Origin of the sequence: Actinacidiphila guanduensis (genome assembly GCF_900103985.1) — a bacterium.
In the GTDB taxonomy this organism is placed as follows: Bacteria; Actinomycetota; Actinomycetes; order Streptomycetales; family Streptomycetaceae; genus Actinacidiphila; species Actinacidiphila guanduensis.
This window is the reverse complement of record NZ_FNIE01000007.1, coordinates 286,527-344,197: the sequence shown is the minus strand read 5'-3', so window position 1 is coordinate 344,197 and position 57,671 is coordinate 286,527. Positions and strand designations below refer to the sequence as shown.

Sequence of the window (57,671 nt, the reverse complement as noted above, 5' to 3'; positions counted from 1 at the left end):
TCTCCTGGGTGCGCACGATCAGGGCGTCGGCGATCGCCTGGAGCGCGTCGTCCTTGGCCGCGCGCGGCAGCGGCGCCAGGTCGGCCGCAGCGGCGCGGGCCCGGTAGGCGGCGAGCAGCACGGGCGACTTCGGGAGCGGTGAGGGCAGGTCCGCGGGCAGGTCCATGGGGTGCAGGGTACCGGGCCGTGGCCCCCCGTACGGCGGGTACGGGCCAGGCGTCCCGCGCTTCGGACAGGCCCGGCCGGCGCCGGGCGGCGGCAACCGGCGGTGGCGGACAGCGCAGGACGGCGGGGGCCGTGCCGCGGATGTGCGGCCCGCCGGGATCACGGCCCGGCAGCACACGGGTGAAGCCACCGGTACGGCTCCGCCTGCCGCGGACGCCGCCTTGCCGAACCCGCCGCGCCCTGGCGAGCCCCGGCGTGCCCACGTCCGGGCAAGCGCTAGTACGGGTGCACGCCGATCGGGACCGCGGGGGGCGGGCCGTAGCCCTCGGCGAGGCGCTGGTGGTAGGTGGTGCGGTCGATGACCTCCAGGCCGACGATCTCCCAGGGCGGCAGCCTCGCGGTGGAGCGGTGCTCGCCCCACAGCCGCAGGGCCAGCGCGGCGGCGTCGTGCAGGTCGCGCGCCTCCTCCCAGTAGCGGATCTCGGCGTGGTCGACGGCGTAGCGGCTGGTGAGCAGGAAGGGGTGGTCGTGGGCGAGCTGCTCCAGGCCGCGGCGGACCTCGGCCAGCGGGGTGCGCGGCCCCGAGACGCTCAAGGTGACGTGCCACAGCCGGCTGGTCGGCCGCTCCTCGGGCGGCTGCAGGCGGGGGGTGCCGAGCCGGCGGCCCGCCTCGCCCGCGGGCCCGGCCGGCGCGGTGTCCCCGGCGGCCGCGGGGCCCTGCTCGCCGTGGTGGTCCTCGGTGTCCCGGTCGTCCGCGCCGGTGGCGGTGCCCGCGGTGTCCACGCTGACCAGCGTGCGCTCCGCGGTGCCCCTGGACGACGGCCCTGGGCGCCCTCGTTTCACCGGCGGCCTCCCTGTGGGTGACGGTCCGAGCGCCGCCCGCACCTGGTGTCGCGGGCGACTCCTCCGCATCACAGTTGACCAGGCTCGGCGGCCGGGCGGGGCGGTTTCCACGACTTTTCCGTGAGATCTGCTCCCCGTGAGCGTTCAGGGGTGCAGGAGTACGAGGTCGTCACGGTGAACCACCTCGCGTTCGTAGGCGGGCCCGAACTCCTGCGCGAGGTCGTGGGTGGAGCGGCCGAGCAGACGGGGCAGTTCGCGGGCGTCGAAGTTGACCAGTCCGCGGGCCACCGCGCGGCCCTGCTCGTCGAGCAGGTCCACCGGGTCCCCCGCGGTGAAGTCGCCCTCCACACCGGTCAGTCCGGCCGGCAGCAGGGAACTGCGGCGCTCGGTGACCGCGCGGACGGCGCCGGCGTCCAGCCGCAGCGAGCCGCGCGGGGTGGAGGCGTGGGCGAGCCAGAGCAGCCGGTCGGCCGAGCGCTTGCCGGTGCGGTGGAAGTGGGTGCCGATCGGGCGGCCGGCCAGGGCGTCGGCGGCGTGCACGGCGGAGGTGAGGACGACGGGCACGCCGGCGCCGGTGGCGATGCCGGCCGCCTCGACCTTGGTGACCATGCCGCCGGTGCCGACCCCGGCCCGCCCGGCGCTGCCGATGGAGATGCCCGCCAAGTCGTGCGGGCCGGCCACCTCGGCGATCAGGCGGGTGCCGGGGGTGCGCGGGTCGCCGTCGTAGAGGCCGTCCACGTCGGAGAGGAGCACCAGCAGGTCGGCGCGGACCAGGTGGGCGACGAGGGCGGCGAGGCGGTCGTTGTCGCCGAAGCGGATCTCGTCGGTGGCGACCGTGTCGTTCTCGTTGACCACCGGCAGGGCGCCCATGGAGAGCAGCTGGTCGAGGGTGCGGTAGGCGTTGCGGTAGTGGGTGCGGCGGCTGACGTCGTCGGAGGTGAGCAGCACCTGGCCGACGCGGATGCCGTAGCGGGCGAAGGAGGCGGTGTAGCGGGCGACGAGCAGGCCCTGGCCGACGCTGGCCGCGGCCTGCTGGCGGGCGAGGTCGCGGGGGCGGCGGTCCAGGCCGAGGGGGGCGAGCCCGGCGGCGATGGCGCCGGAGGAGACCAGCACCACCTCGCGGTCCTGGCGGGCCTTGGCCAGCACGTCGACCAGGGCGTCCACCCGGTCGGCGTCCAGGCCGCCGGCCGCCGTGGTCAGCGAGGACGAGCCGACCTTGACCACGATCCTGCGGGCGTCCACCACGTCCTGCCGTACCGCCGCTGCCACGTCTCCCCCAGTCCACTGGGCCGCCCCTGCGGGCGGTGCCGTCTGCCCCTGCGGCCGCCATGAGCCGCAGTGAGCCGCTGTGTGCCGCTGTGTGCCGCGTCACCCGGGGTTGCGTGCCTGCCAGCCCGCCCAGGCCGAGGCGACCATGTCCCGCACGCCGAAGCGGGCGGTCCAGCCCAGCTCCTTGGCGATGGCGTCGGCCGACGCCACCACCCGGGCCGGGTCGCCGGGGCGGCGCGGTGCCACCTCGGGTGCACGCCCAGTGTGGCCCGTCACCTCGCCGATGACGCCGATCATCTCGGCCACCGAGACGCCGGTGCCGGTGCCGATGTTGAGCACCAGGTTCGCGGCGGGGTCCTCGCGCAGCCGGCGGGCGGCGGCGACGTGCGCGGAGGCGATGTCCTCGACGTGCACGTAGTCGCGCACGCAGGTGCCGTCGGGGGTGGGGTAGTCGGCGCCGAAGATCTGCGGCGGCAGGCCCCGGACGAGCCGGCGGAAGACCATGGGCACGATGTTCGCCTCGCCGGTGTCGGCGAGTTCGGGGGTGGCGGCGCCGGCGACGTTGAAGTAGCGCAGGGCGGCGGTGGCCAGGCCGTGCGCCTGCCCGGCGGCGGCGACCAGCCACTCGCCGGCCAGCTTGGTCTGCCCGTAGGGGCTCATGGGGGCGCACGGCAGGTCCTCGGTGACCAGGTCCACGTCCACGGGACCGTAGACGGCGGCCGAGGAGGAGAAGAGGAACGCGCGCACCCCGGCGGCGACGGACGCCTCCAGCACGGTGCGCAGACCGCCCAGGTTCTCCCGGTAGTACGTCAGCGGGTCCGCGACGGACTCGGCGACCTGCTTCTTGGCGGCGATGTGGATCACCGTGTCGACGCCGTGGCCGCCCAGCACCCGGTCCAGCAGCGGCCGGTCGAGCACCGAGCCGCGCTCCAACGGGACACCGGCGGGCAGCCGGGCCGGGTCGCCGGTGCTGAGGTCGTCCAGTACGACGACACCCTCGCCCGCCGCCGCCAGGGCGCGCACGACATGCGAACCGATGTATCCGGCACCGCCGGTGACCAGCATCATCCGGCCACCCTAACAGGGGCGTTCCGGGTCTCCCGGGGACCGGCGAGCGGCCCGCGCACGGCCGGCGGGGATGGGGTGACGGGTCGGCGCGGGATGGGCGGGCGACCGGAAAAGGGCGCGCGATGAGTCGACAAAGTCACCGATCGTACGCCGGATGTTCACCGTTTTCACAGAAAACCCTTGCGCGTTGTTCGTGTGGCCGCATACTCGGAATCCGGTGCACCCGGGGGGGACATCAGCGTTCGAAGCGCTCCACGCGAGCCGCCCACGACACGGATTCCGGCGCTCTGGTGCCCGCCGCCGCCTACGCGCCGTGCGCGGGCGGCCCTTTCGAACCGCTGACACAAAAGGACTCAACCCGTGTCCCATACCTTCCGCCGCGCCGGCCGCCGCACGGCCGTCTGCGCGGCACTCGGCTGCGCGGGCCTGCTGGTCGTCGGCGCGCTGAGCGGCACCGCGGCCGCCGACGCGCCCGGTGTCCCCGGACAGGTCGCCCGTCCGGCGCCGTCCGCACCCGTACCGACCTTCACCATTCCCGGCCGCAGCGCGCACACCAAGAGCGCCCGGATCACCGGCAAGGCGGTCCCCAGGGACGCCGCCGCGACCGCCGCCCACCCCTCGGACTTCGACGGCGACGGCGCGGACGACCTCGTCTACCGCCTGTCCGGCGGCGACGTCCTGCTCTATCTCGGCGGCTCCACGTACTACGACGTGATCAGCTACGACACCTCCCAGGTCAAGGACCTGCTCACGCCCGGCGACCTGACCGGGGACGGCAAGCCGGACCTGCTCACCCTCACCGCGAGCGGCCAACTGCGCCTGCACAGCGGGGCGAACCCGCTGCAGGACAACGGGCTGGCCTCGTACACCACCATCGGCGCCAGCGGCTGGCAGCAGTACAGCAAGGTGATCGCGCCCGGCGACCTCAACGGCGACGGACGGCCCGACCTGCTCGCCCGCTCGACCGCCGGCCTGTTCTTCTACCCGGGCACCGGCGACGCGGCCAAGCCGTTCGGCGCCCGCGTGCAGATCGGCGGCGCCGGCTGGAACCAGTACAACCAGCTGGTCGGCGTGGGCGACTTCGACGGCGACGGCATCGGCGACGTGATCGCGCGCAACGCCGACGGCCTGTGGCTGTACTCCGGCAACGGCTCCGCGACCGCCGGCTTCAAGTCCAAGACGCAGATCGGCGGCACGGGCTGGGGCCAGTACAACCAGGTGATCGGCGGCGGCGACTACGACGCCAACGGCACGCACGACCTGCTGGCCCGCTCCTACGACGGCACCCTCTACTTCTACGAGGGCAACGGCAACGGGACGTTCGACCCCACCCGCCAGGAGATCGGCGCACCCTGGGGCGATGTCACGCAGTTCGCCGGCGGCGGCGCCAACCCCGCCTACGGCAAGAACGGGATCTTCGCCAACACCCCCGGCGGCGACCTGTACTACTACGACGGCACCGGCACCGGCACCCTGACCGCCAAGACCTCGATCGGCGGCGGCTGGGACCGCACCGCGGTGCGGCTGTACCACGTGTCCTCGCTGCGCGACGACGGCATCTCCGACCTGATCGGCCAGGGCCTTGCCGACGGCCACCTGTACAACTTCGGGGCCTACGCCGACGACGAGCTGGCCGGCGGCTCCACGGCGTACAACCTGCTCGTCGGTCCCGGCGACCTGAACGGCGACGGCAAGGGCGACCTGCTCGCCCGCAGCTCCGGCGGCCTGTACTTCTACGCCGGCAACGGCGACGGCAACTCGATGAAGAGCCGGGTGCAGGTCGGCGGCAGCGGCTGGAGCCAGTACAACTCCATCGTGGGCGCGGGCGACCTCAACGGCGACGGCCGGGCCGACATCGTGGCCCGCTCCTCGGCCGGCCTGTTCCTCTACACCGGCACCGGGAACGCCACCTCGCCGTTCGCGGCCCGCAAGCAGATCGGCGGGACCGGCTGGAGCCAGTACAACAAGCTGATCGCCCCCGGCGACATCAACGGCGACGGCGTCGCCGACCTGCTCGCCCGCAGCTCCAGCGGCCTGTTCTTCTACCCCGGCACCGGCACCGGCACCTTCGGGGCCCGGGTGCAGATCGGCGGCACGGGCTGGAGCCAGTACGCCGACCTGATCTGAGCGATCCGGCTTCATTCAACCGGATTCAAACGGATTCGGCCGGATCCGGCAGGGTTCAGCAGGGTTCAGCAGTTTCGCCCTGATCCCGGCCGGAGCCGGCACGATCCGATTCGGCACATCCCAGGCGTGCCGGGCGACCGCCCGGCACGCCTGTGCCACTGTGAGAGTGGTCACAATCCGCGGTTCGGTACAGCGAATGGGCCCCGCCGCTCGTCTGACCGCGGAGAAGCCCGGTGTACCCGCGGTGTACTCCGGGCCGCCGGACGGTGACGTCCGCCGGTCCCCGTAGAATTCCCCGGACGTACCAGCGGCCCAGAACACGAACGCTGCGAAAGGCGAGGCGGAACCAGGATGTCGGTCAAGGTCAGCGTCATCGTCCCGGTCTACAACCCCGGGAAGTACATAGAGCCATGCATCGAGTCCCTGCTGGGGCAGACACTGCCGGCGGAGGAACTCGAACTGCTCTTCGTGGACGACGGCTCGACCGACGACACGCCCGCCCGGCTGGACAAGCTGGCCGCCGAGCACCCGCAGGTGCGGGTGATCCACATCCCGAACTCCGGCTGGCCGGGCAAGCCGCGCAACATCGGCGTCGCCGAGGCCCGCGGCGAGTACGTGCACTTCGTCGACCAGGACGACTACATGGCCCCCGACGCCCTGCGGCGGCTGTGGGAGATGGGCCACCGCAACGGCTCGGACATCGTCTTCGGCAAGGTCGCCTCCAACTTCCGCGGGGTGCCGCACGGCGTCTTCCGCACCACCCGCGAGAAGTGCACCATCCACGACGCCCCGCTCGTGGACAGCCTCACCCCGCACAAGATGTTCCGCACCCAGTTCCTGCGCGAGAACAACATCGCCTACCCCGAGGGCAAGCGGCGGCTGGAGGACCAGCTGTACATGATGGAGACGTACTTCCCCGCGAAGGTCGTCTCCATCCTCGGCGACTACACCTGCTACTACTACTCCAAGCGGGACGACGGGAAGAACGCCGGCTCGGCGAAGATCATCCCCGAGGGGTACTACGGCAACCTGCGCGAGGTGCTCGACGTCGTCGTCGCCAACACCGAGCCCGGCACCTTCCGCGACGACCTGCTGCGCCGCTTCTACCGGGTGGAGATGCTCGGCCGGATCAGCGAGCCGGCGATGCTCAAGTACGAGCCCGGCTACCGCGACGAGATGATCGACGCGATCCGCGCGCTGGCCGCCGACCACGTCAACGACGGCGTGCACGACGGCCTGGGCGCCATCCTGCGGCTGCGCTCCACCCTGCTGCGCCGCGACGAGCGCGAGGGCCTGGTCGAGGTGGCCCGCCGCGCCTCCACCGTCAAGGGCGCCGCCCGCCTGGAGGACCTGCGCTGGGAGGACGGCCGGATCGCCATCACCGTCACCGCCCGCCTGGTGTGGGGCGAGGACAAGCGCCCGCTGGCGCTGCTGCGCCGCGACGGCCGCTACTACCTGCACCCGGACTTCCACCAGGGCCTGCTGCCGGACGGCGAGCTGGTCGACGTCACCGACGAACTCGACGGCTACCGGGCCGAGGTCAGCATCCGCGACCGGGAGACGGCCGTGGAGTGGCCGTGCCCGGCCGAGTTCGAGCACGCGGTGGAGGAGCTGCCCGCCGTCGCCGGCGGGCCGGAGGGCGAGGTCTGCGAGGTCGTCCTGCGCGGCAAGGGCTACCTCGACCCGAAGAAGGTCAAGGGCCGCGACGCGCTCGCCAAGGGCATGTGGGACGTGTGGGTGCCGGTGCGCGGCCTGGGCATGGTCCGCAAGGCCCGGCTCGGCGCCGACCGCGCCCCCGGCGTGGACGACGCCTGCCTGCCCGCGCTCCTCGGCTCCCCCGCCCAGCTGACCGTCCCGTACTTCACCAACCCGCACGGCAACCTCAGCCTGGATGTCGGCCGGCGCGGCAAGAAGCTCGGCGACGCGCTCGCCGGCCGCGAGGTGCTGCGGATGCCCGGCGACAGCCTGGAGCTGGAGCTGGCCGCGGTCTCGCACCCCGGCACCGCCCGCTCCCGCGCCTGGCTGGTGCTGCGCGGCACCGGTCCCGACGCGGCGTTCGCCGGCCTGCCGGCCACCCTGGAGCCGGTCGGCGGGCGGGTGCACCTGCGCCCGGCCGAGGCCAAGGACGCCGGTACGCCCTTCACCGGGCTGCGGGCCGGCGTCTGGCAGCTGTCGGCGCGGCTGGACGGCGCCACGTCCGGGCCCGAGCTGAAGATCGGCGAGGTCCGGGTGGACGAGCGCGGCCGGCTGCACCCGACCGACGGCCTCGCCACCGTGGACCCGGCCACCGCCCGCGAGGCCACCGCCCAGCGCCGCCAGTCGGCCAAGCGCAGCGCGCTGAGCCGGATCGGCGGCCCGGTGATGCGCCGGCTCAAGCCCGACGCCCGCAAGCGGCTGCGCCGGCTCGCCACCCGGCTGGGCGCCTGACGCACCGGCGGGGCCGGCCGGACGGGCGGTGCGCGAGCACCACGCCCTCCGGCCGGCCCCGCCCACGTACACCCCCGCCGGCATGGAAGCGGGGGCCCCTCTTCCTTCCTCCGCCCCACCCGCAGCAAGCAAGGACGTGATCGCATGCGGCAGCTGGACATCTCCGGCGCCTTCGTGCACGAGCCCAAGGTCTTCCCCGACAGCCGGGGCAGCTTCCACGAGTGGTTCAAGGCCGGGGACTTCCAGGAGTCGGTCGGCCACAAGCTCGACCTGGTGCAGGCCAACTGCTCGGTCTCCAGCCGCGGCACCCTGCGCGGGGTGCACTTCGCCGACGTGCCGCCCAGCCAGGCCAAGTACGTCAAGTGCGTGCGCGGCGCCGTCCTGGACGTGATCGTCGACATCCGGGTCGGCTCACCGACCTTCGGCGCCTGGGAGGGCGTGCGGCTGGACGACGAGCAGCACCACGCGGTCTACCTCGCCGAGGGCCTGGGCCACGCCTTCATGGCGCTCACCGACGACGCCACGGTGGTCTACCTCTGCTCGCAGGGCTACGCGCCCGAGCGCGAGCACGGCATCAACCCGCTCGACCCCGCGCTCGGCATCGCCTGGCCGGAGGGCATCGAGCCGCTGCTGTCGCCCAAGGACGCGGCCGCCCCGACCCTCGCCGAGGCGCAGGCGCACGGCCTGCTGCCCTCGTACGCGGACTGCCTCGCCTACTACGACACCCTGCGCGGCCTGTCGCAGTAACCGCCCAGCCCTCAGGCGCGCCTGCGCAGGCGCGCCCACGGCCGCCGCGCCCCGCCGCCCTCCCCGGGCGGACGGGGCGCGGCGGTCTTCTGCTTCGGGGCGGGGCGCTGCCAGTGCGGGTCGCGGCGGCCGAGCAGGGCGAGGGCGGGCAGGGTCAGGGCGCCGAGGAAGAGCGAGGCGCTCATGTAGCGCCACAGCGGCGAGGGGTTGGCGGCGATCACGGTGAGCTGCAGGGCGATGGGCAGGGCCGCCAGGGCGAGCAGTTCGTAGCGGCGGCGGCGCGCCAGGAGGGCGATCACCACCAGGTAGCCGAGGTAGGTCCAGTTGCCGCCGCGCCACAGGAACGGCTGGCGGTCGGGCGCCTGGGTCCACACGTACGCCCGGGTGGCCACGTGGTCCAGCTTGTAGGACAGCGGGGAGTCGCGCAGGGTCCGGCCGTAGGGCAGCTGGTTCGCCGAGGACAGGCCGAAGCTGGCCCAGCTCTTCAGCGTGGAGTGGTTCGAGGGCGCGTACAGGCCGGTGTGGCCGGTGAAGGACCAGGCGATGTCGGCGCGGCACAGCCGGGCGTCGATGATGAGCGAGGGGGTGCGGCGCAGGATGCGGAACCACAGGTCGAGCAGCTGGCTGTTCTCCCGGCCGGCCTTCAGCCGGTTCATCGGCTTGTGCATGATCGGGTCGGCGACGTGGCAGTCGCCGCCCGGGCCGCGCCAGTGGGACAGCGGGGCGATGCCGGCCATCAGCTTCAGGTCGGCGGGGGTGAAGGTGTCGGGGCGGCGGGAGTAGGCGACGCCGATGTCGGCGTAGTTGAAGGCGTAGACCTCGTCGGCGCGGGGCTGCTGGACGCCGAGTGCGGGGTAGACCGCGTTGTTGAGCAGCAGGGTGACGGCCAGGGCGGCGCCGGTGGCCAGCGCCGTCCAGCGGCGCATGCCGGGCAGCAGCAGCACCAGCAGCACACCGGCGGCGATGATCACCGGGAAGCCGTTGTTGCGGAACAGCCCGATGCCCAGGCAGCCCACGCCGAGGACGGCGACCTGGCGGGCGAAGGAGCGGTCCCGGGTGCGCTCGGCGCCGTGCAGGCGGCGGGCGGTCAGCTGCAGCACCGCGCCGAAGGCGACGAGGGCGGCGATGGTGAAGGCGACGTCCTTCCACACGAACACCGTGAAGGACCCGGTCATGGGCGCCGCGGCGACGAGGGCGGCCAGCGGCGCGCTCCAGCGGCCGCGCACCCCCAGGTCCCGCAGCCCGACGCAGACGTAGGCGAGGGCCACCGCCATGAACACCGTCTGCGCCAGGGTGAGGGCCGCGACGCCGCCGGTGATCTCGACCGACAGCCACAGCAGGCCGTCGTAGGCGACGGAGTGGTCCGAGCGCCAGTGCGAGGTGGTGACCTCGTAGAGGTAGGTGAGGCTGTCGCCGGTGATGCGGCCGGGGTGGAAGGCGGCCCACCAGCCGAGCAGCAGCAGTTGGCAGGCCGCGTAGACGGCCAGCGGCATCCGCCAGGGGACGGGGACGCGCCTGGGCGACCAGGAGCGGACGGCCCGCCAGTGGCGCCGCAGGGCCGGCTCGGGTGCGGCGGGCCCGGACGTCGGGGCGGCAGGCCGCCCCGACGGGGGTGCCGCCTGGGGTGGCGCCGGGGGCGCGGGCGCTCCCGCGGGCCCGTTCAGCGGGTTCCCGGCGGCCGGGCGCCCGGTGCGGCTGCGCAAGGGGCGGGGTTCGTGCGGCTCGAACGGCTCGGTCATCGGGTGGCCGCCTCCACCGGCCGGGGGAGGCGGTGGGAGCGGGCGACGACGTGCCCGGCCAGGGCCCGGGCGGCGCCCCATTCGCGGTGGCGCAGCGCACCGGGCACCATGGCCAGCGCGTGCAGCCGCACCGACAGGTGGCGGCGGGCGGTACGGGCGGCCCGGTGCCAGCCCAGGGCGTCGAAGTCGGCGGCGAGTTCGAGCAGCAGGGCGCGGGTCTCGTCGAACCGGGAACCGCTGGCCGCCTGGGCGGAGGACTCGCTGCCGCGGTGCCGCCGGTAGTCGAAGCAGACCTCGGCGTCGGTGACCATCTCCTCGCCGCGCAGCAGTAGTTCGGCCATGAGCGCCAGGTCCTGCACCACGGTGAGGTCGGTGCGGAAGCCGACCTCCTTGAGCACGTCCGAGCGCCAGCACATCGCCGGGAAGTAGACCCAGTTGCCGCGCAGCAGGGACACCGCCAGGTCCTCCCCGCCGAGCCGGGCGCGGCCGCTGCGGGGTGCCGTGGAGTACAGGTGCCGCTTGGCGGTGTCGACCAGGGTGCGGGCGGGCCGCCCGTCGGCGTCCACCACCCGCACCCCCGGCTGGTACATGGCGGCGCCCGGTTCGGCGGCGCGGGCCGCCTTGAGCGTGGCGACGTAGCCGGGGCGCATCAGGTCGTCGCAGCCCATCAGCACCGTGTAGGGGTGGTCGACCAGTTCGGTGCAGCGCAGGAAGTTGCCGGTGACGCCGAGGTTGTGCTCGTTGCGGAAGTAGCGCACCCGGTCGTCGCCGAGGGCGGCGAACCACTCCGGCACGCCCGGCTCGCGGCCGTCGTCCACCACGGTCAGCCGCCAGTCGGGGTCGCTCTGGGCGAGGACGCTGCGGACGGCGCCGCGCATCAGGTCGGGGTCGCCGTAGTAGGGCAGCATGATGTCGAGCGTGTCGGTCACGGGGTGCGGTCGCCTTCCACGGCAGCCAGCGGCCGTTCGGGGTCGGGGCGCTGGGCCGTGCGCAGGGCGGTGTCCCGGGCGAGTTCGGTCAGCCGCCGCTCCATGACCCGGAAGCGCAGGTAGGTGTTGAGGGCCAGCATGGTGACGCCGACCACGAGCAGGTAGAGCACGAGGTCGGTGCCGCGGCCGACGCCCACCCAGTGGGCGACCTTCGTGGTGTCGCCGGGCCGCAGCACGGCGTAGGCGTTGGCCACGCAGAAGGCGAGGAAGGCCAGCCGCTTCCAGGCCCGGGTGCGGGCGGTGTTCCAGTGCCGGACGAAGACGAAGATCAGCACCGCCACGGCGGCCAGCAGGAGAAACTGGATCAGCACCGGTGTCAGCCCTTCTTGTTGGTGAAGGACAGGTCGAAGAGGATGTTGACGCCGTTCATCAGCGACTGGCCCTTCGTCCGGGAGTAGTCCGTGTAGCGGATCGTCACCGGTGCCTCGGCGACCCTCAGTCCGGAGCGGGCGAGGAAGCCGGTGATCTCCGAGGCGTGCGCCATGCCGTTCATGGTGATGTGCAGCCGGGAGGCCGCCTTGCGGTTGAACAGCCGCAGCCCGTTGTGCGCGTCGGAGAGCTTCAGCCGCCGGGCGGTGGGGCTGACGGCGGCGGCGGTGCGCAGCACGATCCGCTTCTGCCAGGGGACTTCGCCCTCCGGGCCGAGGAAGCGGGAGCCGAGTACCACGTCGGCGGAGCGCTGGCCGGCCAGGTCGAGCATGGCGAGCACGTCGTCGACCCGGTGCTGCCCGTCGGCGTCGAAGGTGACGAAGCGTTCGGCGCCGGGCTGGGCGAGCGCGTAGCGCAGCCCGGTCTCCAGGGCCGCGCCCTGGCCGAGGTTGACGGGGTGCCGCAGCAGGTGGGCGCGGGTGGCGGCGATGCGCTCGGCCGAGCCGTCGCTGCTGCCGTCGTCCACACAGACCACGTTGGGGAAGGTGCGCAGCACCTCCGTGACCACCCCGCCGATGACAGGAGCCTCGTTGTACACGGGGATGATGATCCACACGTCCCGGTACGCGCGCCTTCGCCCGAGGGCCGGCGTGGCGGTGACCACCATGACAGCGCACCCTTCCGTCGTCTACTCAACCGATTGCCGATGCTTCCCGGGGTTCACCCCCTGTATGGCATCCGTCCAACCAGCTTGACGGGACATACGGCGCACAGGTTGCAGACTGGCGGTGCACATCACCCGCATGGTGAGCATCAGTACGGTAACGGCGGCGCCGGCGGTGTACGCGATCTCGACCCGGTCGCGGATCGGCAGCGGGCTCAGCGTCACGCCGACCAGCACCGCGGTGCCCACCACCCAGGCCAGCAACTGGCCGCTGTGGCCGCCGATCGCCTGCAGCGCCTGGCCCAGCACCATGGCGATCATGTAGCACAGGGTGCCGGCCGACAGCCACGCGAAGTCGCTCCAGCCGAGCAGGGCCGGCGTGCCGAACAGCCGGGGCACCAGCCAGGGCCCGAACGCCACCGCGACCGCGCCGCCACTGCCGCCCAGCAGCGCGGTGAACGCCGAGGTGCGCAGCAGCAGCTGGCGGTAGGCGGCCCGGTCGCCCGCGGCGACGGCGGTGGACAGCCCGCGCAGCAGCGACGCCTGCAGCGAGCCGAAGACGAAGAGCGGCACCCGGGCGAGGACGACCGCGGAGAGCAGGGCGGTGACAAAGGCGGTGTCGTGCGGCGCCAGCAGCTTCACGCTGATCACCGAGATGTTCACCAGCAGTTGCGCGAGCAGCGTGGCGGGGATCAGCGCCAGCAGCCCGGCCCGCAGCACCGACCAGCGCAGCACCGGGCCGCCGGGCAGCGGGCGGGCGGCCCGCAGCACCCAGGGCGCGGTGGCGGCCACCGAGACCAAGGTGGGCACGGTCAGCACGGCGGCGAACGGCAGGGCCTGCCGGGTGTGGGCGGCGGCCAGGACCACCGAGAGCACCACCCGCAGCACGCCGTCCACGGCAAGTTGGGAGCCGTAGGCGGCGAAGTGGCCGGTGCCGGCGAGCACCCCGCGGGTGACATAGGCCAGCGCGAGGGCGGCGAAGGCCGCGCACAGGGCGCCCACCAGGGCGGTGTCCCCGTCGAAGAGCCGCCCGGCGACGGCGTGGGCGAAGACCGCGAGCGGCACGCACACCGCGGCCAGCAGCACCAGCGCCGCCACGGCGGCCCGGCGCAGCACCGGGGCGACGGGCCTGCCCGCCACCACTCGGGCGGCGACCAGCCTCGTCACCTCCTGCTCGACCGGGAAGAACAGGCCGAGCCCGACCGAGAAGACCAGCGTCCACAGCACGGACACCCCGGCCATCCGGTCGGAGGGCAGCGCCCGCCCGGCGGCGGCGAGTTGGATGTAGCTGGCCAGGCCGAGCACCACCGTGCCCGCGCCCACCAGCGAGGTGCCGGGCGGCAGCAGCGCTGCGGCCCGGCGGAGCACCCCCAGAGGTCCTCTGCCGCCCCCCGCGGTGCCCGCGGCCTCAGCCACGCTCGGCTGCCACCAGGGCGGGGAACGCCTCGGCCAGGGCCTCCCGCCAGTCGCGGATCGGCTCGATGCCGGCCTGCTGCCAGCGGTCGTGGCCCAGCACGCTGTAGGCGGGGCGCGGCGCGGGCCGCTTGAACGCCTCGCTGGTGGTGGGCCGCACCCGCTCGGGGTCGGCGCCCAGCAGGCGGAAGATCTCCCGGGTGAAGCCGAACCAGGTGGTCTCGCCCGCGCTGGTGCCGTGGTAGACGCCGGGCGGCGCGGTGCCGTCGAGGGCGCCGACGCCGAGCCGGACCAGCCGGTCGGCGAGGTCCGCGGTCCAGGTGGGCTGGCCGCGCTGGTCGTCCACCACGTCGAGGGTGTCCTTCACGCCCTCCAGTTTGATCATCGTGCGCACGAAGTTGCCGCGTCCCGCGCCGTAGAGCCACGCGGTCCGCACCACATGGCCGTCGGCGGGCAGCGTCTGGAGGACGGCCTGCTCGCCGGCGAGCTTGGTGCGGCCGTAGGCGCTGCGGGGCGCGGTGGCCGCGTCCTCGGCGTACGGCTGCTCGGCGTCGCCGCCGAAGACGTAGTCGGTGGAGACGTGCAGCAGCTTGGCGCCGTGCTTGGCGCACGCCTCGGCGAGGTGCCGGGGGCCGTCGCCGTTGAGCCGCGCGGCCTCGGCCTCGTGCTCCTCGGCGTCGTCCACGGCCGTCCAAGCCGCGCAGTTGACGACCACGACCGGCTGGTACTCGGCGACGGCGGCGGCCACCGCCTCGGCGTCGGTGATGTCCAGGGCGGCGCTGCCCAGGCCCACCACCGCGGTGTTGGGCTCGGTGCGCAGCCGGACCAGCAGGTCCTGGCCGAGCATGCCGGCCGCGCCGGTGACCAGCCAGGTCGCGTGGGGCGGTTTCACAGTGCGGCGCGCTCCTTCAGCGGCTCCCACCAGGCCCGGTTCTCCCGGTACCAGGCGACGGTCTCGGCCAGGCCCGTGGCGAAGTCCTTGCGCGGAGCGTAGCCCAGCTCGGTGCTGATCTTGGTGCAGTCCACCGAGTAGCGGCGGTCGTGGCCCTTGCGGTCCTGGACGTGGTCGACCATGTCCCAGCCGGCGCCGCACGCCTCCAGCAGCAGCGCGGTCAGCTCCTTGTTGGACAGCTCGGTGCCGCCGCCGATGTTGTAGACCTCGCCCGGACGGCCCTTGGTGCGCACCAGGTCGATGCCCTGGACGTGGTCGTCGATGTGCAGCCAGTCCCGGACGTTGCCGCCGTCGCCGTAGAGCGGGACGTGCTTGCCGTCCAGCAGGTTGGTGATGAACAGCGGGATGACCTTCTCCGGGAAGTGGTGGTGCCCGTAGTTGTTGGAGCACCGGGTCACCCGCACGTCCAGGCCGTGGGTGCGGAAGTACGACAGCGCGATCAGGTCGCTGGACGCCTTGGACGCCGAGTAGGGCGAGTTGGGCTGCAGCGGGTCGGTCTCCGGCCAGGAGCCCTCGTCGATCGAGCCGTACACCTCGTCGGTGGAGATGTGCACGAAGGTGCGAAGGCCCGTGCGCAGCGCGGCGTCCAGCAGGGTCTGGGTACCGGCCACGTTGGTCCGGACGAACTCGGTGGCGCCCAGGATGGACCGGTCGACGTGCGACTCGGCGGCGAAGTGCACCACCTGGTCGTGCTCGGCGAGCAGCTTGCCGACCAGGTCGGCGTCGCAGATGTCGCCCTGCACGAAGCGGAATCCGGGGTGCGCGCGCACCTCGTCGAGGTTCGCCGGGTTGCCCGCGTAGGTGAGCTTGTCCAGCACGGTGATCTCGACGTCGCCGGGACCGGTGGGGCCCAGCAGCGTGCGTACGTAGTGGGAGCCGATGAAGCCGGCTCCCCCGGTCACCAGTATGCGGTCGGTCATGACGAGATCTGCACCTTGCTGTGATCGCCGAGCACCAGGCGGTGCGCGGCCGGGTTGCGGGGGGCGGGGGTCACCTCGACGTTGCGCCCGATGAGGGAGGCTTCCACACGCCGGACGCCGGTGAGCGAGGAGCCGCGCAGCACTATCGAGTACTCGATCTCCGTGTCGGCGATCCGGCACTCCTCCGAGACGGAGGTGTACGGGCCGACGTAGGAGTCGGTCACCTCGGAGTCGGCGCCGATGATGACCGGGCCGACGATCCGGCTGCCGGTGACCTTCGCGCCGGGCTCGATCCGGACCCGGCCGATGATCTCGCTCTCGGCGTCCACCTGGCCGTCGATCTGCGGCTCGATGGTGTCCAGCACCGACCGGTTGACCTCCAGCATGTCGGTGACGTTGCCGGTGTCCTTCCAGTAGCCGGAGATCGTGGTGGAGCGCACGTCGCGCTGCTGGTCGATCAGCCACTGGATGGCGTGGGTGATCTCCAACTCGCCGCGCCAGGACGGCTCGATGGAGCGCACCGCCTCGTGCACGGCGGGCGTGAAGAGGTAGACGCCGACCAGCGCGAGGTCGCTCTTGGGCTGCTTGGGCTTCTCCTCCAGGCTGCGCACCCGGCCCTGGTCGTCGAGTTCCGCGACGCCGAAGGAGGTCGGGTTCGGCACCTTGGTGAGCAGGATCTGCGCGTCCGGCCGCTCGGCGCGGAACTCCTCGACGAGACCGGTGATGCCGCCGACGATGAAGTTGTCGCCGAGGTACATCACGAAGTCGTCCTCGCCGAGGAAGTCCCGGGCGATGAGCACCGCGTGGGCGAGGCCGAGCGGGGCCTCCTGCTCGATGTAGGTCACCTGGATGCCGAGCGCCGAGCCGTCGCCGACCGCGGCGCGGATCTCGTCGGCGGTGTCGCCGACGATGATGCCGACCTCGGTGATGCCGGCGTCGGCGATGGCCTCCAGGCCGTAGAAGAGCACCGGTTTGTTGGCCACCGGCACCAGTTGCTTGGCCGAGGTGTGGGTGATCGGGCGCAAGCGGGTGCCCGCTCCCCCGGAGAGCACTAGTGCTTTCACGTCAGTCGTCCCATGCTGTGGGTGGTGGGGGCGGTCACTGCGGGCGGCGACCCGCGGCCCCGCAGCGAGCATACCCGGGGGTCACCTGGTGTTCCCCTCCTGGACATCCGCGGCCAGCTCCTCGTCGGCGCGCCGCTCGGCGGCGTGCTGCTCCATTTCCGCACGTGCCTCGCCCTCCAGGAGGGAACCCGGGCCGGTTTCACCCGTCTGGCCCATGGCGGCCTGCTGCAGCAGCCGCACGTCGGCCTTCCGGGCGAGTTCGCGCACGGCCTCGGTGAAGCGCTCCAGGGAGGTGGGCTCGTCGGGGCCGAGCAAGTACTGCTTTATGTCGGCGCGCGCGCCGGTCAGCACGTCGCCGGCCGGGTCCACCACGGCCCGCACCAGCTCGCCGATCCGGCTCGCCTTGTTGTCCAGCACCAGCGCGGCCCGGGCGGCGGTGTTCTGCCGCTTGAACTCCTCCTCGCCGAGTTCGGCCGAATCGGTGATGGCGTAGGGCTTGCCGGTGGCCACGAAGTCCGAGACCACGCTGGAGATGTCCGAGACCAGGGCGTCGGACTCGTTGAAGCAGTCGTACAGGTGCGGCATCGGGCCGGTGACGACCTTGTGCTCCCAGGAGCTCAGCGAGCGCCAGTACGCCTCGTTCCAGCGTCGGCGCAGGTCGGCCAGCCGGGCGGTGAGCGCGGGGTCGGCCATCGAGTCGCGCGACATCACGGCCGGGTCGCCCTCGCTGGAGGTGCCCTGGACCGCCAGGGAGTCCAGCTCGGCCTGTACGGCGGTCAGCTGGGCCCTGGCCGCGGCCCGCTCCGCGGTGCCCTCGGCGACCCTGGCCGCCCACGCGGGGTCGGCGGCGCGCTTGGCGTTCGCCTCGGCGAGCACCGCGACGACCCTGTCGTGCGCCTGCTTGGCCCGGCGGTCCACAGTGCCGGTGAAGGGGTGCGGCTTGTAGAGCACCCGGACCGGGGTCGGGCTCTCCACCAGGTTGCGCACGATGTTGACGCCGGCCAGCAGCAGCGAGGTGTTGCCCGGGTCGTCGGTCCAGCCCTCCCAGGTGGGCGCGTACAGGATCGTCGGGATGCCGGTGGCGGCCGTGCCGTCCCAGGGCTCGATCCCGGCCAGCTGCGGGCGGCCGACCTCCACGATGTCCTCGTCGCGCACGCCGACGTCGGCCAGCGCGTACCGGTCGCGGCCCGCCTTGCCGGCCGTCCACACCTCGTCGTACGCCTTGCTGAACGGGTTGACGCTGGCGAGCTTGTCGCTGTCGCCGTGCCCGACGAAGACGTGCTTCATCGTGGGCACCCGCAGCAGGTGGATGTTCTTGCCGACGTTCGCCGGGTAGAGCGCCACCCGCACTGTGGACAGGTCCATGTTCATCAGGTGCACCGCGCCCGGCACGCACAGCACCGGCAGCGCGGTGTCGGCCAGTTGCAGGTGGATCGCCCGCTCGCGCAGGATCACCAGCGGCCGCTCGCCCTTCATCTCCGCCAGCGGCTCCAGCCACATGTTCACCTGGTACGCGGAGTCCGCGGAGCCGGAGAAGTACAGCACGGTCGTCGGCTTGTACGCCCGCAGCCAGCCGTCCATGAACTCCAGCGCCTTGGCCGCGTTCGCCGGGCGCCGCCGGCGCATCAGGTAGGGCGCGAGCGCAAGGGTGTAGAGCACGCCCAGGCCCAGCGTCAGCACGGTGCCGGTGTACGCGAACGCGACCGGCCCGCCGTGCGCGTACACCAGGAAGCCGATCACCGCGAAGACGTCCAGGTGCAGGATCTTCTCCGCGGCCCGCGACATCAGCAGGCTCGGCGGCGCGTCGGTGACCTTCAGTCCGGTCAGGTCGATGTTGCGGGTGTTGAAGGGCAGCTTGCGGCGGTTGCGGATCAGCGTGACCAGCGCCGCGTGCGGGGCCTGCATCCCGTAGAAGGCCAGGAAGCAGACGATCGCCGCCGAGAACACCCGGTCGTTGGCCAGGTTCATCTGGGCCAGCAGCAGCACCAGTGTCAGCTCGCGCAGCAGGAAGCGCACCGAGACGCCGGCGCGGGCCTTGCCGAGCCGGTTGATCAGGTAGGCGCGGCGCTGGTGCAGGAACCAGTCCGTGACATAGCTGACGGCTCCGGCCACGGCGAAGAACCAGAGGTTCGGCAGGGCCGCGGCCACCACCAGGCACGGATAGCTGAGCAGCATCAGCAGCGCCGCGGCGAGTTCGCCGGCGGTCTCCACACGAGCCAAGCGAACGGCGGTTGAAATCACGAGAGGGCTGCTCCTGTGCAATGTCGGGGTGATGCCATGGGAGAAACGGTGCAGCGGTGCGGGTGGGTGCGCGGTCGGTCCGGCGCGGTGGACGGCCTCGGGGCCGCTACTCCTCCTCGCCGCGGGCCAGCACCTGGGCCAGCGCGCGCTCGATGCCGCTGGCGCCGGCCAGGCCCTGCATCGGGTCCTCGCGGCGGACGTCCACCACGTGGCCGGTGAGCGGGGAGAGCAGGACGTCCAGCGAGGTGCGGGCGACCGCCTCGGAGGAGAGCAGGGTGCCGGCCGGCTCCTGCCCGAACGCCTTGGTGCGCATCGGGGTGGCGGTGCGCTCGGGGTTGACGCAGTTGACGCGGATGCCGTCGGCGGCCCACTCGTCGGCGAGCGCCTGGGTGAGGTTCACCATGGCCGCCTTGGTGGAGGAGTACAGGCTGTACTCGGCGCGGCCGCGGGTGTAGCTGCTGGAGGTGTAGAGCAGCAGCTGGCCGTGGCTCTCGGCGAGGTACTTGTGGGCGGCGCGGGCGATCTGCACCGGGGCCAGGTAGTTGACCCGCAGCGCCTCCTCGATGGTGGCGGTGTCGGTCTCGGCGAGCCGGCCGATCCGCAGCACGCCCGCGGTGTTGACCACGTAGTCCACCCGGCCGGTCTCCGCGTACGCCTGCGCCAGCGCCTCGTCCACCTGCTCGGGGTCCTCGACGTGGGTGCCCGTGGTGGAGCGGCCGAGCGCGAAGACCCGGGCGCCGTAGCCCTCGGCCATGGCGGCGAGGTCGGCGCCGATGCCGTAGGAGCCGCCGAAGACCACCAGGGTGCGGCCGGACAGCAGGTCGCGGTAGGCCGCCTCGTCGGACTGGCCGGGGGCGGCGGTGGAGGCGAGCTGGAAGAGCTTGTCGGCCATGAAGACGTCCACCGGGGTGGTCACCTTCATGTTGTGCTCCTCGCCCGGCACCACGTGGATCGGCACGTCGGGCAGGTACTTCAGGACCACCGAGCAGTCGTCGGTGGCCTGGAAGTTGGGGTCCTCACCGGCGATCTCGTAGGCCCGGCGGATGGTCGACAGGCGGAATGCCTGCGGGGTCTGGCCGCGGCGCAGCCGGGAGCGGTCGGGCACGTCCGTGATGAACTCGCCATCGCTGCCGTGGGTGCGGGTGACGATGATGGTGTCGGCCGAGGGGATCGCCACGTCCACCGCCTCGTAGCGGGCCAGCGCGGCCACGCAGTCGGCGATGACGCGCTGGGAGATCAGCGGGCGGACGGCGTCGTGGAAGAGCACGTTGCGCTCCTCGCCGGGCGCCAGGCCCTCGCTGAGCAGCGCGATGGCGCGCTCGGTCGTCTCGTTGCGGGTGCTGCCGCCCTCGACGACGCGGGTCACCTTCGTCAGGCCCGCCTTGGCGACGATCTTCTCGACCTCGGGCACGTAGCCGGGCGCCATCAGCACCATCACCTCGTCGATCGCCTCCGCTTCCTCGAAGACGGCGAGTGTGTGCTCGATCACGGCCTTGCCGGCGATCTTCAGCAGCTGCTTGGGAATCGACAGGCCGACCCGCTGCCCGGTCCCGCCGGCGAGGATGACGGCGGTCGTGCGGGTGGCGGCGAGTTGCTCGGACAAGGGGAAACCTACCTAGCGGCAATCGAGGGGTATCCGGATCGTCTCACCCCCGGTAACCGTCCTGCAAGGCGGGACCCCTCTGCCCGCAACCGTCCGTTCACCATCGCGTGGGACAGGTCGAACGCCTTCGCGTCGTGCCGGTGTGCGGCTGCCCGCAAGTGCGCAGGTGAACCCGGGAATACGGGAGAGGGCCGGCGCCGGCCGGCCCTCTCCCCGCGTGCCCCTCGCCGGGTACCGGTCGCTCCCGGGCGCCGGCCGGCGCGGCTCAGTCCTTGTCGAAGGGGTCGAAGTCGCGGAAGGCCGAGGCCGCCTCGTCGTGCTGGGCCTGGCGGTCGCGGCGGCGGGCCGCGGCCGGGCGGGGGGCGTCGAACCGGTGGTCCTCGCCGCGCCGGCCGAGCATCTCGGCGCCGGCCGCCAGCGACGGCTCCCAGTCGAAGACCACGGCGTTCTCGTCCGGGCCGATGGCCACGCCGTCGCCGGCCTTGGCGCCGGCCTTGACCAGCTCCTCCTCCACGCCGAGCCGGTTGAGCCGGTCCGCGAGGTAGCCGACCGCCTCGTCGTTGCTGAAGTCGGTCTGCCGCACCCAGCGTTCGGGCTTCTCGCCGCGCACCCGGAACAGCTCGCCGTCGCGGGTCACGGTGAACCCGGCGTCGTCCACGGCCTGCGGGCGGATCACGACCCGGGTGGGCTGCTCGGCGGGCCGGGCCGCGCGGGTCTCGGCGACGATCTCGGCCAGCGCGAACGACAGCTCGCGCAGCCCCTCGTGCGCGACCGCGGACACCTCGAAGACGCGGTAGCCGCGCGCCTCCAGCTCGGGCCTGACCAGCTCGGCGAGTTCGCGCCCGTCGGGCACGTCCACCTTGTTCAGGGCGACCAGCCGCGGCCGCTTCTCCAGGCCGCCGCCGTACGCGCGCAGTTCCTCCTCGATCATGTCGAGGTCGCTCAACGGGTCGCGGTCGGACTCCAGCGTCGCGGTGTCGAGCACGTGCACCAGCACCGAGCAGCGCTCCACGTGCCGCAGGAACTCAAGGCCCAGGCCCCGGCCCTGGCTGGCGCCGGGGATCAGGCCGGGCACGTCGGCGATCGTGTAGACGGTGGAACCGGCGGTGACCACACCGAGGTTGGGCACCAGGGTGGTGAACGGGTAGTCGGCGATCTTCGGCTTGGCCGCGCTCAGCACCGAGATCAGCGAGGACTTGCCGGCGCTCGGGTAGCCGACCAGCGCCACGTCGGCGACGGTCTTCAGCTCCAGCACGATGTCGCGGGCGACACCGGGCTCGCCGAGCAGTGCGAAGCCGGGCGCCTTGCGGCGGGCCGAGGCCAGTGCCGCGTTGCCCAGGCCGCCGCGGCCGCCCTGGCCCGCGACGAAGCTGGTGCCCTGGCCGACCAGGTCGGCGAGCACCTCGCCCTGGGAGTCGAGGACCACGGTGCCGTCGGGGACCGGCAGCACCAGGTCGGTGCCGTCCTTGCCGGAGCGGTTCCCGCCCTCGCCCGGCTTGCCGTTGGTGGCCTTGCGGTGCGGGCTGTGGTGGTAGTCCAGCAGCGTGGTGACGTCCTGGTCGACGACCAGGATCACATCGCCGCCGCGCCCGCCGTTGCCGCCGTCCGGCCCGCCGAGCGGCTTGAACTTCTCCCGGTGCACGGAGGCGCAGCCGTGCCCCCCGTTACCCGCGGCGACGTGCAGCTCGACGCGGTCCACGAAGGTGGTCATGGTGCTTCCTCCAGAAAATCACGGGTACAACGCGTTCGAGGGCGGCCCCGCCGCCCGGAGACCGGGGAACGGGTCCGCCCTCGAAGAGTTCCTGCGGCCTGCCTCAGGCGGCCGGAACGATGTTCACGACACGGCGACCGTGCTTGGTGCCGAACTCGACCGCCCCGGCGGACAGGGCGAACAGCGTGTCGTCCTTGCCGATGCCGACGCCCGCGCCCGGGTGGAAGTGGGTGCCGCGCTGGCGGACGATGATCTCGCCGGCGTTGACGACCTGGCCGCCGAAGCGCTTGACGCCGAGCCGCTGGGCGTTGGAGTCGCGGCCGTTCCGGGTGGACGACGCGCCCTTCTTGTGTGCCATCTCTCTGAGTCTCCCTCAGTCCTTACTTGGCGGCCGCGGGGATGCCGGTGATCTTCAGCGCTGTGTACTGCTGGCGGTGACCCTGGCGCCGGCGGTAGCCGGTCTTGTTCTTGTAGCGCAGGATGTCGATCTTCTGGCCCTTGTGGTGGTCCACGATCTCGGCCTCGACCTTGATCCCGGCGAGCACCCACGGGTCGCTGGTGACAGCCTCGCCGTCCACGACGAGCAGCGTCGAGAGCTCGACCGCGTCGCCGACCTTGCCGGTGGGGATCCTGTCAACCTCGACGATGTCGCCGACGGCCACCTTGTGCTGGCGGCCACCGCTACGCACGATCGCGTACACGCGGAACTCACTCTCTCGCTCGATTCGGACCCCCGATGCCAGCGGCTCGTCGTCCTCAGGGTGAGCCGCCTCTCCCGGCGGGGCCGGGAGGAAGGTGCTCGGGGGAAGGGCGCGGTCAGCGCCGAAGCTCCAATTTACCACGCCGGGTACGCCCCGCTTCCCTCGCCCCCGAGGACGGCAACCCGCCGCAGGGGCGCCCCCGCTTCCCTCGCCCCCGAGGACGGCAACCCGCCGTAGGAGCTCTCCCGTGTTCCCGGCCGCACGCCGGATCGGGCTGGTCGCGCAGTTCCCCGCGCCCCTGAAAACCTTGCCCTGCGCGCTCATCCAAGGGCCGGCCTGCGGCCGGGAACGGCGAGGTGCGGGCAGACGGGTCGCCGTTCTTGGGGGCGCGGGGAACTGCGCGCCAAGCCCAGGACCGGCCTGGCGGCCGGAGACGGCGGGGCGGGGCAGACGAGTAGCCGTTCTTGGGGGCGCGGGGAACTGCGCGCCCAGCCCAGGACCGGCCTGGCGGCCGGAGACGGCGGAACCCCGGCGGCGGGGGGCGGGGGGTACCCCGCGGCTGGGGCACCCCCCGCCGCCGCTATTCAGCCACCGCGGCCCTCTTCGCCGTCTTCTTGGCGGCAGCCTTCTTCGCCGGCGCCTTGCGCGCGGCCCGCTTCTTGGGCTCGGGCTCGGCCTTGGCGGAAGCCTCCTCGGTGGTGGCCGGGACGACCACCACCGCGGCCTCCTCCGCGGCGGGCGCGCCCGCGGGCGCGGAGACGCTACGGGTGGCCCGGCGCCGGGTGCGGGCCGGCGGCTCGGTGGAGACGGCCGGCTCCGGCTCGGCGACGACCGCGGCGGCCGGCTCCGCGGCGGCGACCACGACGACCTCGGCGTCGGCCGCCGGCGGGGCACCCGCGGGCGCGGTCACCTTGCGGGTGGCGCGGCGCCGGGTGCGCGCGGGCGGCTCGGTGGAGACCACCGGCTCGGCCGGCGACGCCGGCTGCTCGACCTCGGGCTCGCTGACGGGTACGACCACCACGGCCGGCTCCGGCTCGTGGTCGGCCGCGGGCGGCGCGCCCGCGGGAGCCGTGGCCTTGCGGGAACCGCGCCGACGGCCGCGCCGGGAACCGTTCGCCGCGGCCTCGGCCTCGGCGGCGCTGCCGAACCACTCCTCCTCGGGGTCGCCCACGGCCGGCACCAGGTCCGACTCGCCGATCTCGATCGGCTCCAGCTCGGGCAGTTCCTCGGCCTCCGAGAGCACCTCGGCGGCCGTCTCGTGCTCGTGCTCCTCGTGGCTCCCCGCGACCTCGGCCACCTCGTGGTCGTGCTCGCCCGCACCGCCGCGGCGCCGCTTGCGCTTGCCGCCGCCCCCGGTGGTCGTCGCCTGGTCCATGTGGACGATGACGCCCCGCCCGTTGCAGTGCACGCACGTCTCGGAGAAGGACTCCAGCAGCCCCTGCCCGACCCGCTTGCGGGTCATCTGCACCAGGCCGAGCGAGGTGACCTCGGCCACCTGGTGCTTGGTCCGGTCCCGGCCCAGGCACTCCAGCAGCCGCCGCATCACCAGGTCGCGGTTGGACTCCAGCACCATGTCGATGAAGTCGATCACGACGATGCCGCCGAGGTCGCGCAGCCGCAGCTGGCGGACGATCTCCTCGGCCGCCTCCAGGTTGTTGCGGGTGACGGTCTCCTCCAGGTTGCCGCCCTGCCCGGTGAACTTGCCGGTGTTGACGTCGACCACGACCATCGCCTCGGTCTTGTCGATCACCAGCGAGCCGCCCGAGGGCAGCCACACCTTGCGGTCCAGCGCCTTGAGCAGCTGCTCGTCGATCCGGTACGTGGCGAACACGTCCGTCTCGGAGGTCCACCGCGACAGCCGGTCCACCAGGTCGGGGGCGACGTGCGCGACGTAGTCGTGCACGGTCTGCCACGCCTCGTCGCCGCTGACGATGACCTTGGAGAAGTCCTCGTTGAAGATGTCGCGCACCACGCGGACCGTCATGTCCGGCTCGCCGTACAGGAGGGTCGGCGCGTTGCCGGTCTTGGCCTTGCGGCGGATGTCCTCCCACTGCGCCTGCAGGCGCTCGACGTCGCGGCGCAGTTCGTCCTCGCTGGCGCCCTCGGCCGCGGTGCGCACGATCACGCCCGCGTCCTCGGGGACGATCCTCTTCAGGATGGACTTCAGCCGGGCCCGCTCGGTGTCGGGCAGCTTGCGGCTGATGCCGGTCATCGAGCCCTCGGGCACGTACACCAGGTAGCGGCCGGGCAGCGAGACCTGGCTGGTCAGGCGGGCGCCCTTGTGGCCGATCGGGTCCTTGGTGACCTGCACCAGCACCGACTGGCCGGACTTCAGCGCGGACTCGATCCGGCGCGGGCCGCCGGACAGGCCCAGCGACTCGAAGTTGACCTCGCCCGCGTACAGCACGGCGTTGCGGCCCTTGCCGATGTCGACGAAGGCGGCCTCCATCGACGGCAGCACGTTCTGCACCTTGCCGAGGTAGACGTTGCCGACGTACGAGGTCGCCTGCTCCTTGTTGACGTAGTGCTCGACCAGGACGTTGTCCTCGAGGACACCGATCTGGGTCCGCTCGCCGTTCTGCCGCACCACCATGACGCGCTCGACCGCCTCGCGGCGGGCCAGGAACTCGGCCTCGGTGATGATCGGCACCCGGCGGCGGCCCTGCTCGCGGCCCTCGCGGCGGCGCTGCTTCTTGGCCTCCAGGCGGGTGGAGCCCTTGATGGACTGCACCTCGTCCACACCGGTGCCGCCCTCCAGGCGGGAGGCGCGCGGCTCGCGCACCTTCACCACGGTGCGCTCCGGGTCGTCGGCGGCGGCGCCGTCCGGCTCACCGGCGTCCGAGCCGCGGCGACGGCGGCGGCGCCTGCGGCGGCTGCTGGAGGAGGAGCCGGCCTCGGCGTCCTCGTCGTGCTCCTCGTCGGCGTCCTCGGCCTCGCCCTGCCCGCCGTCCTCGGCGTCCTGATCGTCCTCGGCGGCGGACTCGCCCTCGTGCTCGGCGGACTCACCCCGACGGCGACGGCGACCGCCGCGGCGGCGCCGGCGGGACGGACGGTCCTCGCCGTGCTCGGCGTCGACCTCCTCGACGTCCTCGGGCTCCTCCTCGGTCTCGGCGTCCTGCGCGGACTCGACCTCGGGCTCGTCGGCGACGGTGGTCACCTGGTCCGCGGCGGCGCGGCGGCGCCGGCGGCGGCGCGGGGTGCGCTCCTCGGCCTCGGCGTCCTCGGTCTCCGTGTCGGTGCCGGCCTCGGCGGCCGGTTCGGCCACGGGGGCCTCGGGCGCCTGGAAGACCGGGGCCTGGAAGACGGCGGTGGCCGGGCGGGTCGCCCTGCGGCGGCCGCGCGGAGGCGCGCCCTCCTCGGTGCGGACCTCGATGGTCAGCGACGCGGCCGGGAGGCCGAACGCGGTGGACAGCGCCTGGGCGGCGTCGGCGGTGGCCTCCTCGACGGTCTCGCCGTAGCCGCGGATCTCGTAGGCGCCGTCGATCTCGACGGCCCAGCCGTCGCCGTCGGGCAGCGCCCGGCCGGTGTACTCGGTCTGCCCGGCGTCGGGCTGCGGCTCCTCGTCCCGGGGCGCGAGGGCGCCGGGCTTGAGCCGCCGCGAGCCCTCGCCGGCGGAGAACGTCGGCACGGGCGGGGCCTGACGGGTCCGGCGCCGCGAACGGCCGCTCGCGGCGGGCTCCTCTTGTGCGGGGGCTTGTGCGGGGGTGGCGGGGGCCTCGGCGGCGGGCGTCTGGGCGGCTGCCTCCTCGGCGGGAGCGGGCGCGGCCGCCTTGCGCGTGGCACGGCGCCGGGTACGGGCGGGAGCGGCGGGCTCCTCCGCGGCACCGGGGGCCTCAGCGGCCGGCGCCTCGGCCGGGACCGCCTCAGTGGGCGCGGCGGGCGCGGCCTCTTCGGCGGCGGCGGGCGGGCCCGCGGGGGCGGCGGCCTTGCGGGTCGCCCGGCGGCGGGTGCGCGCGGGAGCGGGCTCCTGCGCGGCGGGCGCCTCGGGGGCGGCCTCGGAAGTCGCCGCGGGGGCGGGCTCCGCGACCGGCTCGGCCGCGGCCGCCTCCTCGGCGGGAGCCGGCGCGGCCGCCTTGCGCGTGGCACGACGCCGGGTACGGGCGGGAGCGGCGGGCTCCTCCGCCGCGGCGGGGGCCTCGGCGGCCGGCGCCTCGGCCGGGACCGCCTCAGTGGGCGCGGCGGGCGCGGCCTCCTCGGCGGCGGGCGCGGGCGTGGCGGTCTTGCGCGTGGCACGGCGGCGCGGCTTCGCGGGCGCCTCGGCCTCGGAGGCAGCGGGCTCGCCGGCGGGCTCGGCGGCCGGCGCGGCCGCGGGCTCGGCAGGTGCGGCCGCGGCGGTCTTGCGGGTCGTACGGCGGCGCGGCTTCGCCGGGGCCTCGGCCTCGGCGCTCTCCGGAGTGCTCTCCGGCGCCTCGGTGGCCGCCGCGGCGGTCTTGCGGGTGGCGCGGCGGCGCGGTTTGGCAGGTGCCTCGGCCTCGGCGGGCTCGGCGGCGGGCGCCTCGGCCTGCGCCTCTTCGGCGGCGGCCGGCGGTCCGGCCGGGCGTGAGGCGGCGCGCCGGCGGCGGCGCGGGGCTGCGGTCTCGTCGGCCGCGGCGGTCTCGGTGGTGTCCGGGGTGTTCCCGGTGGTGGTCGGCTCGTTCTCGGGCATTCGGGCAGTGCTCCCGTCGTGCTCCCGGGCGCCGGGCCTGGTCCGGGGCCTGCGGGCCGCTTGGATTCGCGGCCGGCCGCCGGGGGCGCGGGCGCCGCACGGGAGCTTGCTGTCTGGCTCGTCGGCACCCGGTGGGCCGCCGACGAAAGTCTCAAGTGGTCAGCGCCGCCGGACCCGGGTGGCTCCCGGTGCGTCGGCGACGCGTCGACGCCGTACCTAGGCGGAACCGGCCGGTACCGCCACGGCGTCGCGATCGGGCGCGAGCGGGTCGGTGACCGTGCCGGACTCCTCGTCGAGCGGCCCCTGCGCCAGCCTGGTCACCGCAGCGGGGACCGGCGGCGCGAGGCCGGCCGCCGCGCGGAGGCCGGACAGTACGTCGTCGGGCCGTACGGCAGGTGTCAGATGCCGCACAACCAGCCGCAGTATCGCACAGGCGCCGTCCTGCGGCCCATCGGCACCCTGTTCGGTGTGTTCGGTGTGTCGGTCGACGAGCGGGTGGGCCGCGCCGGACTCCTGGGGATCGACCACCTCGAGCCGCGTCACCGCGGCCCGGCAGTCGAAGGTGCGCGTCCCGTTCTTGGTGCTGCGCTGTACTTCCACGCTCTCCGCCGCCAGGAACGCCGCGGCGGCGTCCTTGGCCTCCTGCGGTGTCACGCCGTCCAGCCGCAACTGCCAGACCGACGCCTCCAGGCGCTCGGCGAGGCCCGAGGTGCGGGCCTCCACGGCGTCGATCACGTCCAGGCCCGGGGGCAGCGACGCGTCGAGCATCGCCCGCAGCGGCTCGATGTCCCGCGCGGCCGCGAGCGCGATCTCCAGGTACTCCGCCTCGCTGGCGACGCCGGTGGGTGCGGCGTTCGCGTACGAGACCTTGGGGTGCGGGGTGAACCCGGCCGAGTACGCCATCGGCACCCCGGCACGGCGCAGCGCCCGCTCGAACGCGCGCTGGAAGTCCCGGTGGCTGGTGAACCTCAGGCGGCCGCGCTTGGTGTAGCGCAGTCGGATGCGCTGCACCGCTGGTGCCGGCGGCGGGCCTTCGGGCTGTCGCTTCCCCAGTGTCCTTCAGTCCTTCGTCTCTGCCCGGCCGCCGGCCGCCGGTCCTCGTACGTGCGCGGCGGACCGGTGGCGCGCCCGCCCGCCGGCCCCGGGATTCGTTCCGGGACGCGTGCGGCGCGGCCGTCCGGTGCGCGGCCCCGGTCGGCTCCTCCGGTGCGCTCGCTGCTCCCGCCGCGCGCCTGGCCGGCGCGCCCGGGAAACTCCTACCCGACCAAGGTTACGCCGTGCGGCAGCACCCACACACCGCCTTCCCCAGCCCTGTGGACAACCTGCACGCGCCCCTCCCCCGGCGCACCGCGTGCCCGGCGCGCTCAGCCGCGCCCGTCCCGCCCGCTCGCGCCGGCCGCGGCGGTGAGCAGCAGCAGGACGACCCCGGCGGCGATGCCCGCCCAGCCGCCGAGGGTGGGGTAGCCGTGGCCGCGGTCCGCGGTGGGCGGCACCGCGACGCCGCAGGCGCCCAGCAGCAGCGGCGGCAGCGCCGCGTACACCCCACCCCGCGCGCGGCCCTGCCACAACCGCACCGCGCCGAGCAGGCCGAGCACGCCCGCGACCAGCCAGGCGCCGAGCGCCTCGGGAACGAAGAAGAGCAGCGCGAAAGCCGCCGGGAAGACGGCGGTGTAGCAGCCGAGCAGCAGCACCGCGAGGACGAACGGCGGCCGCCAGGCGCGCCCGGCGCGCGGCGGCGCGAGGTTCAGCAGCAGCGCGGCGCCCAGCCCGCCGAGCACCAGGGCGGCACCCAGCCACCACACGAAGAGCGGGTCGGGGGCGGTCAGCGCGCCGGGCCGGCCGGACAGCACCGCCGAGGCCGCGCCCACCATCGCGATTCCCACGGCGGCGGCCCCCACCGTACGCACGTCCAGCGCTCGCACCGCAGTCCCTCCCCGGGGCGGTCCCGCCGCCCCGGCCATCGTATCCGGGCGGGCCGCGAGGCCCGGGCGGCGGTGTGCGCCGGCCGGACCCCGCGGTGTCGTGCACCATCAGCGCGTCAGCTGTGTCCCGGCGGTCAGGTGCCGTCGCAGAACTCGGCCGCCTTGGGCCGGCCGACCGGGAAGTTCTCCGGCAGCGCCTGGATCTCCCACGGGTTGCCGCCGTTGCCGCGCAGGTCGACCGCGCACAGCCCGTAGGCGTTCTGGTCCGGGTCCCCGGTGATGCCGGGGATGTTCGAGAACAGCGCGAAGTCGCCGCGCTGCACCGGCCCCGAGGACGGGTGCCCGCTCTCGTCGACCTGGTGCCCGTCCAGGTACAGGTACATGTCGGGCATGTAGCTCTGGAACACCAGGCCCATCGTCGGACTGTCGTCGATGTCGTCGGTGGCGTGCGTCGGCTTCACCGTGCCGTCCGCGCAGAACGCCATGCTGACGTCCTGCCAGATCGGCGGGGCCATGTTGAAGAACGAGCCGAGGAGCTTGCCCTCGGTGACGGACGCCTTCTTGAAGAAGAGGTTGTACATGTCGCCCGCCGCATCGGCCACCTCCTGCGGTACCTGCCCGATGAGCGCCAGCGAGTAGAGCTTGTTCACCCAGGCGCTGAGGTTGGCGTCGGTGCTGTCCTGGGCGTCGAGCATCCGGTAGCCGAGGCTGCCGCCGCTGACGATCTTGGTGTCCAGGCAGGTGCCGGAGCTGTCGATCCCGTCGTTCTGCACCCGCTCCACGTACGCCTGCCCCGGAGTGACCCCGGTGGCCAGCGGGTTCGCCACGTAGCCGGTGGCACCGTAGCTGTTGGGGTCGGTGCCGGTGAACGACAGGTCGGGCAGGGTGACCCCGAGGCTGCCGTAGTCGGAGACCGTGGCGTGCACGAAGTCCAGCACGAACTGCGCCAGGTCGGTGTTCCCGGTCCGGTCGGTGTCGGTGACCTGCTCGCTGCCGGGGACGATCTTCCCGTCCGGGCCGGTCACGTACTGGGCGTCGATGTGCGTCTTGATCTTGTACGAGCTGTCATCGGTGAAGGAGTTGTCCGGGTCGATCGTGCTGGGCGGCGTGGGGTTGGAGAAGCCCATCCAGTCCGCCTGCGAGGGCGAGTTGCCGGGATCGGTGCCCGCCGCCTCCACCTGGGCGCTCCACGCGCTCGCGGCGGAGGCGACCGCGGGGCCCACGCAGGAGCCGGTGCGGGTGCCGGACACGCAGACGGGGAAGTTGGTCAGGCCGGTCAGCGAACCGCTGTTGTCCCACGTGCGGCCGCCGGCCGTCACCGAGTGCGCCCAGTCGTAGAGCGTGCCCCGGTTGCGCATCGGGCTGTCGATCTGGCTCGGCGTGGAGGTGTCGAGGTCGATGTCGCTGGGGAAGATCGACACCGCGTCGAAGGTGTGGTGCTGCCAGGTGCCCTGGAACGGCACGAACGCCAGCGCGTCGTAGGCCACGTCGGTGTCACCGGAGGAGCCGTCGCCGGTGACGTTGGTCAGCGTCACCGAGGCGCCGGTGCCCAACTGGAAGTAGCCGACGGTGACCCAGCCGTTCGTCACGCTGTCCTGGTTCACCTCCCGGGAGAAGTGGTGCCCCGCGCCGTCGTCGACCTGGTAGAGCGCCGACTTCGTCTTACTGCCGAGGAACGGCATGTACGCCTTCACCTGGTACAGCCGCGTCGGCAGGCTGGTGGGCTTCCAGGTGCCGGTGGTCTCCAGCAGGTTGTCCCAGTTGTTCGGCTCGCGCCCGTGCGAGAACCAGTAGTGCCCGTCGAACCCACCGCCGATCTCCCACAGGTCCTCCCGGGACTCGTAGTGCCCCTCTTCGTCCTCCGGGAAGGAGAAGGTGAAGGTGCCCTGGTCGGCGAAGGTGTTGACCGGGCAGCGCGGCTCCGGCGTCCCGGACGGCACATCGTCCACCACGACAGACCCCGACGGCAGGGCGGAGGTGTCGCACGGCGGCGGTGCCGGGTTCGCCCGGCCCGGCTCGTGCCGCAGCGTCACGTACCGGATCTGCCCGTGGCCGCAGGACGACGAGCAGTCCGGCTTCCAGGTCGCCGACGCGTGCCACCAGTGCGGGGTGTCGCAGTCGGGGTCGCCACTGTGGTCGACCTCGCAGGTGGGCGGGTCGTTGATGTCGCAGTCGTTGACGCCCGTGGCGCAGAAGGTCGCGATCGGCGGCTTCACCTGGCTGCGCTGCAGGTCGGTGGTCCACCAGGCGGCCGCGTAACCCGCGCTGCCGTACCCCGGGTCGCCCTTCTGCTGCTCGTTGCCACTGTCGTCGTAGGAGTGGCCGGTGTCGATCGGCCAGGCACCCCAGCCTTCGACCTTCTCCTCGTAGGGCCACTGCTGCGGCTTCGCAGCGTCGGAGTAGCTGTTGCCGTCCAGGAACGGGTGGCGGGTGCTCGGGTAGATCGGGTTCGCCGGGTTGTTGTACCAGCCCAGGCCCCAATTGCTCGCCGTGCCGGGCGCGTTGAAGCCGGAGTTGTAGTCCCAGACGGCCGCGAACCAGTTCTCCATCTTCGACGGGTCGTCGTCGTTGATCGCCAGGTGCACCGAGGAGGTGTGCAGCTCGTTCCACTTCTGGGCCAGCAGCCGGGCCGCGTAGGCGATGTTGGCCGTGTAGTCCAACGCGAGGGCGCGCTGCTGGTCGGCCGGCAGGGCGGTCTCGCCGGGCTTGGTGCGGCCGGCCAGCCGCATGCCGTCGGTGACCTGGCCGACGCCGTAACCGCAGTCGGACTTGTCCCAGTCCACCTTCCAGATCCGGTCCGGGTCGTAACCCGCGGTGCCCGCGTAGATGTTGGTGCCGTAGAAGTTCCCGATCAGCGGGTCGCCGAACTCGCCGGGATCGGCGTGCGAGGTGGCCTGCCACAGGTTGGACTCCTGGGCGAGGATGCCCAGGAGCACCTGGGACGGTATCTGCCCGCCGGTGTTCAAGTCCGGCAGCGGGAACATCCCCTGCGGGTCCACGGACGTGCCCAGCCCCTCGGCGCTGCGCCAGCTCTGCTGCTCCAGGTAGCCGGAGGTGAGGTCCTTGCGCACGGCCATGTCGACGGCCCACTCGACCTGGTTGGGCGTGGGCTGCAGGGCCATCGCGGCCGGGTCGTTGCGCGCGATCGAGCAGGAGCGGTCGGCATCGACGGTCGAGGAGGACGTGGCCGCGGAAGCCGCCTGCGCGTGCGCCTTGTCCGCGCCTGCCAGCGAGGGCGAGGTCGCCGCGCCCGAGGCCGCCCCGGCGGTCGGCGCCACCTGGGCGGAGAAGTCCAGGTCGGCGCCCGTGGCGGTGACGGTGGCCCGGAGGGTGGCGTGCCCGGCGGTCGGCGCGGGGCCGGTCGCCGCCGAGGATCGGTCGGCCACGTGCGTGTGCAGGCCGGGCGTCACCGCGTCCCTGACGGCCAGGCCGCCCTCGGTGGACAGGTCGGCCTGCGGGTCGGCCGCGACCCGCGCCACCTGGGCGGGCAGCTTGGCGGTCGTCTTCGGGGTGCCGGTCAGGAACACCCGGCCGTCGGCGGCCGGTGCCAGGCCGATCGTGCCGACCGCACCCGTGGCGAGCGTGGTCGTGTGCCCCGCGTGCACCCGGTGGGCCCGCTCCTCGCGGCCGCTGCTGTCGAGGAAGTCCACGCCGCCGCCCTTGTCGGCGCGGATGCCGTACGGGGTGCCGCTCGCGGTCGCCACCGAACTGGTCCTGCCCGTACGGGAGATGCTGACCACCTTGTTGCCGGACGCGGCCAGCAGGCGGTCCCCGTCCGGCACCGCGGAGGTGATCTCGCCGTCCAGGGTGGCGGTCGAGCGGGTCGCGCCGCGGGTGTCCACGGTCATTACGCGGGTGCGGTCGTCGGTGAGCTGGGTGATCGCGGCGGTGTGGGCGACCGGGTCGCAGGAGGGGTCGAAGTAGGCCAGCGAGGCGTTGGCGGCGAGCTTGTGCACCTTGCCGGTGTCGAGGTCCACGATCGCGGTGAACGCCCCGCGCTCCATGAGCTCCTGGGCGTCGGCGAACTCCCGCGGCGCGTAGACCACGACGGCGTGCGAGCGGTCGGCGAGGCAGAAGTTGCCGGTCCAAAGGTCGCTGTCGAAGCCCGGCTCCACCAGGGTGGTGACGGTCCGCCAGCGGTACGCCTTGCTGCTGTCGGCGGCCAGGACGTGCACGCCGTCGCTGTCGGGAGCGAGGGTGACGGCGCGGTCGGCCGAGGTGCGCCAGCCCTTGGGCAGGTCCTTGCCGGCGTCGGTGACGTGGTCGGGAGCGCCGTGCGAGGCGGTGTTCGAGGTCGCGGGGGCCTTCTTGGCGTCGCCGTCGCCGGAGCCGGCGGCCTTGGTGCCGCCGCTCGCCGTGGCGGCGGGCGCGGCGAGCAGCCCCGCGGCCATGACAGCGGTGCACAGCGCGGCGATGCGGAGTCTGCGGCGGCGCCGGGGCCGCCGCGGTGGAGGGAACATGCCGAGTGCCTTTCGTCGGTGGGGACGCCGCCCGGCCCGGTTTCCCCCGGCGCGCCACCGGAATTGCGGGACCTGCGGGCAGCGCTTTTCACATCCCCTTATGGGAAAAGGCAGCGGAAAGCGCAGTGGAAGGACGGCGGAATTTCACGCGCACACACCTGGCAAGGACACGCGGACACTCTTGGAAGAAATCGGTGACCGCGATTTCCGGAGCGGGGTGTTCCGGATTGTCCGGGAACTACTCGAAGTCGACCCAGTCGGTGCTGCCGGAGGAGATGAACCAGTTCGAGCCGACGTTGGCGATGGAGACCGTCTCGCCGTTGAGCCCCTCGGTGCCGCGGAAGTACTCGCAGCCGTCGACGTTGCACGCCTCGATATAGAGGTAGTAGTCCTCGCCGTAGTAGCGGGACCCGCTGTCGCAGTAGGCGTCTGCCTCGTGCGTGGTGTAGGAGATGGAGCAGCCCGCGACCTTGGTGATGTCGGGCTGGGCGGTGGTCGGGACGGAGTGCACGACGGCGGCGCGCGGAGCGGCCGGCTCCGCGGCGTGGGCCGCGGACAGGGAGGCGGCGCCCCAGAGGAAACACGCAGCGGTGGCACCGACGGCAGCGGCTTTCTTCAACACGTCCAGTTTCCCCTTGGTCTGCGAGGTGTTTCGGGCGCCATATTATCTGCGTCCGATCAAGTCCTCTGCATTGAAGCACACGCCGAGCCGTCGGCGACACGGTTGATTACGATCCTCACATCCGGAACCCGTGCGTCCCGCACGCACTCCCGCTATTTCTCCACCACTCCCCCGCCCCCCTGACGGACATATCGTCCCTCACCCCCAGGAATCCCCGCCCCTCATTCCCCCGGAATCAATAATTCCGCCAAAAAAGACGCCCCCCGCGGCCCGGTCACCCGAACCGCGAGGGGCACCCCTCATACGTGCGGAGCTGCCGTCAGCCCTGCCCGGAGGCGGAGTTGACCACGGTCAGCGGGAGGAGCTTCTTGCCCGTGGGGCCGATCTGGATCTCCGTGTCCATCGCGGGGCACACGCCGCAGTCGAAGCAGGGGGTCCAGCGGCAGTCGTCGACCTCGGTCTCGTCCAGGGCGTCCTGCCAGTCCTCCCAGAGCCAGTCCTTGTCCAGGCCGGAGTCCAGGTGGTCCCAGGGCAGGACCTCCTCGGCGGTGCGCTCGCGGGTGGTGTACCAGGCGAGGTCCACGCCGTGGGCCGGCAGCACCCGCTCGCACTGGGTGACCCAGCGGTCGTACGAGAAGTGCTCGCGCCACCCGTCGAAGCGGCCCCCGTCGGCGTACACCGCGCGGATCACGTCGCCCACCCGGCGGTCGCCGCGCGAGAGCAGGCCCTCGATGATGCCCGGCTTGCCGTCGTGGTAGCGAAAGCCGATGTTGCGGCCGTACCTGCGGTCGCCGCGGATCGCGTCGCGCAGCTTCTCCAGCCGCGCGTCGGTCTCCTCCACGCCCAGCTGCGGCGCCCACTGGAAGGGCGTGTGCGGCTTGGGCACGAAGCCGCCGATCGAGACGGTGCAGCGGATGTCGTTCTGCCCGGTGACCTCGCGGCCCTTCTGGATCACCTTCTTCGCCATCTCGGCGATCTGCAGCACGTCCTCGTCGGTCTCGGTGGGCAGCCCGCACATGAAGTACAGCTTCACCTGCCGCCAGCCGTTGCCGTACGCGGTGGCGACCGTGCGGATCAGGTCCTCCTCGCTGACCATCTTGTTGATGACCTTGCGGATGCGCTCCGAGCCGCCCTCGGGTGCGAAGGTCAGGCCCGAGCGGCGGCCGTTGCGGGTCAGCTCGTCGGCGAGGTCGATGTTGAAGGCGTCCACCCGGGTCGAGGGCAGCGACAGGCCGATCTTGTCCGCCTCGTACCGGTCGGCCAGGCCCTTGGCGATGTCGGCGATCTCGCTGTGGTCGGCCGAGGAGAGCGACAGCAGGCCGACCTCCTCGAAGCCGGTGGCCGCCAGCCCCTTCTCGACCATCTCGCCGATGCCGGTGATCGACCGCTCCCGCACCGGGCGGGTGATCATCCCGGCCTGGCAGAACCGGCAGCCGCGGGTGCAGCCGCGGAAGATCTCCACCGACATCCGCTCGTGCACGGTCTCCGCCAGCGGCACCAGCGGCTGCTTCGGGTACGGCCACTCGTCCAGGTCCATCACGGTGTGCTTGGAGACCCGCCACGGCACGCCGGAGCGGTTGGGCACCACGCGGCCGATCCGGCCGTCGGGGAGGTACTCCACGTCGTAGAACCGCGGGACGTACACCCCGCCGGTGCGGGCCAGCCGCATCAGCAGCTCGTCCCGCCCGCCGGGCCGGCCCTCGGCCTTCCAGTCGCGGATCACGTCGGTGATGGTGAGCACGGCCTGCTCGCCGTCGCCGATCACGGCGGCGTCGATGAAGTCGGCGATCGGCTCGGGGTTGAAGGCGGCGTGGCCGCCGGCCAGCACGACCGGGTCGTCCAGGGTGCGGTCGGCCGCGTCCAGCGGGATGCCGGCCAGGTCGAGCGCGGCGAGCATGTTGGTGTAGCCGAGTTCGGTGGAGAAGCTGAGGCCGAAGACGTCGAAGGCGCGCACCGGGCGGTGGGCGTCGACCGTGAACTGCGGCACGCCGTGCTCGCGCATCAGCGCCTCCAGGTCCGGCCAGACGCTGTAGGTGCGCTCGGCCAGGACGCCTTCGCGCTCGTTGAGCACCTCGTAGAGGATCATGACGCCCTGGTTGGGCAGGCCGACCTCGTACGCGTCGGGATACATCAGCGCCCAGCGGACATCGGCGGCGTCCCAGTCCTTGACGGTGGAGTTCAGCTCACCGCCGACGTACTGGATCGGCTTCTGGACGTGCGGCAGCAGAGCTTCCAGGCGCGGGAAGACCGACTCGACAGGCATCTCGGCGACTCTCGTGTCTCTCGGGGTGTCTCGGGATGTCCCGGATGTCTCCGGGACCGACCGCCCGCGGGCGGTCCCGCGGCGGAAGGGTGACCCTCAACAGTACCCGAGGCGCGGTGCGTCACACGCTGTGCCCGGCGGCCGCCCAGACGCCCGGCAGCCGCTCCTCCACCCGCGCCGCGGCCTGCCGTTCGGCCCGGTCGATCGCCTCGTACGGCGCCGGGTCCTCGCCCGCCGCTTCAGCCTCGGCCCGCAGGGCGGCCAGCGCGGTGCGGCACATCACGCTGTCCTGGTGCTCGCCGAGCAGTTGCTGCACGGCCTTCATCCGGGCGGTGTGGGCGGCGGCCGGCTCGCCGAGGACGGTCTGCGCGGCCTCGCCGCTGTAGCGGGCGCGCTTGGCGTCCTTGCGGGCCTCGTGCAGGGCGATGTCGCGCTCCTCGCCCGGCGGCAGGGCGAGCGCGCCCTCCACGGCGGCACCGAGGCGGCGGTGGTCGCGCCGGACGGCGGCGGCGACGGCGGTGCGGGCGGGGGCGGCGGCCCCCGGCAGGTACGGAGGCTCGGCCAGCAACGCGTCCAGCGCGTCCAGGAGGGCGAAGTAGCGGGCGCCGTCGAGGGTGGCCAGGACGGCGGCGTGCGCCTGCGACCGGGCGGAGGAGAGCGTGGAGGATCGGTCGGAGGAGGGCGCGGTGGGCCGGGCGGTTGTGCCGGCGGGCGGCAGGCCGAGGCGGGCGAGCAGCTCGGGGCCGACGAAGGCCGGGTCGAGGTCGGCGACCCGCCGGGCCAGGCGCTCGGCGAGCACCTCGCGGTCGCGTTCGCCGCCCAGGACGGCGGCGAGCCACTTCAGTTCGGCGCCGAGCGGGTCGGTGGCCTCGCGGGCCAGCTCGCGGCCGAAGCTCTTCAGCGCCGAGCGGGCCCGGCGGGTGGCCACCCGCATCCGGTGCACGGCGTCGGGCTCGGCGCGGCGGACGGCGGGGTCCAGGGCGAGGACGGCCGCCCGCTGGGCGCCGAGGTACGCGGTGGCGGCCTCGCCCGCGGTGGACTCCGGCCCCGCGGCGGGCGGTTCGGGTACGGGCGCGGGGCGGCGCCCGCCCAGGGCGCGGGAGAGCTTGGAGGGCGCGGCAGAGCGGCGGATGCCGGCGGCGAGCAGGCGCTCCTCGACCCGGTCCAGCAACTCCGGCTCCCCGTCGGCGAGTTCGACCTCGATCTCAGCCCAGTGGCTGTCGCCGGACGGCACGGGGACGCTTCCGGTCGCCGCCAGGCCCGCCTCTGGTGTGGCCCGCACCTCGTCGTACGCGATCTCGGCGAGCGTCTTCTTCGCGTCGTCCAGCAGCAGGGTGCGGCGCCGGGTGGTGCGCAGCCGTACGACGGGGACGAGGGCGCGGCCGCGGGTCAAGGCGGCGGTCTCCTCGCGGAGGACGGCGGGGGGCTCGTAGGCGTCCCCGCGCCCGGCCGGCCCCTCGGCCCGCTGCTTCCCCTCGCCCTCGGGCCGGCGCTTGCCCCCGCCACCGCCCTTCCCGCGGCCCTGGTCCTCCTCCAGCGGCGCGTGCACCTCGGTACGGGAGTCGGAGTCGGGCCCCTGGGCGGGCAGCTTCAGGTGCCAGCCGGCGTCCTCGCCGCCCGTGCGGCGGCGCAGGGTGACCCGGTGGGCGGCGAGGTCCAGGCGCTCGGTGTCGTAGTACACCGCGTCGAGCTCCACCGGCGGGAGCTCGCGGGTGTGCGGCGCGAGACCGGCGAGGTCGGGTACGGGGGGCTGATCGCTGCCGGCGGCCTCGTACTTGCGTTCCGTTTCCGTGAAGCGGCCCATATCGCCGACCGTACTACGGCCCCCGCCGGGACAGGAGCGGTCAGGCGGAGACCGGCCGCTGCATACGGACGGACTGCAGCATCCCTATGGCGATGAAGTTGGCGAACATCGAGGAGCCGCCGTAGGAGACGAAGGGTAGGGGGATGCCGGTGACGGGCATGATGCCGAGCGTCATGCCGATGTTCTCGAAGGACTGGAAGGCGAACCAGGCGACGACCCCGGCGGCCACGATCGTGCCGTAGAGGTCGGTGGCGCTGCGGGCGATCGAGCAGGCGCGCCAGAGGATGACGCCGATCAGCGCGACGATGAAGGCCGCGCCGACGAAGCCGAGTTCCTCGCCGGCCACCGAGAAGACGAAGTCGGTCTGCTGCTCGGGGACGAACTGGCCGCTGGTCTGGCTGCCGTGGAAGAGGCCCTTGCCGAGCAGGCCGCCCGAGCCGATGGCGATCCGGGCCTGGCTGGTGTTGTAGCCGACGCCGGAGGGGTCGAGGGCGGGGTTGGCGAAGGCGGCGAACCGGTCGATCTGGTACTTGTCCAGGATGCCCAGCTGCCAGACCAGGATCGAGCCCACGATGCCGGCGCCGATCAGGCCGAAGATCCAGCGGTTGGAGGCGCCGGAGGCGAGCAGGACGCCCAGGATGATCGCGCCGAGCACCATGACCGAGCCGAGGTCCGGCATGAGCAGGATGATCAGGATCGGCAGCAGCGCGATGCCCAGCGCCTGCATCACCGTGCGGTGGTCCGGTTGCACCTGGTCGCCCGCGTCCACCTTGGCCGACAGCACCATCGCCATGCCGATGATGATGGAGATCTTCACGAACTCCGAGGGCTGGAGGGAGAAGCCGCCGCCGATGACGATCCAGGAGTGCGCGCCGTTGACGGTGGAGCCCAGCGGGCTGAGCACCGCGAGGATGCCGAGGATGGACAGCACGTAGAAGAACGGCACGATGGTGCGCATCCGGTGGTGCCCTATGGCCATGGCGCCGATGCACAGGCCCGCGCCGATGCCGGCGTTCATCACATGGCGGATCAGGAAGTAGTACTGGTCGCCGTGGGTGAGGTTGGTGCGGTTGCGGGTGGCGGAGTAGACCAGCAGCGTGCCGATGCCGCACAGCACCACGGTGGCCAGCAGCAGCAGCCAGTCCATCCGCCGCACCGCGGAGTCGCGGGCGAAGAGCTTGCCGAGGGTGGACTTCTCCGGGCTGAAGCGCCGTACGGCGTAGGTGTGGGCGCTCATCACGTGTACTTCCTGCCGTACAGCAGCTTCTCGGTCCTGGTCGGGGTGAGGGCGGCGAGCACCGGGGCGGGGTCCTGGGCGGGGCCGCCGGCCGGGGTGTTGGCGAAGAAGTCGTCGAAGCGGGCGGTGTCGGCGGCCTGGGTGACCGCGGCGCCGTCGCCGGACATCTTCGGCAGCGCGGTGACCGGCTGGGGCATGATGCCCTTCTTCGGGTCGATCTTCTGGCCGTCCTTCTGGACGCCGTACATCGCCTCGTAGATGCGGCGGACGGCCTCGCCGGAGCCGCCGGAGCCGGTGCCGCCCTGGGAGATCGTCATGACGATCGTGTAGTCCTTGGTGTACGTGTCGAACCAGGACGTGGACTGCTTGCCGGAGACCTCGGCGGTGCCGGTCTTGGCGTGCAGCGGGATCTTGTCCTGCGGCCAGCCCTGGAACTTCCAGTCGGCGGTGCCCTCGGTGACCACGCCCGCCAGCGCCTGGTTGATGTAGCTCAGCGTGGACTTGCTGTCGGGCAGCTTGCCGGTGACCTTCGGCCGGATCGGCGTGACCGTCTTGCCGTCGGGGCTCACCACGGCCTTGCCGATGGTCGGCTGGTAGAGGGTGCCGCCATTGGCGAGGGCCGCGTAGATGCGGGCCATCTGGACCGGGGTGACCAGCGTGTCGCCCTGGCCGATCGCGTAGTTGACCGAGTCACCGGCGCGCAGCACATAGCCGTCGGGGCAGTTCTCGATGGCGATGGCGATCTTCAGCGGCGGGTTCGGGTCGTTCTTGTGCTTCTTGGCGGTGGCGCACCAGCCGGCCTTGTTCTCCTCCCAGAAGTCCTTCTTCCACTGGCGGTCCGGGACCCGGCCGCTGACCTCGCCGGGGATGTCGACACCGGTCTTGGCGCCGAGGCCGAAGTCGTGGGCGGTCTTGTAGAACCAGTCCTTGGGGTGCTTGGGGTCGGTCCCGCCGTCCTTCTTCCACTGGTCGTAGGCGATGCCGTAGAAGACGGTGTCGCAGGAGACCTCCAGGGCGCGGGCGAGCGAGATCGGGCCGTAGCTCTCGTTCTCGTCGTTGTGGAAGACCTGGCTGCCGATGGAGAAGGACGAGGAGCAGTCGTACGGGCCGTCCTCGGAGTAGCCGGCCCGGATGGCGGCGGAGGTGGAGACGACCTTGAAGGTGGAGCCGGGTGCCGACTCGCCCTGGATGGCCCGGTTGAGCAGCGGGTAGTTGGACTTGGCGTCGGTCAGCGCCTGGTAGTTCTTGAAGGAGATGCCGCCGACCCACTCGTTGGGGTCGTAGGTGGGTTCGCTGGCCATGGCGATGATCTGGCCGGTGTGGTTGTCCATGACGATCGCGGCGCCGGAGTCGGCCTTGAAGTTCCGGTGGGTGACCGGGTCGTAGGTCGTGCGGGCCGCCTTCATCGCATCGTTGAGTTCCTTCTCGGTGATCGCCTGGACCTTGGCGTCGATGCTGGTGACCACGTTGTCGCCGGGGACGGCCGGGGTGTCGCCGGCCTTGCCGATGACCCGGCCGAGGTTGTCCACCTGGTAGCGGGTGACGCCGGCCTTGCCGCGCAGTTGCGAGTCGTAGGTGCTCTCCAGGCCCGAGCGGCCGATCTGGTCCGAGCGCAGCAGCGGGTTGTCGGTCTTCTCGGAGGCGGCGACCTCCTTGTCGGTGACCGGCGAGAGGTAGCCGAGCACCTGGGCGGCGTTGGCCTTGTCCGGGCTCGGGTACTGGCGGACCGCGGTGGGCTCGGCGGTGATGCCGGGGAAGTCCTCGCGGCGCTCCATGATCTGCAGCGCCTGCTGGGTGGTGGCCGCGTCCGTGATGGGGATCGGCTGGTAGGGCGAGCCGTTCCAGCAGGGGCGCGGGGTGTGGGCGTCGCAGAGCCGGACCTTGTCCTCGACGTCCTTGGGCTTCATGCCGAGGACGCCGGCCAGCCGGGTGAGCACCGCGGTGCCGTCGTCGGCCTGCTCCAGCAGGTCGGTGCGGTTGGCGGAGACCACGAGCCGGGTCTCGTTGTCGGCGAGCGGCACCCCGCGGTCGTCGAGGATGGAGCCGCGCACGGCGGGCGTGACGACCTGCTGGATCTGGTTGCTGGCGGCCTTGGCGTCGTACTCCTGGCCGTTGCGGATCTGCAGGTACCACAGCCGGCCGCCCAGGGTCAGCAGCAGCGAGAAGACCAGGACCTGCAGGACGACCAGGCGGATGGTGATCCGCGAGGTGCGGCCGGTCTCGGGGATGTTGCTCATCGCCGGGCCCCCCTGGGCATCGAGCCGATCGCCTTGGCGCGGCCGAACAGCCCGCGCTGCGGGGTGATGGCGCCGGAGCGGCCGCGGAAGCGCGGTCCTGACCTGCCGGCACCGCCGAACCGGCTGCCGAACCCGCCGCGCGGGCCGCCGCCGAACCCGCCGCCGAAGCCGCCGGCGGCGTCCTCGGCGAGCGGGTCGTGGTCGAACTTGCGGGCCAGTGACATCACCAGGGGCACGATGAAGGGCGCGAGCAGCAGGTCGTAGAGGGTGGCGGTGAACACCAGCTTGGCCAGGCCCACATGGGCGCCGGCGGTGTCGCCGACGAGGCTGCCGACGCCCGCGTAGAGCAGCGTGGTGGCGATGGCGGCGGCGATGACCACCAGCATCGGGCCCGCCGCGGTGCGCAGTTGGCCGCTCTCGGGCTTGGCGAGGCCGGCCGCGTAGCCGATGATGCACAGCACCAGGGCGTAGCGGCCGACCGCGTGGTCGGCGGGTGGCGCGAGGTCGGCGAGCAGGCCGGCGAAGAAGCCGATCAGGCAGCCGCCGACGTGGCCGTAGGTCAGGGCCAGGCCGAGCACGGTCAGCAGCAGCAGGTCCGGCACGGCGCCGGGCAGGTGCAGCCGGGCCAGCACGCTGACCTGGGCGACCAGGGCGATCACCACCGCCAGGGTGGAGAGCACGATCCGGTTCAGTCGCATGGGTCAGCCCCCGTTGGAGATGGTGCTGGTGGTGGTCGTCGTGGGTGATGCGGGCGGTTCGTCGCCCGGTGGCAGGGCGGAGCCGGTGGCTGTCGGAGCCGTCGGGGTGCTGCCGGGCTTGGGCTTCTTGGCGGCCGGCGGCGGCGTGGTGGGCCGCGGCGGCAGCACGCTGTCGCGCGGGTCGTGCCGCGGGCCGACGACGACGATGCCGACGATGTCGAGCCGGGTGAAGCCGACGAAGGGCTGCACCTCGACGGTCTTGGTGAGGTTGCCCGCCGAGGGTTCGACGGCGACAACCTTGCCGACCGGCACGCCCGGCACGAACGGCTTGTCGGCCTCGGAGCCGAAGGTGACCAGCCGGTCCCCGTCGTGCACCGCGGCCTTGCCGTTGAGCAGTTGGACCCGCATCGGCCGGTTGCCCTGGCCGGTGGCGAAGCCGAGTTCGCCGGTCTTCTCCATCCGGGTGCCGACGGTGAAGTCGGGGTCGTTGGCCAGCAGCACCGTCGAGGTGGACGGGCCGACGGTGGTGACCCGGCCGACCAGCCCGTCGCCGTTGATGACGGTCATGTCGCGGGCGATGCCGTCCTTGCTGCCGGCGTCGATGGTGACGGTCCAGGAGAAGCCCTGGGCCGCTCCTATCGCGATCACCTGGGCGCCCTTGACGGTGTACTGGCCGGCGCCGGCGACCTTGAGCAGCTTGTCCAGCTCGGCGGCCTGCGTCCTGGTCTGCGTGTCGCCGGCGAGTCGCTGCCGCAGGGCGGCGTTCTCCCGCTGCAGGCGGGTGATGGTGCTGTTGCGGTGGCCGGAGTTGCGTACGGCGTCCACGGCGTTGCCGACCGGGTCGACCACGCCGGAGACGGCGTTCTCCACCGGGCCGAAGGCGGCCTGGGCGGCGCGCCGGGGGCGGTCCAGCGGGGAGTTCTCACCGCCCCGGATGTCGACGGTGATGAGCGCGAACGCCACCACGACCAGCAGTACCAGCAGCAGCCGGCTCTCCTTTGTGTCCCTCACGGGCGCCAGTCCGTGCCTTCCTCATCGGACCCGCCGCCGCTGGGGCCGCGGCCGGTCGGAGCTAGTGTGCTGGGGTGCGCTCACACACCGTCATCTGCGCGGGGCGGCGTCGAGGACCTGCTGGAGCGCCTCGAACTCCTCGACGCACTTGCCGGCGCCGAGCGCCACGCAGTCCAGCGGGGACTCCGCGATGTGGATCGGCATGCCCGTCTCCTGGCGCAGCCGCTCGTCCAGCCGGCGCAGCAGCGCGCCGCCGCCGGCGAGCACGATGCCGCGGTCCATGATGTCGCCGGACAGCTCCGGCGGGCACTTGTCCAGGGTGGTCTTGACCGCGTCCACGATCGCGTTGACGGGTTCCTCGATGGCCTTGCGGACCTCACCGGCGGAAATGACCACGGTCTTGGGCAGGCCGCTGACCAGGTCCCGGCCGCGGATCTCGGTGTGCTCCTCGTCGTCCTTGCCGACGTGGGCGGAGCCGATGGTGAGCTTGATCTGCTCGGCGGTGCGCTCGCCGAGCAGGAGGCTGTACTCCTTCTTGACGTGCTGGATGATCGCGTTGTCCAACTCGTCGCCCGCGACCCGGATGGACTGGGCGGTGACGATGCCGCCGAGGCTGATCACGGCCACCTCGGTGGTGCCGCCGCCGATGTCGACCACCATGTTGCCGGTCGCCTCGTGCACCGGCAGCCCGGCGCCGATCGCGGCGGCCATCGGCTCCTCGATGATGTGCACGGTGCGTGCGCCCGCCTGGGTGGCGGCTTCGATCACGGCGCGGCGCTCCACCCCGGTGATGCCCGACGGCACGCAGATCACGACCCGCGGGCGGACCATGTAGCGGCGGCGGTGGATCTTCAGGATGAAGTAGCGCAGCATGCGCTCGGTGATCTCGAAGTCGGCGATGACGCCGTCCTTCAGGGGCCGCACGGCGACGATGTTGCCGGGGGTGCGGCCGATCATCTTCTTCGCCTCGGCGCCGACCGCGAGGATGCCGCCGGTGTTGGTGTTGACCGCGACGACCGACGGCTCGTTCAGGACGATCCCGCGGCCCCTGACGTACACCAGCGTGTTGGCGGTCCCGAGGTCGACAGCCATGTCACGGCCGATGAACGACATGTTGTTCGCCATGTGGATACGTCTGGCCTTCCCGAGCGTGGGCGGAGGTTCCATCGTAGTCGCGCCTCACGGGCGCGGTGTGTCGGGGTTCCGACGCCATTGTCATCAGAACACACAGCGGACCTCAGTAATGGTGACGCCGTGTCGGAGTGTTTGGTTCCACGGTTCCCGCCGGTGGCGTCACTCCGGCGGGGGTCGAAGCATACGGCGGCGTCAGGCCAGCGCGGGGAAGAAGATCTTGATCTCCCGCTCGGCGGACCCCTCGGAGTCCGACGCGTGGATGAGATTCTCCCGCACGATCGTGCCGAAGTCCCCCCGGATGGACCCCGGGGCCGCCGCGATCGGGTCGGTCGGGCCGGCCAGCGCGCGCACGCCCTCGATCACCCGCTCGCCCTCGACCACCAGGGCCACGCTCGGGCCGGACGACATGAACTCCACCAGCGGCTCGTAGAACGGGCGGCCGACGTGCTCGGCGTAGTGCTGCTCCAGTGTCGGCCGGTCCAGCGTGCGCAGCTCCATGGCGCTGATCGTCCAGCCGGCCTTGCGCTCGATGCGGGCCAGCACCTCGCCGACCAGGCCGCGACGTACGGCGTCCGGTTTGAGGAGGACAAGGGTGCGCTGGGACACGGGGCGGCTCCTGGGGCGTGTGCGGGCATGTGCTGCAGGTACTGCATGTGCTGCATCCGGGTGTGACAAGCGGATGTGACGACGACCTTACAAGGCACGCCCGGCTCGGTCGTCAGGCGGCCGATGCGGCGTGCCGGGCCCGGATGTCGTCGACCTTGCGCCCGTAGTGGATCGACGCCCACCACAGGGCGGCGAAGATGACGCCGAGGATGAACATCGTACCGATCACGAAGCCGCTCACCACCAGGGCCGCCTGCAGGACCCAGCCGATGGCCAGCGCCCAGGGGCGTGTAACCACGGCACACAGCAGCACGCACACCACCATCGCGGCCCCGCACACCCCCCACACGGTGCCCATCGACAGATCGGGATGCTTCATCGCGACGAGCCCGGCGAAGCCGATGACGAAGAACTCGCCGATCAGCGTGCTCGAACACAGCGTCCGCATGGCCAGGGCCCCTTCGTTCTCCGCCAGTTCACAACAGCACGCGCGACCGCGTGCCTCACCTGCGGCCCAGCAGCAGCCGGGCCTCTCCGACCGTGATCACCGATCCGGTGACCAGCACCCCGGCCCCGGCGTACTCGGCCTCCTCCTCGGCGAGGGTGACGGCCGCCTCCAGGGCGTCGTCCAGCCGCGGCTCGACCTGCACCCGGTCCTCGCCGAAGACCTCCACGGCCAGGGCCGCCAGGGCATCGACGTCCATCGAACGGGCGCTGGAGTTGCGGGTGACCACGACCTCGGCGAAGACCGGCTCGAACGCCTCCAGCAGCCCGCGCACGTCCTTGTCGCCGCTGGGGGCGACCACGCCGACCAGCCGGGAGAAACCGAAGACCTCGGTGACGGCGGCCGCGGTGGCGGCGGCGCCGGACGGGTTGTGCGCGGCGTCGAGCACCACCGTCGGGCTGCGGCGCACCACCTCCAGCCGGCCGGGCGAGGTCACGGCGGCGAACGCGGCCCGCACCGTCTCCTGGTCCAGGGTGCGCTGGTGGACGCTGCCGATGCCGAAGAACGCCTCGACGGCGGCCAGCGCGAGGGCGGCGTTGTGCGCCTGGTGCTCGCCGTGCAGCGGCAGGAACACCTGGTCGTACTCCCCGCCGAGGCCCTTGAGGGTCAGCAGCTGGCCGCCGACGGCCAGTTCGCGGTGGAGCACCCCGAACTCCAGGCCCTCGCGGGCGGCGGTGGCGTCCTGCTCGACGGTGCGGCGCAGCAGCACCTGGGCGGCGTCGGCCGGCTGCTGGGCCAGGACCGCGGTCGCGCCCTTCTTGATGATGCCGGCCTTCTCCACGGCGATCTCGCCGGGCGTGGAGCCGAGCCGGTCGGTGTGGTCCAGCGAGATCGGGGTGACGACGGCGACCTGGCCGTCGACCACGTTGGTGGCGTCCCAGCTGCCGCCCATGCCGACCTCGACGACGGCGACGTCGACCGGCGCGTCGGCGAAGGCCGCGTACGCCATGCCGGTGACCACCTCGAAGAACGACATCCGGTGCGGCTGCTGCTCGTCCACGATGCCGAGGTAGGGCTGCAGGTCGCGGTAGACCTCGATGAACCGCTCGGCGGGGATCGGCGCGCCGTCCAGGCTGATCCGCTCGGCCATCGACTGCACATGCGGGCTGGTGTAGCGGCCGGTGCGCAGCTCGAAGGCGAGCAGCAGCCGCTCGATCATCCGGGCGGTGCTGGTCTTGCCGTTGGTGCCGGTGATGTGGATCGTCGGGTAGCCGCGCTGCGGGTCGCCGAGGAGGTCCATCAGGGCCTGCATCCGCACCAGCGAGGGGTCGAGCTTGGTCTCGGGCCAGCGGTCGAGCAGGGCCTCCTCGACCGCGCGCAGCTCGCGGTCCACCTCGGGGTCGGCCGGGCGCGAGGGCAGCTCGTCCTCGGGCGCGGGGTGGGCGACCTGGGTGCGCAGGGTGCGGCTGCCGGCCTCGATCACGGCCATGTCGGCCTCGCGGTCGCTGCCGTCGCCGTCAAGGCCGTCGGCGCCGTCAAGGCTGTCAGGACCGTCGATACGGTCCGGGCCGTCGCCGGGGTCGGCCGCGTCGCCGTAGGGGCCCTCGGGGTGCTCGCTCACAGCTTCAGTCTACGGAAGCGGGCCCGGACCCCGGGGTCCGGGCCCGCCGGTGCGCGCGGTGGCGCCGCTCAGGCCGGCGGCAGCGCGTCCAGCTGCGCGGTGATGCGGGCGATGTCGGCCTCGGCGGTGGCGAGCCTGGTGCGGATCTTGGCCACGACCGGCTCGGGTGCCTTGGCCAGGAACGCCTCGTTGCCGAGCTTCCTGGTCGTGTCGGCCTTCTCCTTCTCGGCCGCGCCGAGGTCCTTGGTGAGCCGCTTGCGCTCGGCGGCCACGTCGATGACGCCGGACAGGTCCAGAGCGACGCTCGCGCCGGCGACCGGCAGCGTGGCGGTCGCGTGGAACTCCTCGCCGGGCGGCAGCAGCCGCAGCAGCTGGCGGATGGCGTCCTCGTGCGGCGCCAGCGCGGTGCCGTCCAGGGCGAGGGCGGCCGGCACCTTCTGGCCGGGCTGCAGGCCCTGGTCGCTGCGGAACCTGCGGACCTCGGTGACCAGCTTCTGCACCAGGCCGATCTCGGCCTCGGCCGCCTCGTCGCGGAAGGCGCCCGACCCGGCGCCGGGGACGGACACCGTGGTCGGCCACTCGGCGATGACGAGGGACTCGCGGCCGGTGAGCGTCGTCCACAGCGTGTCGGTGACGAAGGGCACCACCGGGTGGAGCAGCCGCAGCGTGACGTCGAGGACCTCGCCGAGCACCCGGCGGGAGGTCTGCGCGGCCTCGCCGCCCTTGGCGAAGACGGACTTGGTGAGCTCGACGTACCAGTCGAAGACCTCGTCCCAGGCGAAGTGGTAGAGGGCGTCGCTGAGTTTGGCGAACTCGAAGTCGTCGTAGTAGGCGTCGACCTCGGTGACGACCTTGCCGAGGCGGGAGAGAATCCAGCGGTCGGCGGCCGACAGCCGCGAGGCGTCGGGCAGCGGGCCCTCGACGGTGGCGCCGTTCATCAGCGCGAACCGGGTGGCGTTCCAGATCTTGTTGGCGAAGTTGCGGGACGCCTTGACCCAGTCCTCGCCGATGGGCACGTCCGCGCCCGGGTTGGCGCCCGTGGCCAGGGTGAACCGGACGGCGTCGGAGCCGTAGGCGTCCATCCAGGTCAGCGGGTCCACCGAGTTGGGGTTGGACTTGGACATCTTCTTGCCGTGCTCGTCGCGGACCAGGCCGGTGAGCGCGATGGTGTGGAAGGGCTCCTTGTCCATGGCGTACAGGCCGAACATCATCATCCGGGCGACCCAGAAGAAGATGATGTCGTGGCCGGTGAGCAGGACGTCGGTCGGGTAGAACTTCGCGAGGTCCGGGGTCTGCTCGGGCCAGCCCAGGGTGGAGAAGGGCCACAGGGCCGAGGAGAACCAGGTGTCCAGGACGTCGGAGTCCTGGGTCCAGCCCTCGCCGGCCGGCGGCTCGTCGTCGGGCCCGACGCAGATCTGCTCGCCGTTCGGCCCGTACCAGACGGGGATGCGGTGGCCCCACCACAACTGCCGCGAGATGCACCAGTCGTGCATGTCGTCGACCCAGTCGAAGTAGCGCTTCTCCATCTCCTTGGGGTGGATCGTGACCCGCCCGTCGCGGACGGCGTCGCCGGCCGCGCGGGCCAGCGGCTCGACCTTGACCCACCACTGGAGCGACAGCCGCGGCTCGATGGTGGTCTTGCAGCGCGAGCAGTGCCCGACGGAGTGGACGTAGGGGCGCTTCTCGGCGACGACGCGGCCCTGCTCGCGCAGCGCCTCGACGATCGCCGCGCGGGCCTCGAAGCGGTCCAGGCCCTCGAAGGGGCCGGGCGCGGTGATGACCGCCCGCTCGTCCATGATCGTCAGCGACTCCAGGCCGTGCCGGCGGCCGATGGCGAAGTCGTTGGGGTCGTGCGCCGGGGTGACCTTGACCGCGCCGGTGCCGAACTCCGGGTCCACGTGGGTGTCGGCGACGACCGGGATGGTGCGGTCGGTCAACGGCAGCTTGATCCGCTTGCCGACCAGGTGGCGGTAGCGCTCGTCGTCGGGGTGGACGGCCACCGCGGTGTCGCCGAGCATCGTCTCGACCCGGGTGGTGGCGACCACGACGGAGTCCTCGCCCTCGCCGTAGCGCAGGGAGACCAGCTCGCCCTCGTCGTCCTGGTAGTCCACCTCGATGTCGGAGATGGCGGTCATGCAGCGCGGGCACCAGTTGATGATCCGCTCGGCGCGGTAGATCAGCTCGTCGTCGTAGAGCTTCTTGAAGATGGTCTGGACGGCGCGGGAGAGGCCCTCGTCCATGGTGAAGCGCTCGCGGGACCAGTCGACGCCGTCGCCGAGCCGGCGCATCTGGCCGAGGATGCGGCCGCCGTACTCCTCCTTCCACCGCCAGGTGCGCGCGACGAACGCCTCGCGGCCGATGTCCTGCCGGGACTTGCCCTCCTCGGCGAGCTGCTGCTCGACCTTGTTCTGGGTGGCGATGCCGGCGTGGTCCATGCCGGGCAGCCACAGCGCCTCGAAGCCCTGCATGCGCTTGCGGCGGGTGAGGGCGTCCATCAGCGTGTGCTGGAAGGCGTGGCCGAGGTGGAGGGTGCCGGTGACGTTCGGCGGCGGGATGACGATGGCGTAGGGCGGCTTGTCGCTCTTGGCGTCGGCCTCGAAGTAGCCCCGCTCCACCCAGCGCTCGTACAGCGCCCCCTCTACCGCGGCCGGCGTGTACTGGGTCGGCAGTTCGGGGTCGCTGATGGGCCCGGTCGCGGGGCCGCGCTGAGTGTTGTCGGTCACGGTACGGATTCTACGGCGGGCGGCCGGGGCGTTACGAATCAGTTGGTCCGGCTCGTCCGCGCGGCCGGCGGGGTGCGACGGGCGAACGGGCCGGCCGGTGCCACCGCGCGCAACCTTGTGACCAATCAGTTGCACCCCTGAGGCGGGCGGCGTCCACGACATCCGGGAGGATGGGCGGACTCGTTAACGGAGGGGACGAACCCATGAGTTTCAACCAGCCGCCGCCGAACCCGTACGGGCAGCAGCCCCAGGGTGGCGGCTACGGGCAGCCGCAGCCCGGCGGTTACGGCCAGCCGCAGCCTGGCTACGGCCAGCCCCAGCCGGGCGGCTACGGCCAGCCGCAGCAGCCGCCGGCGCCGCCGCAGGGCCAGCCGGCCTACGGCTACCCGCAGCAGGCGCCGCCCGCCCAGGCCCCCTACGGCCAGCCCGCCTACCCGCAGCCCGGCTACGGCCAGCAGCCGCCGTACGGCCAGGTCCCGCAGCAGGGCTACGGCTACCCGCAGCCGCCGCAGCAGGGCGGCAACGGCAAGCGCAACGGCATCATCATCGGCGTGGTGGTGGCCCTGGTCGCGGTCGGCGCCGGCGTCTTCTTCGCCACCAAGGGCGGTGGCGGCAACGGCTCGTCCCTGGCCGACAACGGCAAGAAGTACAAGCTGACGACCCCTGAGACGGTCGCCACCGACTACACCAAGTCCTCGGACTTCGGCGACGACGACGGCTTCGAGGACAGCGACATCGCCAAGCTGAAGGCGCTGGGCGTGAGCAACCCGACCCAGGTGTCGGCCGGTTACGTGAAGGGCTCGGAGGAGACCGGCACGCTGCTGGACTTCGCCGGCGTCTACGGCTCGGTGAAGGACCCCGGCAAGGTGGTGGACGGCATGTTCACCATGCTCAAGCAGGGCACCGAGGAGGACAAGAAGAACGGCACGAAGGTCGAGACCTCCGGCAGCCCGGAGTCGGTCAAGCCGGCCGGCATGATGAGCGACGCCGTCATGAAGTGCCAGCAGATCAAGGAGACCGACCAGGAGTCGGGCCAGACGATCACCATCAACACCACGGTGTGCGTGTGGGCCGACTACAGCACGGTCGCCTATGTGATCCCGATCGACCCGAAGGCGGCCATCGCCGGCGGCGGCAGCGCGCCGACCGTCGCGGACGCCGGCGACCTGACCTCCAAGGTGCGCAACGACGCCGAGGTGGAGACGGGCAGCTGACCCGCGACCGGCCCGCCGGCGACGGCGGTTCCGGCACCACGAAGGGGCGCCCCGGTCCGTACAGGACCGGGGCGCCCCTTCGTTCCGCCCGCGGGCGGTGCGGTGTTACGCGCTCTTCTGCTCGCCCTGGCCCATGCGCGGGTCGCGCGGCACCAGGGTGGGGTTGACGTTGGAGTGGACCACCTCGGCGGTGATCACGACGCGGGCCACGTCCTGGCGGGAGGGCACCTCGTACATCACCGACTGGAGGACCTCCTCCATGATGGCGCGCAGGCCGCGCGCGCCGGTCTGCCGCAGGATCGCCTGGTCGGCGATGGCCTCCAGCGCGCCGCGCTCGAACTCCAGCTCCACGCCGTCGAGTTCGAAGAGCTTCTGGTACTGCTTGACCAGCGCGTTGCGCGGCTCGACCAGGATCTGCAGCAGCGCCTCGCGGTCGAGGTTGTGCACGCTGGTGATGACCGGCAGCCGGCCGATGAACTCGGGGATCATGCCGAACTTCACCAGGTCCTCGGGCATGATCTCGGAGAACCGGTCCGCCATGCTCAGCTCGCGCTTGGAGCGGATGGTGGCGCCGAAGCCGATGCCCTTGGCGCCGGCCCGGGCCTCGATGATCTTCTCCAGCCCGGCGAACGCGCCGCCGACGATGAACAGCACGTTGGTGGTGTCGATCTGGATGAACTCCTGGTGCGGGTGCTTGCGTCCGCCCTGCGGCGGCACGCTCGCGGTGGTGCCCTCCAGGATCTTCAGCAGCGCCTGCTGCACACCCTCGCCCGAGACGTCCCGGGTGATCGACGGGTTCTCGCTCTTGCGGGCGACCTTGTCGATCTCGTCGATGTAGATGATCCCGGTCTCGGCCTTCTTGACGTCGTAGTCGGCCGCCTGGATCAACTTCAGCAGGATGTTCTCCACGTCCTCGCCGACGTACCCGGCCTCGGTGAGGGCGGTGGCGTCGGCGATGGCGAACGGCACGTTGAGCATCCGGGCCAGGGTCTGCGCGAGCAGCGTCTTGCCGGAGCCGGTCGGGCCGAGCAGCAGGATGTTGGACTTGGCGAGCTCGATCGAGTCGTCGTGCCCGGGACGGCCGTTCTCACCGGCCTGCACCCGCTTGTAGTGGTTGTAGACCGCCACCGAGAGCGCCTTCTTGGCCGGCGTCTGGCCGACCACGTAGCTCTCCAGGAACTCGTAGATCTCCCGGGGCTTGGGCAGGTCCTCCCACCGCACCTCGGAGGACTCGGCGAGCTCCTCCTCGATGATCTCGTTGCAGAGGTCGATGCACTCGTCGCAGATGTACACACCGGGGCCTGCGATGAGCTTCTTCACCTGCTTCTGGCTCTTTCCGCAGAACGAGCACTTCAGCAGGTCTCCGCCGTCACCGATGCGTGCCACGAGGTCTTTCCCCTTTACCTGGAATCGCCTGGGTTCCGCCGGCCTTCAACGGAGCCTGGTGCTTCTCTCATCGACGGTACCTTGCCGCGCCCCCCGTGTGGGCCCCCCTGGGCGTACTCGCGGAACGCAGTGCGGAGTACGGCCAGGGGCGGAACCGCGGAAGAAGCAGCCTACCCGTGTCTCAGACGCCCACGGACGACTTGCGGGTGGACACGATCTGGTCCACGAGACCGTACGCGAGGGACTCCTCGGCGGTCAGGATCTTGTCGCGCTCGATGTCGTCGCGGATCTGCTCGATCGGCGTGGTGGAGTGCTTGGCGAGCATCTCCTCCAGCTGCTGGCGCATCCGGATGATCTCGTTGGCGGCGATCTCCAGGTCGGAGACCTGGCCGCGGCCGGTCTCGCTGTAGGGCTGGTGGATCAGCACCCGGGCGTTCGGCAGCGCCATCCGCTTGCCGGGGCTGCCGGCGGCGAGCAGCACGGCCGCGGCGGAGGCCGCCTGGCCCATGCAGACAGTCTGGATGTCGGGCTTGACGAACTGCATGGTGTCGTAGATCGCGGTCAGCGCGGTGAAGGAGCCGCCGGGGCTGTTGATGTAGACCGAGATGTCGCGGTCGGGGTCCATCGACTCCAGGCACAGCAGCTGGGCCATCACGTCGTTCGCCGAGGCGTCGTCGATCTGCACGCCGAGGAAGATCACGCGCTCCTCGAACAGCTTGGCGTACGGGTCGTACTCGCGCACGCCCTGCGAGGTGCGCTCCACGAAGCGCGGGATGACGTAGCGGGCCTCGGCGCCGAAGATGCCGCGCCGCTCGTCCATGGTGCGCTCGTAGAGGCCGGCGCCGGGGAAGTCGAGGTTGTTCGAGGGGTTCGAGGGGATCACGTCCACCGTCTCCTGGGATTGGGGTCTTCGGGTGATCGAGGGGCTCAGGAGGCGGAGCCGGCGCCGGTGCCGCCGCCGCCGGGGACGTGCGCGGCGGAGAGCATCACGCCGTCCAGCAGGCCGTACTCCTTGGCCTCCTCCGCGGAGAACCAGCGGTCGCGGTCGGAGTCCTTGGTGATCTGCTCGAAGGTCTGCCCGGAGTGCTGGGCGATCAGCTCGGCCATCCGGCGCTTGGTGTGCAGCAGCTGCTCGGCCTGGATCTTGATGTCGGTGGCCGAGCCGCCCAGGCCCGCGGAGGGCTGGTGCATCAGGATGCGGGTGTTGGGCAGCGCGAACCGCTTGCCCGGGGTGCCCGCGGTGAGCAGGAACTGGCCCATGGAGGCGGCCATGCCCATGGCGATGGTGACGACGTCGTTCTTGATGAACTGCATCGTGTCGTAGATCGCCATGCCGGCGGTCACCGAGCCGCCGGGGCTGTTGATGTAGAGGTAGATGTCCTTGTCGGGGTCGGCGGCGAGGAGGAGGAGCTGCGCGGTGATCTTGTTGGCGATCTCATCGTCGACAGCCTGGCCGAGGAAGATGATTCGCTCACCGAGCAGCCGGTTGTAGACCTGGTCGCCGAGGCCACCGAAGGTCGGCTCGCCGGCGGCGGAAGGCATCGGAGTCGTCACGTATCCACCTGCTCGTTGTCGGACGGTCGAGTGGCCGTCACGGTCTTCGTCCAGGGCCGGGGGCGGCCAGTGGAACGGTGCTGCACCCCTGCCCTCCTACTGGTGGACCCTAACGCGCAGGTGGGGCCGAGCCATCCCCTACGCGGAACTGTTCGCTGTGAGCGCAGGGTGAGCGGCGGCGAGCCGTTCGGGGGCCGGGGCACGGCAGACGGGCCCGAACACCGGTGGCGTTCGGGCCCGTCTGGCGGCGCGGTCGCCCGCCGCGGGGGCGGGCGGCCCGGGGCCGCGGGCGCGCGGCGGCGCTGCCGGTGCGCCGGGGTGGGCGCGGGCGGCGGCGTGCCGGGCTTGCTGCGGGCTCAGGCGTCTTCGGGCGGCTCAGGCGTCCTTGGTGTCGCCCTCGGCCGTCTCGGTGCCCTCTTCGGTGTCGGTGGCGGCGTCGGCGGCCTCTTCGGTGGCGCTGTCGGCGGCCTGGACGGTCTCGCCGGTCTCGTCCTCATCCTCGTCCGACAGGTCGACCTCCTGGCCGTTGCTGTCGGTCACCTTGACGGCCTCGACCACGGTGGCGAGCGCCTTGCCGCGGGCGACCTCGCCGACGAGCAGCTGCACCTGGCCGCCCTCGACCACGGCCTGGGCGAACTGGTCGGGGGTCATGCCGGAGGAGGCGGCCCGGCGCACCAGGTGCTCGGTGAGCTCCTCCTGGCTGACCGAGAGCTTCTCGGTCTTGACCAGCTCGTCCAGCACGAACTGCGTCTTGATGCCCTTGATCGCCTGGGCCTCCAGCTCCGCGTCGTGCTCCTCGCGGGTCTTGCCCTCGCGCTCCAGGTAGGTGTCCCAGGTCAGGCCGAGCGCCGGGAACTGGTGGTGCTCCAGGTTGTGCACCCGGGTCTCGATCTCGCTGGCCAGCAGCTTCTCCGGGATTGGGATCTCGACCAGCTCGATGAGGGCGTCGAGCACCTTCTCCTGGGCCTGGGTGGCCTGGTCGTAGGACTTGACGCGCTCCAGCCGCTTGCGGGAGTCCGCGCGCAGCTCCTCCAGGGTGTCGAACTCGGAGGCGAGCTGGGCGAAGTCGTCGTCCAGGGCGGGCAGTTCGCGCTCCTGGACGTCGGTGACCACAACCTTGACAGTGGCGTGGCTGCCGGCCGCGGAGCCGCCCTGCAGGTCGGAGTCGAAGGTGGCGGTGCCGCCCTTCTCCAGGCCGGTGACGGCCTCGTCGATGCCGTCGAGGAGCTGGCCGGAGCCGATGGTGTAGCTGACGCCGGTGGCGATGCCGTCGTCCAGCACCTTGCCGTCGACGGACGCCTCCAGGTCGACCACCACGACGTCGCCTTCGGCGGCGGGGCGGTCCACGGAGGTGGTGGCGGCGAAGCGGTCGCGCAGCTGCTCGATCGCCTTGTCGACGTCCTCCTCGGAGACCTCGACGGCGTCCACGGTGACCTCGATGCCGGAGTAGTCCGGGATCTGCAGGGCCGGGCGGATCTCGACCTCGGCGGTGAACTTCAGCTCGTTGCCGTCGTTGAACTCGGTGATGTCGACGTCGGGCTGGCCGAGCACGCTGTCCGCGAGCTCACCCTCGGTGACCGCCTCCGTGTAGAACTTCGGCAGCGCCTCGTTGATGGCCTCCTCGAGGACCGCGCCACGGCCGAACCGCTGGTCGATGACGCGCGCAGGGATCTTGCCCTTGCGGAAGCCCGGCACCGTGACCTGCTGGTTGATCTTCTTGTACGCCGCGTCGAGGCTGGGCTTGAGCTCCTCGAAGGGCACCTCGACAGTGAGTCGAACCCGGGTCGGGTTCAGAGTCTCGACGGCGCTCTTCACGGTTGGGTCTCCTTGGGCTTTACGGTGATGGGGGCCACGCGTTCGCATGCGGGCCTGGCCGCGCGACGTGTCGCCGTCGAGCCATCCTACCGGTAGCGCCAAACCCGCCGGACGGGGTCGGCCGGGCGGATTTTCCGCCGCGTATCGGCGGCGGGCCCGTTCTGCTGTTCCGTCGCCCTTTTGCTCCGACGGCGTTCCAGCGAGCTGGCGGCTGACGGGGCTCCGCCTGATGGCGCACTGGCGGCGCTCCGACTGGCTGGTTGCGCTCGACGGGGCTGCGGCTGGCGGGGCTCCCCCGGGGCTCCGCCTGTCGGCGCTCCGGCGGCGTCGGCCGGCCCGGATGTCCCGGTCGGCCCTGTGTCGGGGTGGCCGGATTCGAACCGACGGCCTTCCGCTCCCAAAGCGGACGCGCTACCAAGCTGCGCCACACCCCGCTGGTGCGACACGTAGAGTACATGTCCCCGTACGTGCGGGCAGCCGGTATTCACCCACGACCGCGCCGGTTCGACCGGCTACCATGCGATGTGCCAGAATCGCAGGCGCCGCGGGCGTAGCTCAATGGTAGAGCCCTAGTCTTCCAAACTAGCTACGCGGGTTCGATTCCCGTCGCCCGCTCCACACCACAACGGCCCAGGTGACGGACGCAATCCGCACCCTGGGCCGTTGTCGTTTGCGATCTTGTCCTAGCCGTCCGTGCCCGCCACGTGCCCTCGCGCAAAAGTGCCGGCTGCCGGGCTGCCGGGCCGCGTCGGGCCTTCCTGGCGACCGGCCCTGCTTCAACGCCTTCACGATCATCACGCCGTGCCCGTTACGCGTTCCGCCACAGGCGTCGGTCCCTGGCGACCTGGCGATGCCGAGGCTCCACGAATCCGTCTCGACCGGCCGTCTCATCAGCCACCCGAGTAATCGGGCGAAGAGGCCGGGCGGACGTGCTGCGAGGTCCCGCAGGGAATACCGGGCTTGTGGCGGGCGAGGTCGAAGTCAGGGGGAATTGGCGGAGGGGTTGGCTCGGCCGTTGGTAGGACCGGGGAAGCGGGAGCGGAAGAGGCCGCGGCCAAGGGGTGAAGCCGGTGGTACGCGGCCAGGGCAGCACGTGCAGCGGGGCCAAGAGCCTCGATCTCTATGTGGACCTCGCCGGTCCGCCGGTCCTGCCAGCCGACGGTCTCCCCCGTGAGGGTGTTCGTGAGGGTGTTGACGTACAGGCGATCCTTCCCGTACCGCTTCCACGCCGAGACCCGTAAGTCATCCACGCTCGCGCCCCC

The 57,671-nt window shown here is 72.4% G+C and carries 41 protein-coding genes and 2 tRNA genes (1 of these 43 only partly in view); 5 read left to right on the top strand and 38 right to left on the bottom strand.

Annotated features, from left to right (window positions below):
- The 4 genes from BLR33_RS17700 to galE form a co-directional block, all read right to left on the bottom strand.
- Positions 1 to 166: the 5' portion of a glutamate-5-semialdehyde dehydrogenase gene (locus BLR33_RS17700; protein ID WP_093785447.1), read on the bottom strand. Its footprint begins 1,133 nt before the window's first position; the window shows 166 of its 1,299 coding nt (coding positions 1–166); it begins with the start codon at positions 164 to 166; its stop codon lies beyond the left edge, outside the window.
- 275 nt (positions 167 to 441) lie between these two features.
- Positions 442 to 1,008, bottom strand: coding sequence for a hypothetical protein (locus tag BLR33_RS17695; RefSeq protein ID WP_093785446.1), 567 nt, complete (start codon positions 1,006 to 1,008; stop codon positions 442 to 444).
- A gap of 144 nt (positions 1,009 to 1,152) precedes the next feature.
- The gene (gene proB / locus BLR33_RS17690; protein WP_093785571.1) at positions 1,153 to 2,253 is read right to left on the bottom strand and encodes a glutamate 5-kinase; all 1,101 of its coding nucleotides are present in this window, start codon (positions 2,251 to 2,253) and stop codon (positions 1,153 to 1,155) included.
- 123 nt (positions 2,254 to 2,376) lie between these two features.
- Complete coding sequence (galE, locus tag BLR33_RS17685; RefSeq protein ID WP_093785445.1) at positions 2,377 to 3,345, bottom strand: UDP-glucose 4-epimerase GalE; 969 nt, start codon at positions 3,343 to 3,345, stop codon at positions 2,377 to 2,379.
- 360 nt (positions 3,346 to 3,705) lie between these two features.
- Between galE and BLR33_RS17680 the strand changes: the two genes are divergently transcribed.
- From BLR33_RS17680 to rfbC, 3 genes are all read left to right on the top strand, one after another.
- The gene (locus tag BLR33_RS17680) at positions 3,706 to 5,472 is read left to right on the top strand and encodes an FG-GAP repeat domain-containing protein (RefSeq protein ID WP_093785444.1); all 1,767 of its coding nucleotides are present in this window, start codon (positions 3,706 to 3,708) and stop codon (positions 5,470 to 5,472) included.
- A 351-nt stretch (positions 5,473 to 5,823) separates the two neighbouring features.
- Positions 5,824 to 7,899, top strand: a complete 2,076-nt coding sequence (locus BLR33_RS17675) for a glycosyltransferase family 2 protein (RefSeq protein WP_093785443.1) — start codon at positions 5,824 to 5,826, stop codon at positions 7,897 to 7,899.
- A 144-nt stretch (positions 7,900 to 8,043) separates the two neighbouring features.
- On the top strand, positions 8,044 to 8,646 hold the full coding sequence (gene rfbC, locus BLR33_RS17670) for a dTDP-4-dehydrorhamnose 3,5-epimerase (RefSeq protein ID WP_093785442.1): 603 nt from the start codon (positions 8,044 to 8,046) through the stop codon (positions 8,644 to 8,646).
- Positions 8,647 to 8,657: 11 nt separating this feature from the next.
- Here rfbC and BLR33_RS17665 read toward each other — a convergent pair whose 3' ends face one another.
- From BLR33_RS17665 to BLR33_RS17525, 29 genes are all read right to left on the bottom strand, one after another.
- Complete coding sequence (locus BLR33_RS17665; RefSeq protein WP_093785441.1) at positions 8,658 to 10,385, bottom strand: DUF6020 family protein; 1,728 nt, start codon at positions 10,383 to 10,385, stop codon at positions 8,658 to 8,660.
- Complete coding sequence (locus tag BLR33_RS17660; protein WP_245771474.1) at positions 10,382 to 11,314, bottom strand: glycosyltransferase family 2 protein; 933 nt, start codon at positions 11,312 to 11,314, stop codon at positions 10,382 to 10,384. The genes BLR33_RS17665 and BLR33_RS17660 overlap by 4 nt, the downstream gene beginning before the upstream one ends.
- Entirely contained in the window at positions 11,311 to 11,685 is a 375-nt protein-coding gene (locus BLR33_RS17655) for a DUF2304 domain-containing protein (protein WP_093785440.1), read from the bottom strand. Before BLR33_RS17655 ends, BLR33_RS17660 begins: the two co-directional genes overlap by 4 nt.
- 5 nt (positions 11,686 to 11,690) lie before the next feature.
- Positions 11,691 to 12,410: a glycosyltransferase family 2 protein gene (locus BLR33_RS17650; RefSeq protein ID WP_093785439.1), complete on the bottom strand. Its 720-nt coding sequence runs from the start codon at positions 12,408 to 12,410 to the stop codon at positions 11,691 to 11,693.
- 21 nt (positions 12,411 to 12,431) lie between these two features.
- Positions 12,432 to 13,775 carry a polysaccharide biosynthesis protein gene (locus BLR33_RS17645; protein WP_093785438.1) on the bottom strand — a complete coding sequence of 448 codons (1,344 nt, stop codon included), beginning with the start codon at positions 13,773 to 13,775 and terminating at the stop codon, positions 12,432 to 12,434.
- A 40-nt stretch (positions 13,776 to 13,815) separates the two neighbouring features.
- Positions 13,816 to 14,712, bottom strand: a complete 897-nt coding sequence (gene rfbD / locus BLR33_RS17640) for a dTDP-4-dehydrorhamnose reductase (protein WP_265737041.1) — start codon at positions 14,710 to 14,712, stop codon at positions 13,816 to 13,818.
- Positions 14,709 to 15,692: a dTDP-glucose 4,6-dehydratase gene (gene rfbB / locus BLR33_RS17635; RefSeq protein WP_093785437.1), complete on the bottom strand. Its 984-nt coding sequence runs from the start codon at positions 15,690 to 15,692 to the stop codon at positions 14,709 to 14,711. The genes rfbD and rfbB overlap by 4 nt, the downstream gene beginning before the upstream one ends.
- The gene (locus BLR33_RS17630) at positions 15,689 to 16,756 is read right to left on the bottom strand and encodes a glucose-1-phosphate thymidylyltransferase (RefSeq protein WP_093785436.1); all 1,068 of its coding nucleotides are present in this window, start codon (positions 16,754 to 16,756) and stop codon (positions 15,689 to 15,691) included. Before BLR33_RS17630 ends, rfbB begins: the two co-directional genes overlap by 4 nt.
- An 81-nt stretch (positions 16,757 to 16,837) precedes the next feature.
- The gene (locus BLR33_RS17625; RefSeq protein ID WP_245771473.1) at positions 16,838 to 18,997 is read right to left on the bottom strand and encodes a hypothetical protein; all 2,160 of its coding nucleotides are present in this window, start codon (positions 18,995 to 18,997) and stop codon (positions 16,838 to 16,840) included.
- 106 nt (positions 18,998 to 19,103) lie between these two features.
- On the bottom strand, positions 19,104 to 20,600 hold the full coding sequence (locus BLR33_RS17620; protein ID WP_093785435.1) for a bifunctional cytidylyltransferase/SDR family oxidoreductase: 1,497 nt from the start codon (positions 20,598 to 20,600) through the stop codon (positions 19,104 to 19,106).
- A 265-nt stretch (positions 20,601 to 20,865) separates the two neighbouring features.
- A complete protein-coding gene (obgE, locus tag BLR33_RS17615; RefSeq protein ID WP_093785434.1) occupies positions 20,866 to 22,311 on the bottom strand; it encodes a GTPase ObgE in 1,446 nt (481 codons plus the stop codon).
- A 103-nt stretch (positions 22,312 to 22,414) separates the two neighbouring features.
- Complete coding sequence (rpmA, locus tag BLR33_RS17610) at positions 22,415 to 22,669, bottom strand: 50S ribosomal protein L27 (RefSeq protein ID WP_093785433.1); 255 nt, start codon at positions 22,667 to 22,669, stop codon at positions 22,415 to 22,417.
- A gap of 22 nt (positions 22,670 to 22,691) precedes the next feature.
- The gene (gene rplU, locus BLR33_RS17605; protein ID WP_093785432.1) at positions 22,692 to 23,012 is read right to left on the bottom strand and encodes a 50S ribosomal protein L21; all 321 of its coding nucleotides are present in this window, start codon (positions 23,010 to 23,012) and stop codon (positions 22,692 to 22,694) included.
- A 580-nt stretch (positions 23,013 to 23,592) separates the two neighbouring features.
- The gene (locus BLR33_RS17600) at positions 23,593 to 27,657 is read right to left on the bottom strand and encodes an Rne/Rng family ribonuclease (protein WP_093785431.1); all 4,065 of its coding nucleotides are present in this window, start codon (positions 27,655 to 27,657) and stop codon (positions 23,593 to 23,595) included.
- Positions 27,658 to 27,873: 216 nt separating this feature from the next.
- A complete protein-coding gene (locus tag BLR33_RS17595) occupies positions 27,874 to 28,668 on the bottom strand; it encodes a TIGR03936 family radical SAM-associated protein (RefSeq protein ID WP_093785430.1) in 795 nt (264 codons plus the stop codon).
- Between the two features lie 353 nt (positions 28,669 to 29,021).
- Positions 29,022 to 29,579: a hypothetical protein gene (locus BLR33_RS17590; RefSeq protein ID WP_093785429.1), complete on the bottom strand. Its 558-nt coding sequence runs from the start codon at positions 29,577 to 29,579 to the stop codon at positions 29,022 to 29,024.
- Between the two features lie 134 nt (positions 29,580 to 29,713).
- Positions 29,714 to 34,039, bottom strand: a complete 4,326-nt coding sequence (locus BLR33_RS17585; RefSeq protein ID WP_143031706.1) for a golvesin C-terminal-like domain-containing protein — start codon at positions 34,037 to 34,039, stop codon at positions 29,714 to 29,716.
- Between the two features lie 238 nt (positions 34,040 to 34,277).
- Positions 34,278 to 34,658: a hypothetical protein gene (locus BLR33_RS17580; RefSeq protein ID WP_143031705.1), complete on the bottom strand. Its 381-nt coding sequence runs from the start codon at positions 34,656 to 34,658 to the stop codon at positions 34,278 to 34,280.
- 322 nt (positions 34,659 to 34,980) lie between these two features.
- Positions 34,981 to 36,924, bottom strand: a complete 1,944-nt coding sequence (locus BLR33_RS17575; RefSeq protein WP_093785426.1) for a TIGR03960 family B12-binding radical SAM protein — start codon at positions 36,922 to 36,924, stop codon at positions 34,981 to 34,983.
- Positions 36,925 to 37,045: 121 nt separating this feature from the next.
- A complete protein-coding gene (locus BLR33_RS17570; RefSeq protein WP_093785425.1) occupies positions 37,046 to 38,728 on the bottom strand; it encodes a CYTH and CHAD domain-containing protein in 1,683 nt (560 codons plus the stop codon).
- A 40-nt stretch (positions 38,729 to 38,768) separates the two neighbouring features.
- A complete protein-coding gene (rodA, locus tag BLR33_RS17565; RefSeq protein WP_093785424.1) occupies positions 38,769 to 39,965 on the bottom strand; it encodes a rod shape-determining protein RodA in 1,197 nt (398 codons plus the stop codon).
- A complete protein-coding gene (mrdA, locus tag BLR33_RS17560; RefSeq protein ID WP_093785423.1) occupies positions 39,965 to 42,202 on the bottom strand; it encodes a penicillin-binding protein 2 in 2,238 nt (745 codons plus the stop codon). The genes rodA and mrdA overlap by 1 nt, the downstream gene beginning before the upstream one ends.
- Entirely contained in the window at positions 42,199 to 42,900 is a 702-nt protein-coding gene (gene mreD / locus BLR33_RS17555; RefSeq protein WP_093785422.1) for a rod shape-determining protein MreD, read from the bottom strand. Before mreD ends, mrdA begins: the two co-directional genes overlap by 4 nt.
- Positions 42,901 to 42,903: 3 nt before the next feature.
- Positions 42,904 to 43,911, bottom strand: a complete 1,008-nt coding sequence (gene mreC / locus BLR33_RS17550; RefSeq protein WP_093785421.1) for a rod shape-determining protein MreC — start codon at positions 43,909 to 43,911, stop codon at positions 42,904 to 42,906.
- Positions 43,912 to 44,001: 90 nt separating this feature from the next.
- A complete protein-coding gene (locus BLR33_RS17545; protein ID WP_093785568.1) occupies positions 44,002 to 45,024 on the bottom strand; it encodes a rod shape-determining protein in 1,023 nt (340 codons plus the stop codon).
- 213 nt (positions 45,025 to 45,237) lie between these two features.
- Positions 45,238 to 45,651 (bottom strand): nucleoside-diphosphate kinase, encoded by a 414-nt coding sequence (ndk, locus tag BLR33_RS17540; protein ID WP_093785420.1) that lies wholly within the window; start codon positions 45,649 to 45,651, stop codon positions 45,238 to 45,240.
- Between the two features lie 112 nt (positions 45,652 to 45,763).
- The gene (locus tag BLR33_RS17535) at positions 45,764 to 46,099 is read right to left on the bottom strand and encodes a DUF4233 domain-containing protein (protein ID WP_093785419.1); all 336 of its coding nucleotides are present in this window, start codon (positions 46,097 to 46,099) and stop codon (positions 45,764 to 45,766) included.
- Positions 46,100 to 46,154: 55 nt separating this feature from the next.
- On the bottom strand, positions 46,155 to 47,717 hold the full coding sequence (gene folC / locus BLR33_RS17530) for a bifunctional tetrahydrofolate synthase/dihydrofolate synthase (RefSeq protein WP_407639691.1): 1,563 nt from the start codon (positions 47,715 to 47,717) through the stop codon (positions 46,155 to 46,157).
- A 68-nt stretch (positions 47,718 to 47,785) separates the two neighbouring features.
- Positions 47,786 to 50,440: a valine--tRNA ligase gene (locus BLR33_RS17525; RefSeq protein WP_093785418.1), complete on the bottom strand. Its 2,655-nt coding sequence runs from the start codon at positions 50,438 to 50,440 to the stop codon at positions 47,786 to 47,788.
- A 203-nt stretch (positions 50,441 to 50,643) separates the two neighbouring features.
- Between BLR33_RS17525 and BLR33_RS17520 the strand changes: the two genes are divergently transcribed.
- On the top strand, positions 50,644 to 51,654 hold the full coding sequence (locus tag BLR33_RS17520; RefSeq protein ID WP_093785417.1) for a hypothetical protein: 1,011 nt from the start codon (positions 50,644 to 50,646) through the stop codon (positions 51,652 to 51,654).
- Positions 51,655 to 51,759: 105 nt separating this feature from the next.
- Here BLR33_RS17520 and clpX read toward each other — a convergent pair whose 3' ends face one another.
- The 5 genes from clpX to BLR33_RS17495 form a co-directional block, all read right to left on the bottom strand.
- On the bottom strand, positions 51,760 to 53,040 hold the full coding sequence (gene clpX, locus BLR33_RS17515; RefSeq protein WP_093785416.1) for an ATP-dependent Clp protease ATP-binding subunit ClpX: 1,281 nt from the start codon (positions 53,038 to 53,040) through the stop codon (positions 51,760 to 51,762).
- A gap of 181 nt (positions 53,041 to 53,221) precedes the next feature.
- Positions 53,222 to 53,860 (bottom strand): ATP-dependent Clp protease proteolytic subunit, encoded by a 639-nt coding sequence (locus tag BLR33_RS17510; RefSeq protein ID WP_093785566.1) that lies wholly within the window; start codon positions 53,858 to 53,860, stop codon positions 53,222 to 53,224.
- A gap of 107 nt (positions 53,861 to 53,967) precedes the next feature.
- A complete protein-coding gene (locus BLR33_RS17505; RefSeq protein ID WP_093785415.1) occupies positions 53,968 to 54,582 on the bottom strand; it encodes an ATP-dependent Clp protease proteolytic subunit in 615 nt (204 codons plus the stop codon).
- Between the two features lie 387 nt (positions 54,583 to 54,969).
- Complete coding sequence (gene tig, locus BLR33_RS17500) at positions 54,970 to 56,409, bottom strand: trigger factor (RefSeq protein WP_093785414.1); 1,440 nt, start codon at positions 56,407 to 56,409, stop codon at positions 54,970 to 54,972.
- A gap of 360 nt (positions 56,410 to 56,769) precedes the next feature.
- Positions 56,770 to 56,843: transfer RNA gene (locus BLR33_RS17495), tRNA-Pro, on the bottom strand.
- Between the two features lie 110 nt (positions 56,844 to 56,953).
- On the opposite strand from BLR33_RS17495, the gene BLR33_RS17490 reads away from it, so the two are divergent.
- Positions 56,954 to 57,027, top strand: a tRNA-Gly gene (locus tag BLR33_RS17490).
- The last annotated feature ends 644 nt before the right edge of the window (positions 57,028 to 57,671 follow it).

Bases quoted from the DNA above. Each gene is read 5' to 3' on its own strand.
- galE (WP_093785445.1), bottom strand. From the start codon at position 3,345: ATGATGCTGGTCACCGGCGGTGCCGGATACATCGGTTCGCATGTCGTG.
- BLR33_RS17675 (WP_093785443.1), top strand. From the start codon at position 5,824: ATGTCGGTCAAGGTCAGCGTCATCGTCCCGGTCTACAACCCCGGGAAG.
- rfbC (WP_093785442.1), top strand. From the start codon at position 8,044: ATGCGGCAGCTGGACATCTCCGGCGCCTTCGTGCACGAGCCCAAGGTC.
- BLR33_RS17665 (WP_093785441.1), bottom strand. From the start codon at position 10,385: ATGACCGAGCCGTTCGAGCCGCACGAACCCCGCCCCTTGCGCAGCCGC.
- BLR33_RS17650 (WP_093785439.1), bottom strand. From the start codon at position 12,410: ATGGTGGTCACCGCCACGCCGGCCCTCGGGCGAAGGCGCGCGTACCGG.
- rfbB (WP_093785437.1), bottom strand. From the start codon at position 15,692: ATGACCGACCGCATACTGGTGACCGGGGGAGCCGGCTTCATCGGCTCC.
- obgE (WP_093785434.1), bottom strand. From the start codon at position 22,311: ATGACCACCTTCGTGGACCGCGTCGAGCTGCACGTCGCCGCGGGTAAC.
- rpmA (WP_093785433.1), bottom strand. From the start codon at position 22,669: ATGGCACACAAGAAGGGCGCGTCGTCCACCCGGAACGGCCGCGACTCC.
- BLR33_RS17600 (WP_093785431.1), bottom strand. From the start codon at position 27,657: ATGCCCGAGAACGAGCCGACCACCACCGGGAACACCCCGGACACCACC.
- BLR33_RS17585 (WP_143031706.1), bottom strand. From the start codon at position 34,039: ATGTTCCCTCCACCGCGGCGGCCCCGGCGCCGCCGCAGACTCCGCATC.
- BLR33_RS17575 (WP_093785426.1), bottom strand. From the start codon at position 36,924: ATGCCTGTCGAGTCGGTCTTCCCGCGCCTGGAAGCTCTGCTGCCGCAC.
- BLR33_RS17570 (WP_093785425.1), bottom strand. From the start codon at position 38,728: ATGGGCCGCTTCACGGAAACGGAACGCAAGTACGAGGCCGCCGGCAGC.
- rodA (WP_093785424.1), bottom strand. From the start codon at position 39,965: ATGAGCGCCCACACCTACGCCGTACGGCGCTTCAGCCCGGAGAAGTCC.
- mrdA (WP_093785423.1), bottom strand. From the start codon at position 42,202: ATGAGCAACATCCCCGAGACCGGCCGCACCTCGCGGATCACCATCCGC.
- mreD (WP_093785422.1), bottom strand. From the start codon at position 42,900: ATGCGACTGAACCGGATCGTGCTCTCCACCCTGGCGGTGGTGATCGCC.
- BLR33_RS17545 (WP_093785568.1), bottom strand. From the start codon at position 45,024: ATGTCGTTCATCGGCCGTGACATGGCTGTCGACCTCGGGACCGCCAAC.
- BLR33_RS17535 (WP_093785419.1), bottom strand. From the start codon at position 46,099: ATGCGGACGCTGTGTTCGAGCACGCTGATCGGCGAGTTCTTCGTCATC.
- BLR33_RS17520 (WP_093785417.1), top strand. From the start codon at position 50,644: ATGAGTTTCAACCAGCCGCCGCCGAACCCGTACGGGCAGCAGCCCCAG.
- BLR33_RS17510 (WP_093785566.1), bottom strand. From the start codon at position 53,860: ATGGACGAGCGGCGCGGCATCTTCGGCGCCGAGGCCCGCTACGTCATC.
- BLR33_RS17505 (WP_093785415.1), bottom strand. From the start codon at position 54,582: ATGCCTTCCGCCGCCGGCGAGCCGACCTTCGGTGGCCTCGGCGACCAG.